The organism is Brevundimonas diminuta (assembly GCF_022654015.1).
In the GTDB taxonomy this organism is placed as follows: domain Bacteria; phylum Pseudomonadota; class Alphaproteobacteria; order Caulobacterales; family Caulobacteraceae; genus Brevundimonas; species Brevundimonas diminuta_C.
In genome coordinates this window covers 2,687,501-2,744,816 of the sequence record NZ_CP073063.1, presented here as the reverse complement: position 1 = coordinate 2,744,816, position 57,316 = coordinate 2,687,501, and the positions used below count along the sequence as shown (strand labels likewise).

The 57,316-nt window shown below is 66.4% G+C and carries 48 protein-coding genes and 1 pseudogene (1 of these 49 only partly in view); 27 read left to right on the top strand and 22 right to left on the bottom strand.

All coding sequences use genetic code 11. From position 1 onward, the window contains the following. The 9 genes from KAK88_RS13665 to KAK88_RS13625 form a co-directional block, all read left to right on the top strand. On the top strand, positions 1-535 hold the final stretch of the coding sequence (locus KAK88_RS13665) for a cation:proton antiporter (RefSeq protein WP_242077035.1). 755 nt of this gene lie to the left of the window's left edge; 535 of the gene's 1,290 nt are visible here — the last part of the coding sequence; its start codon lies off the left edge, out of view; the stop codon is at positions 533-535. A 30-nt stretch (positions 536-565) separates the two neighbouring features. After that, on the top strand, positions 566-2,155 hold the full coding sequence (locus tag KAK88_RS13660; RefSeq protein ID WP_431307192.1) for a GH39 family glycosyl hydrolase: 1,590 nt from the start codon (positions 566-568) through the stop codon (positions 2,153-2,155). A gap of 114 nt (positions 2,156-2,269) precedes the next feature. Continuing rightward, positions 2,270-3,283 (top strand): LacI family DNA-binding transcriptional regulator, encoded by a 1,014-nt coding sequence (locus KAK88_RS13655; RefSeq protein ID WP_242077034.1) that lies wholly within the window; start codon positions 2,270-2,272, stop codon positions 3,281-3,283. A 63-nt stretch (positions 3,284-3,346) separates the two neighbouring features. Further along, positions 3,347-4,495, top strand: a complete 1,149-nt coding sequence (locus KAK88_RS13650; protein WP_242077033.1) for a fumarylacetoacetate hydrolase family protein — start codon at positions 3,347-3,349, stop codon at positions 4,493-4,495. Further along, positions 4,492-5,250: an SDR family NAD(P)-dependent oxidoreductase gene (locus tag KAK88_RS13645; RefSeq protein WP_242077032.1), complete on the top strand. Its 759-nt coding sequence runs from the start codon at positions 4,492-4,494 to the stop codon at positions 5,248-5,250. Before KAK88_RS13650 ends, KAK88_RS13645 begins: the two co-directional genes overlap by 4 nt. A gap of 53 nt (positions 5,251-5,303) precedes the next feature. Further along, on the top strand, positions 5,304-6,737 hold the full coding sequence (locus KAK88_RS13640; RefSeq protein ID WP_242077031.1) for a sugar porter family MFS transporter: 1,434 nt from the start codon (positions 5,304-5,306) through the stop codon (positions 6,735-6,737). 79 nt (positions 6,738-6,816) lie between these two features. Further along, positions 6,817-8,259, top strand: a complete 1,443-nt coding sequence (locus tag KAK88_RS13635; protein ID WP_242077030.1) for an aldehyde dehydrogenase family protein — start codon at positions 6,817-6,819, stop codon at positions 8,257-8,259. 3 nt (positions 8,260-8,262) lie between these two features. After that, positions 8,263-9,117 carry an SMP-30/gluconolactonase/LRE family protein gene (locus KAK88_RS13630; protein WP_242077029.1) on the top strand — a complete coding sequence of 285 codons (855 nt, stop codon included), beginning with the start codon at positions 8,263-8,265 and terminating at the stop codon, positions 9,115-9,117. Beyond that, on the top strand, positions 9,114-10,001 hold the full coding sequence (locus KAK88_RS13625) for an aldose 1-epimerase (RefSeq protein ID WP_242077028.1): 888 nt from the start codon (positions 9,114-9,116) through the stop codon (positions 9,999-10,001). Before KAK88_RS13630 ends, KAK88_RS13625 begins: the two co-directional genes overlap by 4 nt. A gap of 69 nt (positions 10,002-10,070) precedes the next feature. Here KAK88_RS13625 and KAK88_RS13620 read toward each other — a convergent pair whose 3' ends face one another. Then, positions 10,071-11,162, bottom strand: coding sequence for a DUF2332 domain-containing protein (locus KAK88_RS13620; protein WP_242077027.1), 1,092 nt, complete (start codon positions 11,160-11,162; stop codon positions 10,071-10,073). 345 nt (positions 11,163-11,507) lie between these two features. On the opposite strand from KAK88_RS13620, the gene KAK88_RS13615 reads away from it, so the two are divergent. Beyond that, positions 11,508-13,397: a methyl-accepting chemotaxis protein gene (locus tag KAK88_RS13615; protein ID WP_242077026.1), complete on the top strand. Its 1,890-nt coding sequence runs from the start codon at positions 11,508-11,510 to the stop codon at positions 13,395-13,397. Positions 13,398-13,613: 216 nt separating this feature from the next. Continuing rightward, complete coding sequence (locus tag KAK88_RS13610) at positions 13,614-16,103, top strand: TonB-dependent receptor domain-containing protein (protein ID WP_242077025.1); 2,490 nt, start codon at positions 13,614-13,616, stop codon at positions 16,101-16,103. A 49-nt stretch (positions 16,104-16,152) separates the two neighbouring features. Here KAK88_RS13610 and KAK88_RS13605 read toward each other — a convergent pair whose 3' ends face one another. After that, positions 16,153-17,703 (bottom strand): PAS domain-containing hybrid sensor histidine kinase/response regulator, encoded by a 1,551-nt coding sequence (locus KAK88_RS13605; protein WP_242077024.1) that lies wholly within the window; start codon positions 17,701-17,703, stop codon positions 16,153-16,155. A gap of 250 nt (positions 17,704-17,953) precedes the next feature. Between KAK88_RS13605 and KAK88_RS13600 the strand changes: the two genes are divergently transcribed. The 3 genes from KAK88_RS13600 (at position 17,954) to KAK88_RS13590 (ending at position 20,400) form a co-directional block, all read left to right on the top strand. Beyond that, positions 17,954-18,412 carry a MarR family winged helix-turn-helix transcriptional regulator gene (locus KAK88_RS13600; protein ID WP_242077023.1) on the top strand — a complete coding sequence of 153 codons (459 nt, stop codon included), beginning with the start codon at positions 17,954-17,956 and terminating at the stop codon, positions 18,410-18,412. A 114-nt stretch (positions 18,413-18,526) separates the two neighbouring features. Further along, the gene (locus KAK88_RS13595) at positions 18,527-20,137 is read left to right on the top strand and encodes a methyl-accepting chemotaxis protein (RefSeq protein WP_242077022.1); all 1,611 of its coding nucleotides are present in this window, start codon (positions 18,527-18,529) and stop codon (positions 20,135-20,137) included. A 2-nt stretch (positions 20,138-20,139) separates the two neighbouring features. Continuing rightward, positions 20,140-20,400, top strand: coding sequence for a hypothetical protein (locus KAK88_RS13590; protein WP_242077021.1), 261 nt, complete (start codon positions 20,140-20,142; stop codon positions 20,398-20,400). A 13-nt stretch (positions 20,401-20,413) separates the two neighbouring features. On the opposite strand, the gene KAK88_RS13585 is transcribed toward KAK88_RS13590, so the two are convergent. Further along, on the bottom strand, positions 20,414-21,577 hold the full coding sequence (locus KAK88_RS13585; RefSeq protein WP_242077020.1) for an MFS transporter: 1,164 nt from the start codon (positions 21,575-21,577) through the stop codon (positions 20,414-20,416). Between the two features lie 137 nt (positions 21,578-21,714). On the opposite strand from KAK88_RS13585, the gene KAK88_RS13580 reads away from it, so the two are divergent. The 3 genes from KAK88_RS13580 to KAK88_RS13570 all read left to right on the top strand — a co-directional run bounded on the left by KAK88_RS13580 (position 21,715) and on the right by KAK88_RS13570 (position 24,166). Beyond that, positions 21,715-22,632, top strand: coding sequence for a LysR substrate-binding domain-containing protein (locus KAK88_RS13580; RefSeq protein WP_242077019.1), 918 nt, complete (start codon positions 21,715-21,717; stop codon positions 22,630-22,632). Between the two features lie 176 nt (positions 22,633-22,808). Then, entirely contained in the window at positions 22,809-23,450 is a 642-nt protein-coding gene (locus tag KAK88_RS13575; RefSeq protein ID WP_242077018.1) for a cytochrome c oxidase assembly protein, read from the top strand. Beyond that, entirely contained in the window at positions 23,447-24,166 is a 720-nt protein-coding gene (locus KAK88_RS13570) for a cytochrome b (protein ID WP_242077017.1), read from the top strand. The genes KAK88_RS13575 and KAK88_RS13570 overlap by 4 nt, the downstream gene beginning before the upstream one ends. A 7-nt stretch (positions 24,167-24,173) precedes the next feature. On the opposite strand, the pseudogene KAK88_RS13565 reads toward KAK88_RS13570, so the two are convergent. Next, positions 24,174-24,638: pseudogene (locus KAK88_RS13565) on the bottom strand (c-type cytochrome); the annotation flags it as partial. A 226-nt stretch (positions 24,639-24,864) separates the two neighbouring features. On the opposite strand from KAK88_RS13565, the gene KAK88_RS13560 reads away from it, so the two are divergent. The 4 genes from KAK88_RS13560 to KAK88_RS13545 are packed head-to-tail and all read left to right on the top strand — an operon-like array spanning position 24,865 to position 29,081. Continuing rightward, the gene (locus KAK88_RS13560; RefSeq protein ID WP_084140320.1) at positions 24,865-25,263 is read left to right on the top strand and encodes a c-type cytochrome; all 399 of its coding nucleotides are present in this window, start codon (positions 24,865-24,867) and stop codon (positions 25,261-25,263) included. Then, complete coding sequence (gene coxB / locus KAK88_RS13555) at positions 25,253-26,230, top strand: cytochrome c oxidase subunit II (RefSeq protein WP_242077016.1); 978 nt, start codon at positions 25,253-25,255, stop codon at positions 26,228-26,230. Before KAK88_RS13560 ends, coxB begins: the two co-directional genes overlap by 11 nt. After that, a complete protein-coding gene (locus KAK88_RS13550; protein ID WP_242077015.1) occupies positions 26,227-28,773 on the top strand; it encodes a cbb3-type cytochrome c oxidase subunit I in 2,547 nt (848 codons plus the stop codon). The genes coxB and KAK88_RS13550 overlap by 4 nt, the downstream gene beginning before the upstream one ends. Further along, positions 28,770-29,081 (top strand): hypothetical protein, encoded by a 312-nt coding sequence (locus KAK88_RS13545; RefSeq protein WP_242077014.1) that lies wholly within the window; start codon positions 28,770-28,772, stop codon positions 29,079-29,081. The genes KAK88_RS13550 and KAK88_RS13545 overlap by 4 nt, the downstream gene beginning before the upstream one ends. 32 nt (positions 29,082-29,113) lie before the next feature. Here KAK88_RS13545 and KAK88_RS13540 read toward each other — a convergent pair whose 3' ends face one another. The 5 genes from KAK88_RS13540 to KAK88_RS13520 all read right to left on the bottom strand — a co-directional run bounded on the left by KAK88_RS13540 (position 29,114) and on the right by KAK88_RS13520 (position 35,907). Then, positions 29,114-31,306: a GumC family protein gene (locus KAK88_RS13540; protein WP_242077013.1), complete on the bottom strand. Its 2,193-nt coding sequence runs from the start codon at positions 31,304-31,306 to the stop codon at positions 29,114-29,116. Between the two features lie 81 nt (positions 31,307-31,387). Next, positions 31,388-32,671 carry an outer membrane beta-barrel protein gene (locus KAK88_RS13535; RefSeq protein ID WP_242077012.1) on the bottom strand — a complete coding sequence of 428 codons (1,284 nt, stop codon included), beginning with the start codon at positions 32,669-32,671 and terminating at the stop codon, positions 31,388-31,390. A gap of 21 nt (positions 32,672-32,692) precedes the next feature. Further along, positions 32,693-33,670, bottom strand: coding sequence for an SDR family NAD(P)-dependent oxidoreductase (locus tag KAK88_RS13530; RefSeq protein ID WP_242078605.1), 978 nt, complete (start codon positions 33,668-33,670; stop codon positions 32,693-32,695). Beyond that, positions 33,667-34,989, bottom strand: coding sequence for a UDP-glucose dehydrogenase family protein (locus tag KAK88_RS13525; protein ID WP_242077011.1), 1,323 nt, complete (start codon positions 34,987-34,989; stop codon positions 33,667-33,669). The genes KAK88_RS13530 and KAK88_RS13525 overlap by 4 nt, the downstream gene beginning before the upstream one ends. Before the next feature lie 126 nt (positions 34,990-35,115). Continuing rightward, entirely contained in the window at positions 35,116-35,907 is a 792-nt protein-coding gene (locus KAK88_RS13520) for a PhoH family protein (protein WP_091752533.1), read from the bottom strand. Between the two features lie 310 nt (positions 35,908-36,217). On the opposite strand from KAK88_RS13520, the gene KAK88_RS13515 reads away from it, so the two are divergent. Then, on the top strand, positions 36,218-36,745 hold the full coding sequence (locus KAK88_RS13515) for a gamma carbonic anhydrase family protein (protein ID WP_242077010.1): 528 nt from the start codon (positions 36,218-36,220) through the stop codon (positions 36,743-36,745). Here KAK88_RS13515 and KAK88_RS13510 read toward each other — a convergent pair. From KAK88_RS13510 to KAK88_RS13495, 4 genes are all read right to left on the bottom strand, one after another. Then, complete coding sequence (locus tag KAK88_RS13510; RefSeq protein WP_242077009.1) at positions 36,740-37,672, bottom strand: bifunctional riboflavin kinase/FAD synthetase; 933 nt, start codon at positions 37,670-37,672, stop codon at positions 36,740-36,742. The genes KAK88_RS13515 and KAK88_RS13510 overlap by 6 nt on opposite strands. Next, positions 37,672-38,133, bottom strand: a complete 462-nt coding sequence (locus KAK88_RS13505) for a MaoC family dehydratase (protein ID WP_017506733.1) — start codon at positions 38,131-38,133, stop codon at positions 37,672-37,674. The genes KAK88_RS13510 and KAK88_RS13505 overlap by 1 nt, the downstream gene beginning before the upstream one ends. A 39-nt stretch (positions 38,134-38,172) precedes the next feature. Then, complete coding sequence (locus KAK88_RS13500; RefSeq protein ID WP_242077008.1) at positions 38,173-39,042, bottom strand: TIGR01459 family HAD-type hydrolase; 870 nt, start codon at positions 39,040-39,042, stop codon at positions 38,173-38,175. Between the two features lie 192 nt (positions 39,043-39,234). Next, positions 39,235-40,506 (bottom strand): EAL domain-containing protein, encoded by a 1,272-nt coding sequence (locus tag KAK88_RS13495; RefSeq protein WP_026108661.1) that lies wholly within the window; start codon positions 40,504-40,506, stop codon positions 39,235-39,237. A 109-nt stretch (positions 40,507-40,615) separates the two neighbouring features. Here KAK88_RS13495 and KAK88_RS13490 point away from each other — a divergent pair, with 109 nt between their 5' ends. Both KAK88_RS13490 and KAK88_RS13485 read left to right on the top strand, forming a co-directional pair. Next, a complete protein-coding gene (locus tag KAK88_RS13490) occupies positions 40,616-41,386 on the top strand; it encodes an SDR family NAD(P)-dependent oxidoreductase (protein WP_242077007.1) in 771 nt (256 codons plus the stop codon). Between the two features lie 43 nt (positions 41,387-41,429). After that, complete coding sequence (locus KAK88_RS13485; protein WP_242077006.1) at positions 41,430-42,344, top strand: lysophospholipid acyltransferase family protein; 915 nt, start codon at positions 41,430-41,432, stop codon at positions 42,342-42,344. Here the strand turns inward: KAK88_RS13485 and KAK88_RS13480 are convergent. From KAK88_RS13480 to ileS, 5 genes are all read right to left on the bottom strand, one after another. Further along, complete coding sequence (locus tag KAK88_RS13480; RefSeq protein ID WP_066624523.1) at positions 42,302-42,808, bottom strand: response regulator; 507 nt, start codon at positions 42,806-42,808, stop codon at positions 42,302-42,304. The two genes, KAK88_RS13485 and KAK88_RS13480, sit on opposite strands and share 43 nt — an antisense overlap. Positions 42,809-42,874: 66 nt before the next feature. Then, a complete protein-coding gene (locus tag KAK88_RS13475) occupies positions 42,875-43,732 on the bottom strand; it encodes a M23 family metallopeptidase (protein ID WP_242077005.1) in 858 nt (285 codons plus the stop codon). Further along, on the bottom strand, positions 43,729-43,929 hold the full coding sequence (locus KAK88_RS13470) for a DUF2093 domain-containing protein (RefSeq protein WP_039247108.1): 201 nt from the start codon (positions 43,927-43,929) through the stop codon (positions 43,729-43,731). The genes KAK88_RS13475 and KAK88_RS13470 overlap by 4 nt, the downstream gene beginning before the upstream one ends. Before the next feature lie 40 nt (positions 43,930-43,969). Continuing rightward, the gene (locus KAK88_RS13465; protein WP_242077004.1) at positions 43,970-45,223 is read right to left on the bottom strand and encodes a cation:proton antiporter; all 1,254 of its coding nucleotides are present in this window, start codon (positions 45,221-45,223) and stop codon (positions 43,970-43,972) included. A gap of 771 nt (positions 45,224-45,994) precedes the next feature. Further along, positions 45,995-48,916, bottom strand: a complete 2,922-nt coding sequence (gene ileS, locus KAK88_RS13460; RefSeq protein WP_242077003.1) for an isoleucine--tRNA ligase — start codon at positions 48,914-48,916, stop codon at positions 45,995-45,997. A 302-nt stretch (positions 48,917-49,218) separates the two neighbouring features. Here ileS and KAK88_RS13455 point away from each other — a divergent pair, with 302 nt between their 5' ends. Then, positions 49,219-50,121 carry a hypothetical protein gene (locus KAK88_RS13455; protein WP_235559236.1) on the top strand — a complete coding sequence of 301 codons (903 nt, stop codon included), beginning with the start codon at positions 49,219-49,221 and terminating at the stop codon, positions 50,119-50,121. 128 nt (positions 50,122-50,249) lie between these two features. Here the strand turns inward: KAK88_RS13455 and KAK88_RS13450 are convergent, their stop codons facing one another. The 4 genes from KAK88_RS13450 to hfaA form a co-directional block, all read right to left on the bottom strand. After that, positions 50,250-53,135, bottom strand: coding sequence for a M16 family metallopeptidase (locus KAK88_RS13450; protein WP_242077002.1), 2,886 nt, complete (start codon positions 53,133-53,135; stop codon positions 50,250-50,252). 110 nt (positions 53,136-53,245) lie between these two features. Further along, positions 53,246-54,472 carry a holdfast anchor protein HfaD gene (gene hfaD, locus KAK88_RS13445; RefSeq protein WP_242077001.1) on the bottom strand — a complete coding sequence of 409 codons (1,227 nt, stop codon included), beginning with the start codon at positions 54,470-54,472 and terminating at the stop codon, positions 53,246-53,248. Next, the gene (gene hfaB, locus KAK88_RS13440) at positions 54,432-55,448 is read right to left on the bottom strand and encodes a holdfast anchoring protein HfaB (protein ID WP_242077000.1); all 1,017 of its coding nucleotides are present in this window, start codon (positions 55,446-55,448) and stop codon (positions 54,432-54,434) included. The genes hfaD and hfaB overlap by 41 nt, the downstream gene beginning before the upstream one ends. Beyond that, positions 55,445-55,885, bottom strand: a complete 441-nt coding sequence (gene hfaA / locus KAK88_RS13435) for a holdfast anchoring protein HfaA (RefSeq protein WP_055754167.1) — start codon at positions 55,883-55,885, stop codon at positions 55,445-55,447. The genes hfaB and hfaA overlap by 4 nt, the downstream gene beginning before the upstream one ends. A gap of 119 nt (positions 55,886-56,004) precedes the next feature. Here hfaA and KAK88_RS13430 point away from each other — a divergent pair, with 119 nt between their 5' ends. Together KAK88_RS13430 and KAK88_RS13425 are read left to right on the top strand one after the other, a co-directional pair. Further along, a complete protein-coding gene (locus KAK88_RS13430; protein WP_242076999.1) occupies positions 56,005-56,676 on the top strand; it encodes a rhomboid family intramembrane serine protease in 672 nt (223 codons plus the stop codon). A gap of 102 nt (positions 56,677-56,778) precedes the next feature. Then, positions 56,779-57,204: a CBS domain-containing protein gene (locus tag KAK88_RS13425; RefSeq protein WP_066550668.1), complete on the top strand. Its 426-nt coding sequence runs from the start codon at positions 56,779-56,781 to the stop codon at positions 57,202-57,204. The last annotated feature ends 112 nt before the right edge of the window (positions 57,205-57,316 follow it).

Sequence of the window (57,316 nt, the reverse complement as noted above, 5' to 3'; positions counted from 1 at the left end):
CAGCGCCTGGGCCATGGACGCAGTCGGCATTCACGCCGTCTTCGGCGGCTTCATCCTGGGCGTCGCCATGCCGCGCGGCCTGCTGGGCGAGGAAATCCGGCGTCAGTTGGAGCCGTTCGCCGTCCTGGTGCTGCTGCCGATGTTCTTCACCTTCTCGGGCCTGAACACCCAGCTGACCATGGTCAATAGCCTGGGGTTGCTGGCCGTCACCGTCGTCATCCTACTGGGCTCGATCCTGGCCAAGGGCGGCGCCTGCTGGGCCGCCGCGCGCCTGACGGGTCAGGACAACGCCACGGCCATGGGCATCGGCGCCCTTATGAACGCGCGCGGCCTGATGGAGCTGATCATCATCAACATCGGCCTGCAAAAGGGCGTCATCGGCCCGGCCCTGTTCTCCATCCTGGTGCTGATGGCCATCCTCACCACCCTGATGGCCTCCCCCCTGTTCGAAGGGGTTTACGGCAGGAAGGCGAGGGCGCGGGGCGAACTGGGCACGACCGGTGATCACGACGACGCTGCGCCGGTACGCGCCTAAATCCAGATCCACAACTCGAGGGCGCCGCCTGTGAAGTATTTACACATCAAAGGTTTGGCGCTGGTCGCAACCCTCGTCGGCGCCTCTATGGATGCGAACGCCCAGACGCCAGAACCAAGGGTGATTTCGATCGATGTCGGCGGTGCGTCCACGCCCCGCGATCGCATGGCCGAGTTCTCGGTCGGCGCCGACTATCCCGGCACGACGATCCGTCCCGAGGCTTTGGCGCAGTTGAAGACGGCCCACGACGAGCTGGGTTTCCGCTACATCCGCTTCCACGACATCTTCCATGACGACATGGGCGTCTATCGTGAAGTGGACGGGCGCCCGGTCTACGACTGGACGCGGATCGACCATCTGTACGACAGCTTTCTGGCGATGGGGATCAAGCCCTTCATCGAGCTGGGCTTCACGCCTGATGCGATGAAAACCTCGGACCAGACGCTCTTCTATTGGAAGGGCAACACCTCGCACCCGCAGCCGGAGAAATGGACAGGTCTGATCGACGCCTTCGTAAGGCACCTGATCGACCGCTATGGCGCCGAGGAAGTGCGGAGCTGGTATTTCGAGTTCTGGAACGAGCCGAACCTAGCCGGTTTTTGGGAAGGGGCCGATCAGGCCGCCTACTTCGACTACTATGGGCGTACGGTCCGCACCATCAAGGCGATCGATCCCGCCATGCGCGTCGGCGGGCCTTCCACGGCAGGCGCCGACTGGGTTCCTGCTTTTCTTGCCTATGCCGACCAGCACGATCTGCCGGTCGATTTCGTCACCACCCACACCTATGGCGTCGAAGGCGGCTTTCTGGACGAGAAGGGCGAAGGCGACAACAAGCTGTCGCGCAACCCTGACGCCATCGTCACCGACGTACGCAAGGTGAGGGCTGAGATCGAGGCTTCGACGCGTCCGAGGCTGCCGCTGTTCTTCACGGAATGGAGCACCAGCTACAATCCGCGCGATCCGATCCACGACGACTATTTCGGTGCGGCCTATGTGTTGGACAAGCTGCGTCGAAGCGAAGGTCTGGTGCAAGGTATGAGCTACTGGGCCTACAGCGACCTGTTCGAGGAACCTCGCCCGCAGACGAAGCCGTTCGACGGCGGCTTCGGCCTGATGACGCCGCAGGGCGTGCGCAAGCCGACGTGGTTCGCCTACAAATACCTGAACAGCATGGGCGACCGAGAACTGCCGACCGGCGACAATCAGAGCATCGCCACGCTGAAGGGCGACACGGTTCAGGTGTTGGCCTGGCGCTATGAACTGCCGGATCAGCCGGTCAGCAATCGGCCCTTCTTCCGCCAGGTGCGCGAGCCGGCGGCCGCCGCGCCGCTGCGGATCGCACTGAGCGGTCTTCGTCCGGGCGTCCACTCCGCCTCGGTCCGACGCGTCGGCTTCAAATCCAATGACGCCTACACCGCCTATCTCGAAATGGGGTCGCCCGCGACGCTGTCCGAAGAGCAGTTGGGGACACTGCAAACCTTGACCCTGGACGAGCCCCAGACCGTCACAATCACCGCTAGCGCTGACGGAACGGCGCAGGTGGATTTGCCGATGCGTGTCCAGGATGTGGTGCTGGTCGAAATCGGCGCGCGTCCGATCACTGAGCGCGAGCGTGTCTGACGTCGGTGCGGGCAGCAGCGATCTGCCTATGATCGCAAGCGGGTTTCGGCGAACATCGCGCGATGGGCGCGGGAACGGTGGACGCGCCGTGTTGAGCGTGCTGCTGTCCTTGCCGTGACCGATCAACAGACTCCTCGCCGCAATCACACCATGGGCGACATCGCGCGTCTCGCCGGTGTTTCGCCTATGACCGTATCGCGGGTGGTCAACGGCGATGCGCGGGTGCGCGAGACGACGCGTGAGCGGGTCGAGGCCATCATTCGTGAGACCGGCTATGTGCCCGATCCCGCCGCTCGGATTCTGGCGCGGGCCGGGGGCGGGCGGATCGGTCTGCTCTACGCCAATCCGTCCAGCGCCTATCTGGCCGAACTGCTGTCCGGCGCCCTGGACGGGGCGCGGTCGGTTGGGCTGCTGCTGCTGATCGAACCATCTCGACCGGGCGCGCCGGACGAGGAGCGGGAGGCCGTGCAGAGGCTTGCGGCCGGCGGAGCTCAGGGGGTGATCGTGCCGCCGCCTTTGGGCGAGTCAGCGGCGACACTGGACGCCATCGCCCAGAGCGGCATGAAGGCGGTGGTCCTGGCCGCGCCCGCGCTTCGTGAGGGTCTGATCTCCCTGCGGGTGGACGACCAAGGCGCAGCGCATGAGATGACGCGGCATCTGCTGGGACTGGGCCACCGCGTGGTCGGCTTTGTCGAGGGCCATCGCGACCAGAGCGCCAGCGCCGATCGCCGCCAAGGCGCTCAGGCCGCCGTCGATGCGGTTGCGGGCGCCAAGATGTGGGCCGAGGCGGGCGACTTCACCTATCGTTCCGGTTTTGAGGCCGGCAAGAGGCTGCTGGCTCGTTCGCCCCGACCGACGGCCATCTTCGCGAGCAACGACGACATGGCCGCCGGGGTACTGGCCGCCGTTCATGCGGCAGGCCTGTCGACGCCGGGCGATATTTCGGTAGCGGGTTTCGATGACACCTATCTGGCCGCGAGCGTCTGGCCCACTCTGACCACCATTCGCCAGCCGGTCGCCGAAATGGCCCGGTCGGCCGCCGTCATCTTGGGGCGGGATGGTGAGGCGGAGGGTGCTGTCCCCCACCAGTTCATCGCCAGAGAAAGCACGGCGCCTCCGCACGATTGACATCCGTCCTTCGCTCAAAGATGTTAGCGCTAACACGTCTGAGAACGTGGGGAGGATGAGATCGTGTTGCTTGCTGAATGCCTGCCGGCGGACTGGCGCGACGCGCGCCTGCTGGGACGCGTAGTGACGGAGGCCGGCCCTTCGCCCGTGCTGGCGCGGGGCGGGCGGCTCTACGACCTTTCGAACCGTGTCGCGACCACGGCCCAGGCAGTCGCGTTGGACGATTTGGATCCGGCGGGCGTGGACATGGGGCCGCTGGACGAACTGATGGTCGCCTCCGCTTGGTCGTCGGGTTCGGGTGCCGTTAAACTACTTTCGCCGCTGGACCTGCAATGCATCAAGGCCTCGGGCGTTACCTTCGCCGTCTCGGCGCTGGAACGGGTGATCGAGGAGCGGGCGCGCGGCGACGCCGATGCGGCCAATGCGGTGCGTCAGTCGATCCTCGACCGGATCGGCGGCGACCTGAAGGATCTGCGTCCCGGCTCGGCGGCGGCCGAGGCCGTCAAGACGCAACTGATCGCCGAGGGGCTGTGGTCCCAGTATCTTGAGGTCGCCATCGGCCCCTATGCCGAGATCTTCACCAAGGCGCCGGTGCTGGCCTCGGTCGGCTGGGGCGCCGAGGTGGGGGTGCGGGCGGACTCGGCCTGGAACAACCCGGAGCCGGAGGTGGTGGTCATCTGCGATCCCGCCGGCCGGCCGGTCGGCGCCAGCCTGGGCAACGACGTCAATCTGCGCGACATCGAGGGGCGCTCGGCTCTGCTGCTGGGCAAGGCCAAGGACAATAACGCGTCGGCCTCGGTCGGCCCCTTCATCCGCCTGTTCGACGACGGATTCAGCATGGATGACGTGCGCGCCGCCACCGTCCGTCTGGAGGTCGAGGGAACGGACGGCTTCGTCATGACGGGCGAAAGCTCGATGAGCCTGATCAGCCGCGATCCCGAGGAACTGGTGCGCCAGACCCTGAGCGCGCACCAGTATCCCGACGGTTTCGCCCTGTATCTCGGCACCATGTTCGCGCCGATCGACGACCGCGATGCGCCGGGCAAGGGCTTCACCCACAAGATGGGCGACCGGGTCCGCGTCTCGTCCGAGAAACTGGGCGTGTTGGAAAACATCGTCGCGACCTGCGACCAGGCCCCGCCCTGGAAGTTCGGGGTGCTGGAGCTGATGCGGAATCTGGCCGGTCGCGGCCTTCTGGGAGTCTCCGCATGAGCGGCGCCATCTATCCGTCGCTAAAGGGCCGTCTGGTCGTCGTCACCGGCGGCGGTTCGGGCATCGGCGCAGGCTTTACCGAGGCTTTCGCGCGCCAAGGCGCTCGCGTCATCTTCTTTGACATCGCCGAGGCGGAATCCAAGGCGTTGGAGGCCTCGCTGGCCGAACTGTCGCCAGCTCCGACATTCCATCAGTGCGACCTCATGGACGTGTCCGCCTTGCAGGCCTGCCTGGCCGAGATCATCGCCGAACAGGGTCCCATCGATGTCCTGATCAACAACGCCGCCAACGACGACCGTCATACGCTGGCGGAGGTGACGCCCGATTACTGGGACAATCGGATCAACGTGAACCTGCGTCACCTCTATTTCGCGGCCCAGTCGGTCGCCGCCGGAATGCGCGAGAAGGGCAGGGGCGTCATCATCAACCTCGGCTCGATCAGCTGGCACCTGGGGCTGCCGGATCTGTCGCTTTACGAAACCGCCAAGGCGGGCATTGAGGGCATGACCCGCGCCCTGGCGCGCGAGCTGGGCGGCGACGGCGTACGCGTCGTCTGCATCGTGCCGGGCAACGTCCAGACCCCGCGTCAGATGAAATGGTACACGCCGGAAGGCGAGGCCGAGATCGTGGCGGCGCAATGCCTGCCCGGTCGTCTCCAGCCCAACGATGTCGCGGCGCTCGGCCTTTTCCTGGCGTCCGACGATGCGCGTCTGATCACGGGCCACGAATATTTCGTGGACGCTGGCTGGCGATAGGGTTTTCTGAGTTTCACGCCCGCGTCAGACGGGCTTTCGGAGGGAATATCGATATGGCAGGACCGACGGGGGGCTCAGACCCCGACATTGTGGGCGATGACCGCGTCAACATGGCCTTCATCGCCCTGATCGTGGCGGTCGCCACCATCGGCGGCTTCATGTTCGGCTATGATTCCGGCGTGATCAACGGCACCCAGGACGGCCTGGAGGCGGCCTTCAACCTGTCGGCTCTGGGCACCGGCTTCAACGTCGGCGCGATCCTGCTGGGCTGCGCCGTCGGCGCCTTCATCGCGGGACGCCTGGCCGACGCAATCGGCCGTCGCACGGTGATGCAGATCGCCGCCGTCCTGTTCATCATTTCAGCCTTCTGGGCCGGCGCGGCCGACAGTTCGGCCCACTTCATCATCGCCCGCTTCATCGGCGGCCTGGGCGTCGGCGCGGCCTCGGTCCTGTCGCCGGCCTATATCTCCGAAGTGACGCCGGCCTCGATCCGCGGCCGACTGTCGTCGGTGCAGCAGATCATGATCATCACCGGCCTGACCGGCGCCTTCGTGGCCAACTACGCCCTGGCCAAGACCGCCGGCGGATCGACGGCGGAGTTCTGGCTGGGCTTCCCCGCCTGGCGCTGGATGTTCTGGCTGCAGGTCATCCCCGCCGCTGTCTATCTGATCGCCCTTCTGGTCATCCCGGAAAGCCCGCGCTTTCTGGTCGTCAAGAAGAAGGACGCCCAGGCCGAGGCCGTGCTGTCCAAACTGTTCGGTGCGGGCGCCGGTGCGCGCAAGGTTCAGGAAATTCGCGCCTCGCTGGCGGCCGACCACAAGCCCAAGTTCGCCGATCTGCTGGACCCGGCGACGAAGAAGGTGCGCCCCATCGTCTGGGCCGGGCTGATTCTAGCCGTGTTCCAGCAGCTGGTCGGCATCAACATCGTCTTCTACTACGGCGCGGTGCTGTGGCAGTCGGTCGGCTTCTCCGAGAACGACGCGCTGCAGATCAACATCCTGTCCGGCGTCCTGTCGATCGCCGCCTGCCTGGCCGCCATCGCCGTCATCGACAAGATCGGCAGAAAGCCTCTGCTGCTGATCGGTTCGGCCGGCATGTTTGTGACCCTGGCTGTCGTCGCCTGGTGCTTCTCCAAGGCCGCCCTGATCGACGGATCGCTACACCTGGACGACCAGACCGGCCTGATCGCCCTGATCGCGGCCAACGCCTATGTGGTTTTCTTCAACTTCAGCTGGGGCCCGGTCATGTGGGTCATGCTGGGCGAGATGTTCCCCAACCAGATGCGCGGTTCGGCCCTGGCCGTCGCCGGCTTCGCCCAGTGGATCGCCAACTTCGGCATCTCGGTCAGCTTCCCGTGGATGGCCGCGACGCTCGGCCTGGTCGTCACCTACGGCTTCTATGCGGTCAGCGCCCTGATCTCGTTCTTCCTGGTCCAGGCCTGGGTGAAGGAAACGCGCGGTCGCGAACTGGAAGACATGACGGGCTGATTTTCGCCCTCCCATAGCCATCTCCCCGAAACGGGCGGCGCTCCCCCGCCGCCCGTCAGCCTTATGAAAAGGACGTCCCATGACCGACACGCTTGAACTTTCGCACTGGATCGGCGGCGAGAAGGTCGCGGGCGCGTTTGCGGGCGAGAGCCTGAACCCGTCGGATACCCGCGACGTCGTGGCCCGCACGCCCAAGGGCGGTGCCGCCGAGGTGGATCAGGCCGTCGCCGCCGCCCGCGCCGCCTTCCCCGGCTGGTCCGACGCCTCGCCCGAGGTCCGCTTCGACGTGCTGGACAAGGCCGGTTCGCTGATCATGGAACGGGCCGCCGTGATCGGTCGCCTGCTGGCCCGCGAAGAGGGCAAGACCCTGCCCGAGGGCATCGGCGAGACCATGCGCGCCGCCCGCATCCTGAAATATTTCGCCGGCGAGGCCCTGCGCGTCCACGGCCAGAACCTGGCCTCGACCCGTCCGGGCGTCGAGATCCAGACCTATCGCCAGGCGGTCGGTGTGTTCGGCCTGATCACGCCGTGGAATTTCCCCATCGCCATTCCGGCCTGGAAGATCGCCCCGGCCATCGCCTTCGGCAACACGGTCGTCATCAAGCCCGCCGGCCCGACCCCGGCGACGGCCGAGGCCCTGATCGCCGTCCTGCACGAGGCGGGACTGCCCAAGGGCGTGGTCAATATGGTCATCGGCGACGGCGACGTCGGCCGCGCCATCGTCGCCCACCCCGGCATCGACGGCATCTCCTTCACCGGCTCGCAGGCCGTCGGCGCGGGCGTGGCCGAGGGCGCGGTCAAGCGCCAGGCGCGGGTCCAGCTGGAGATGGGCGGCAAGAACCCGCTTATCGTTCTGGACGACGCCGATCTGGACCGGGCCGTCAACATCGCCCTGGACGGCAGCTTCTTCGCCACCGGCCAGCGCTGCACCGCCTCCAGCCGCCTGATCGTTCAGGACGGCATCCACGACCGTTTCGTCGCCGCCCTGGCCGAGAAGGTCGCGGCCCTGCGCGTCGGCAACGCCCTTGATTCCAACACCCAGATGGGTCCGGCCGTGACCGAGGCCCAGCGCGAGGTCTCCTACAAATATATCGACATCGCCCGCGAGGACGGCGGCCGCATCGTCACCGGCGGCGAGCGTCTGAACCTCGACGCGCCCGGCTGGTACGTCCAGCCGACCCTGATCGCCGACACCGCCGCCGACGCCCGCATCAACAACGAAGAGGTCTTCGGCCCCGTCGCCTCGACCATCCGCGTCGCCAGCTACGAGGAGGCGCTGGCCGTCGCCAACGGCGTCGAGTTCGGCCTGTCGGCGGGCATCGTCACCCAGTCGCTGAAACACGCCCGCGACTTCCAGAAGAACGCCAGGGCCGGCATGACCATGGTCAATCTGGCCACCGCCGGCGTCGACTATCACGTCCCGTTCGGCGGCTCCAAAAAGTCCTCCTACGGCTCGCGCGAGCAGGGCTTTGCGGCGGTGGAGTTCTACACCCAGATCAAGACCTCATACTCGGCGGGCTGATCGATGAGCGAGCCGGAACTGATCTGGGACGTCCAGGCGGAGCTGGGTGAAGGCCCCGTCTGGGACGCGGCGCGCGCTGCGCTGTGGTTTGTCGACATCAAGGGGCGAAAGCTGAATCGCTACACCCCCGCGACCGGCGATAAGCGCTCGTGGGACACGCCCGATCAGACCGGCTTCGCCTTGCCCGCCGAGGACGGTTCGCTGGTCTGCGGCGTGAGGGGCGGTCTTTATCGTTTCGACCCGGAGGAGGGCGACTTCTCCCGCTTCCAGCCGGTCGAGGAGGACCGACCCCAGAACAGGCTGAACGACGGCTTCGTCGCGCCGGACGGCTCGCTTTGGTTCGGTTCGATGGACGACCGCGAACAGGTCGAGACCGGCGCTCTCTACCGCTGGTTCCGGGGCGAGCTGACGCGGCACGACGACGGTTACGGCGTCACCAACGGCCCGTGCCTCAGCCCCGACGGCCGCACCCTCTATCACCACGACACGTTGAAGAAGACGATCTTGGCTTTCGACCATGCGGACGGCGTGATCTCGAACCGGCGCGTCTTCGCCGTGACCGAGGACGGCTATGCCGACGGTCCCAGCATGGATGCGGCTGGCGTGCTGCACGTCGGCCTGTTCAACGGCTGGGGCGTCGCCCGCTTCGCGCCTGACGGGACGCGGATCGGCAAGATCGACATGCCGGTCCAGACCGTGACCAAGGCGGCGTTCGGCGGCCCCGACCTGCGCGATTTCTATATGACCACGGCTTGGTTGGGGAACGCCGACAAGCGCGCGGAGCAGCCGACCCTGGGCGGCCTCTATCGCGTCCGCGTCGAGACGCCGGGCCTGCCGCAGAACCGGATCCGCCTATGATCGCCCTGACGGCCGGCGACTGGCGCGCGACCTTGGCCCCGGAGCAGGGCGGGGCGGTGCTGAGCCTGGACTGGCGCGGCCGGCCGGTGTTTCGCTCCACGCCCGAAGGCGCGACCGATATTCTGGAGACAGCCTGTTTCCCTCTGGTCCCCTACGCCAACCGGATCGCCGACGGGCGATTCGTTTTCGAGGGGCGTGAGGTCCGCTTGCAGACACTGGAACGGTTCGCCCCCCACGCCCTGCACGGCGACGGCTGGCTCTTGCCCTGGACCGTCGAAAGCCAGACGACCAACCGGGTCGAGATGACGCTGGAATGGTTCCCCAAGGCCGACGCTGATGCACAGGGTTGGCCCTGGCCGTGGCGCGCTAGCCAGACTGTCGAGTTAAGCGACCAGGGCCTGACGATCACCTTGTCCGTGACCAACTTCGGCGATGCGGTTATGCCCGCCGGCCTCGGCCTGCATCCCTATTTCCATCGCCATGCAGACAGCCGCCTGACCTTGTCAGCTGAGGGTGTCTGGATCACCGATGTACGAGAGATTCCCGAACGCTTGGCGCCGCCCACCGAGATCGCGGACTGGTCGAACAGCCTGACCCTCGCTGACGCGCCATTCGTCGATCACGCCTACGTCGGCTGGACGGGCGAAGCGGTCATGGACGGCGGCGGCCAGCGCATCATCATGACCGCCGACGCCCCGGCCCGCTGGACCCAGGTCTATGCCCCAAAGGGCGCCGACTTCTTCTGCGTCGAACCCGTCACTCACTGTCCCGACGCTTTCAACGGGCCCTCATCTTGGGGAAACAGCGCCAATGGCCTGATCGCACTGCAGCCCGGCGAAAAGTTGACGCTTCACATGACTGTTTCAGCCTCCGCACACGCATAGTCGGCCCCCAGATCGCGAGGTGGGGTCGCAGACGCCCAAAATCCATGGCTACCGGCCAAAGAAGGTTGGCTAGGCCGCCAAGACCGACGCAGATGGCGCCAGCCATTCCAGTTCATCGCCGTAGGGATGGCAGTGGGCCAGGACGCGGGTTTCACCGGTGGGCCAGGCTGTCAGCCGCAACTCGACGCGGCTGCGGTCGCGGGTCCATTCGAAGCTGATCCAGAGCAGCGGGTGGTCGGCGTCGGCGCGGCGGCCGGCGGTCGAAAGGAGCGCCGTGATCTGACGCCGGTCGTCGTCGCTGAGATATTGCAGCACCATGGTGTGCATGACGACGCGGCAGCGCCCAACCGCCTGCGGCTCGGCCAGCCGGTCAGCCAACCAGGTCACGGCGTCGCCTTGATCGATACGCGGCGGATGATCGGCGGCGATGCACAGGGCGTTCTCGAGGCGTTGGGTGCGCGCCGGCTGGTCGGCCCAAGCGAAGGCCAGCAGACGTTCGCGATGCGCCGGGTCTGCGGCGTTCAGCGGGTTTAGATCGACCCCGCGCGCCGCCACGATCGAGACCGGGCCGACCTTCGGCGACGCGCCTTGCCACAGGGGCTCGATCTGCACGTCCGAGAAGGGGTCGCCGGCTGACGCCGACCCAAGGGCATAGGCGTAGCGATCCAGATTCAGGTTCAGGCCGCAACTGGACCCGAGCTCGAGCAGCTCGAAGGGCATGGTGCGATCCAGAGGGGCGGCCATCAGCGCGCTCATCAGCGCGGCGGCGCGCGCCACCTCGTTCGTTTGCGGCGGATGGAGGATCCAGTCGGCGATGTATCGATCGTTCCGGGCCAGGGCGTCGGCGACGGCCGCGTCGAAGTCGGTGTGTTCGCGACGATAGAGGCTGGTCAGGGCGTAGGACCGGCCCGCCCGCGCCAGGGCGTGCAGGGCGCCGTTCAAACGGAGGGCCAGGGCGGCTGCGGTCTGATCCCCCTGCCAATCATACAGCCGTGCGGCGGTGAGCGGCGCGTGCGAAAGTTGCCGGCTCGCGGCCTCGAGAACGCCGGCGACGAAGGGTGACCCCATGGCGCGGCAGCGGTCGGCCTGGGCCGCAAGTTCCTGGGTGAACCGATCGGCGACGGGGCAGGTCATCCAGTCACCAATGGCATCGTCGCGCATTCCGAATAAAACGAACTGTTACTTATCTGTCCCGGCCTCAAGAAGTATTCGCCCGGAAGTTGCGGCCCGGCGTTGCTTGAAGCGGCGACGGGAGGGGTGACTTACCTATGATCACCTCGCTTAACAGCGCGTGAATCTCGCAAAATTCAGGTCCGGTCGATGTAAGCGGCCGGGCGTCGCCAGCTTAACTATCTTTTTAGTCGTTTCGTCATAGGGATGGATAGTCACCTGAAAAACAGGGTGTTTTGCGTGGCTCGAACAAGGGTCGGGCTGCGCGCATTGGCGTCAGCTGAGTAATTAGCTGCCTCTAGGTAAGTATAAGTGCGTAACGGGGGCGAGCTCATGATGTCCAAGATGCGAATTCCGAAGAAGCTGCGGCTTTCCTTCACCCTGATCTGCGTCTCGGCGGCGGTCATGATGGCGGTGTTCTTCGCCACGATCATGATGATCCGCGCGTCCATTGAGAGCAACAATCTCAGCCGCACGATCGAAGCGCAGGCGATGTCGCTGGAAACCGCGATCCTGCGTCAGAACAGCCAGTTTCGGGGCTTTCTGGTCACCGGCGACGAGACCTATCTGAAATCCTACTACGAAGGGCGCGACGAGTTCGACAAGGTCGTCGTTGAACTGAAGGGACATCTGGGCGACGCCGAAAAGCAGGCCCTGCTGGAAAAATCGCGCTTGGCCACCCTGGCCTGGAGAGCCGATTGGGGCGATCGCATGATCGCCGAGGTTCGCGCCGGCAAGCGTGAGCAGGCCCAGCAAGAGGTGCGCGACGCCGGCAAGAAGGTTCTGGTCAGCGACGCCGTCCTGCCTCTGCGAGACCTGCGTGAGGCGGAAGCCGCCGTCACCGAGAAAAATCTGGAACGTCAGCAGGCTGCGATCGTCACCGCGATCATCGCCCTGATCGTCGGCGGCATCGCCCTGATCACGATCGCCATGGTTCTGTCGGCCATGCTCACCCGCATGATTGCGCGCCCGATCACGGTCTTGACCGAAGCCATGGGGCAGCTGGCCAAGGGCGACAACGACATCGTCGTCGACGCCAGCCATGCCGATGAACTGGGCGACATGGCGCGCGCGGTTCTGGTGTTCCGCGACACGGCGCTGGCCAAGGCCGAGGCCGAACGGGCTAAGGCGGCCGCCGATCTGGCCAAGGACGCCGCCGAGCGCGAGAAGATCGTCGCCGACGCCGCGCAACGTCACGTCGTCGAGGCGCTTGACACGGCTTTGGAAGCCCTGGCCGCCGGCGATCTTACCCACACCATTCGCACGCCGTTCGCCCCGGAATATGAGCGCCTGCGCACAGCCTTCAACGTGGCGGTGCAGGGCCTAGAAGAGAGCCTGGCCAGCGTGGCCGGGTCGGCCCAGAGCGTGCGGCTGGGCGCCACGCAGATCTGCTCGGCGTCCGAAACCCTGTCGCTGAGAACCGAACAGCAGGCGTCCAGCCTGCAGCAAACCACCACCGCGACCAACCACGTCACCGACATGGTCGGCGACACTGCGCGCAGCGCGGCCAACGCCCGCAACGCTATCACGCTGGCTAATGGCGACGCCGCGGACGGTCGCGTGATCGTTGAAGAAGCGATCGTCGCGATGGACGCCATCAAGGCCGGATCGCAGGAGATCGGCGAGATCATCAACATGATCGACGCCATCGCCTTGCAGACCAATCTTCTGGCCTTGAACGCCGGCGTCGAGGCCGCGCGAGCGGGCGATGCCGGACGCGGTTTCGCCGTGGTCGCCGGCGAGGTGCGCGAACTGGCCAAGCGCACCGTCGACGCCGCCAAGGATATCAAGCAGCTGATCAGCAAGTCGTCGGACGAGGTGCGGCTGGGCGTCGATCGCGTGGGCGAAACCAGCGAGATGCTGGCGCGCGTCGTGTCCAAGATCGGCGACGCCAACACCCTGATCGTGGACATCGCGCAAGGGGCGCAGGTCCAGTCCGAGAACCTGAAGCAGGTCAACAGCGCCGTCGGCAGCATGGACCGCATGACGCAGCAGAATGCCGCCATGGCGGAAGAGGCGACGGCGGCTGCGCGCATCCTGGCGACCGAAGCCGACGAGCTGGCGACACTGGTGTCCAGGTTCCGGCTGAATACGACGACCTCTGCCGCGCCGGCGCCTCGTCGGGACACCGCGTCCGCACCCAGGTCGGCGCCCAAAGTCATCCGCACGGTCGGTGCGCTCGCCCTGTCAAGCGACGCGACCGATGACGACTGGAACGAGTTCTAAGATATCGATCCAGTTGAGTCTTGTAGAAACCGGCGCAACAATCCGAACTTCATAAGCGCCGTTATGTCAGTATTAATCCGTAGTCTGGCATTATAAATCATCAAACACATCCGTGTTTTATTGATAACAGCCATGCAAGAAACTGCATGGAAGAATTTCCGAACGAAAATCAGTTGTCCAGTCTCTATACTGCAAGACAACGCCTTGGAGGCTTCCTTGAAATCCCTGTACCTCACGGCCGCGTTTGCGCCGCTTATCCTCGCCATGCCTGCTCATGCGCAGACGCAGCCTGCGCCGCAGCGCCAGACGGCCTGGGAGGCCAGCCGGACGCGGGCCAATGACGACGTGATCGTGACGGGGGTGGCCAAGGCGCGCGACAGGCTGGACAGCGCGACCTCCACCAGCTCGATCAACGATGTCGAGATCGCCAAGATCGGCGCCTATTCCATCAACGACCTGTTCCGCACCATCCCCGGCATTCGCGCCGAGGCCAGCACGGGCGAGACCAACGGCAACTATACGATCCGCGGCCTGCCGATGGTCAGCACCGGCGCGAAGTATCTGCAGTTCCAGGAAGACGGTCTGCCGGTCCTGGAGTTCGGCGACATCCTGGCGTTGGTGCCGGACTACTTCATGCGTTACGACTTCAACGTCGGCCAGATCGAGTCCATCCGCGGCGGGTCGTCCTCGACCTTCGCCTCGAACGCGCCGGGCGGCGTGATCAACCTGATCTCGCAGACGGGTGAGGTCGAAGGCGGCTCGGTTCAGGTGTCTTCGGGCCTGGATTACGACACCTATCGCGGCGACTTCAGCTATGGCGGTCATCTGAGCGACACCGTGCGCTTCCACGTCGGCGGCTTCTATCGCGAGGGTGAAGGCCCGCGCGACGCCGGCTTCACGGGCAACAAGGGCGGCCAGATCAAGGCCAACATCACCAAGACCTTCGACGGCGGCTTCGTGCGTCTGTACGGCAAGATCCTGGACGACACCGTCATCGCCTATGGGCCGACGCCTCTGCTGGTGTCCGGCACGAACGACGATCCCAACTACAGCGACGTTCCGAACTTCTCGATGACGCGCGACACCCTGACGTCGCGCAACACCACGGTCTTCCCGCTGCTGGACGGCGACAACAACCTGAAGCGCGTCAATCTGCAGGACGGCAATCAGGTTCAGGTGCGCGCGCTGGGCTTCCAGACCCGCTTCAACCTGCACGGCTGGACGATTTCCGAGCACATGCGCTACGCGCAGCAATCGGGCGATCAGTCCTTCAACTATCCGCTGGCCGTGGTGCCGGCGGCCCAGGCGCCGCTGGCGTTCGGCCGTCGTCCCGGGACCCTGGCCTATGCGACGGGGCCGCGCGCCGGTCAGGCGATCACCAGCCCGACGACCCTGAACGGCAACGGCCTGCTGGCCTATTCGACTCTGGTCCACACCGACATCGACAGCCTTGACAACTTCACCAACGATCTGCGCGCCAACCGCGTCTGGAAGATCGGCGGCGGCGACCTGACGACCACCGTTGGCGTCTACTCGGCCCAACAGGATCTGAAGTTCGATCGCCAGTACATCCCGTTCCTTCAGGATGTCGTGGGCGGCGGAAACTCGGCCCTGGTCGACATCTTCAATACGAACGGCACGCCCCGCACGCAGGACGGCGTGGTCAACTTCTTCGGTCCCTCGGGCGCCGGGTCCAACTCGCGCACCGATGTGACCTACAAGGTGCTGGCGCCCTACGCCTCGCTGAACTACCGGCTGGGCAAGCTGGCGCTGGGCGGATCGATCCGCTTCGACAGCGGCGACGTCAGCGGCCGCACGGTCGCCAACGGTCTGACCGACGTTCGCACCATCGACGTGGATAACGACGGCGTCATCTCTGAAGCCGAGCGCACCTTCGCCTTCGCCCCGGCCGCCAGCGCCACCCCGGTCGACTACGACTACGACTATGTTTCGTATTCGCTCAGCGCCAACTATCGCGTCTCGGACAGCTTCTCGACCTTCGCCCGTTACAGCGAGGGTGCACGCGCCGCAGCGGACAAGATCCTGCGTTCGCCGGCCATCAGCAATGTCGACGGCGACCTGCTGCAGGCCGACGCGGCCTATGATCCGGTGAACCAGGCCGAGATCGGCATGAAGTACCGGGCCAACGGCCTGTTCGCCAACGTCACGGGCTTCTGGGCCGAGGTCAGCGAGACCAACCAGCAGATCCGCGCGGATGCCAGCGGCGTCACGCGTCTGGTGCTGGTCCAGCGCAGCTACGAGGCCAAGGGCGCCGAGTTCGAGGCCGGCGTGCGTCACGGTCCGTTCAGCCTGACCGGCAGCGCCACCGTCACCAGCGCCGAGATCACCAAGGCCGAGGATGCGGCTCTGGTCGGCAACTCGCCGCGTCGTCAGGCCGACCTGATCTTCCAGGTCATGCCGCAGTACGAGACGGACCTGTTCACGGTGGGCGCCAGCGTCGTCGGCACGACCGAGAGCTATACGCAGGACGTCAACCAGCTGAAGATGCCGGGCTACGCCACGGTCAACGCCTTCGTCCAGGTGCGCCCCATCGACCGCGTCGTGCTGTCGGTGACCGCCAACAACCTGTTCGACGAAACCGCCCTAACGGAAGTGTCGGCCGACAGCCTGCCCGCCAGCGGCGTGGTCCTGGCCCAGGCCCTGCCTGGCCGCACCGTCACTGCGGCAGTCCGCTTCTACTTCTGATGCAAGGCAGGCTTCCGGGCGTGAGCCTGGAAGCCTGTTCCGTCAGAGCCTATATCCAGTGACAGCGGGCGGCGTTGTTGAGGAGGCGGGCGGATTCGAAGATCAGGTGATCGGCAGATAAGGGCTTGGGGATTACGACGTCGGCGCCGGCGCGTGAGGCCAGATCGCGATGGTTGGACGAGGCGTTGGCCGTCAGCATGGCGATTGGGAGCCTGTTGATCTCGCGCTGCTGTTCGCCTCTGCGGATGCTGCGGATGGCCTCGACGCCGTCCATGACCGGCATCTGCATGTCCATCATGATCAGGTCGTAGGCGTGCGCCGACCACAGATCGACGGCTTCCTGGCCATTTTCGGCGACATCGATTTGACAGCCGAAGCCGCTGAGAAGCGCCTGGACGACCTGCTGGTTGACGAGATTGTCCTCCGCCAAGAGGATCCGCGCGCCATAGAGTCGATCCAGCGCCTCCACATGGCTCTCGCTTTCGCGGGTGATCTCGCCGCTGGGACCCATCGGCAATTCGAGAACGAAGAGCGTTCCCCGACCGGGCTTTGAGCGCACCCTGAGGCCGCCGCTCATCAGCTCCGCCAGACGACGACTGATGGAGAGGCCCAGGCCCGTGCCGCCGAACCGCCGCGAGATGGAATCGTCGGCCTGGCTGAACGGCGAGAACAGCAGTTTGGCCGTCGATCGGTCAAAGCCCATGCCGGTATCGGCGACGCGGATGCGAAGACGCCCGGACGGCGTCGAGTAGCGCGCATCCACCAGCACCTGGCCGACCGCAGTGGACTTGATGGCGTTGGAGACCAGGTTCAGCACGATCTGACGCAGGCGGGCCCCGTCGCCCATGAGATGGGCTGGAAGACCGTCCAACCGGGAGATCAGCTCAAGTCCCTTTTCGCTGGCCAGCGGCCGCATCAGATCGACCGCGCCGGAGATGGTGTCGGACGGCGAAAAGGGTTCGTCGACAAGGTTCATCTCGCCGGCCTGGATTTTGGACAGGTCCAGCACGTCGTCCAGGATGCGCCTCAGCGTTTCGCCGGACTTGATGATCAAATCGACTTTTTGACGCGCATCGTCGGGCAGGTCGGCGCCTGACAGGGACTGCGCCAGGCCCAGGACGCCGTTCAACGGCGTGCGGACCTCATGGCTCATGGTCGCGAGGAAGGTGTCGCGCAGCGCCGCGGCGCGTTCGGCGACCAGCCGCGCTTCCGAAAGGGCCTCCAGAGCCAGCACATGTTCGGTCACCTCGAAACGGATGGCCGTATAGGACGTCGGGCCCTCGGGACCGCTGAGCGCCGGCACGATGGTCGTATCGACCCAGTATAGGCTGCCGTCCTTGCGGCGGTTCCGCAACGTGCCGGTCCACACCTTGCCGCTGCGGATCGTGCGATACAGATCCTGGAAGAAGGCCTTGGAATGCAGGCCGGAGTTCACGATCCGGTGGGTCGAGCCGATCAACTCTTCTCGGCTATAACCGCTGACTGCGACAAACTTCTCGTTACAGTCAATGATGACCCCGTGTCGATCGGTCGTCACCAGTATAGCGGCGACTTCGAGCGCTCTTCGAAGCTCGGCATCGAGCGCGCCTCCCGTGCTCATCCCCAGCGATCGGTTCGCTGTCAAAGGGTGGGCAGGATGTCTTTTGACCGACGCCATCGGCTCTTTCCGGTTGTTGCCTCACCACTTCTGTTCCCAAAGGCTTGCGTGGCAATCTAGGATTGCACCGGTGTGAAATCATTCTGTTCTGGATGCGGTGTTAGGGGTTCGGTATCCCTAAGGGTTGACCTTCGTCTATCTTGTAGGTTGCGGCCAATCCTGTCACACCAGACCTATGGGTGTTCGGGGGACGATGGACGAGTTCACCGTGCGGGCGTTCGATGACCCCGCGATGGCGCTGTATGCGCTCGACACCGCCTTGCTCGAACTCGATCGCCAGCTTGATCGCGTCCTGCGCGCCGATGGTCAAAGCAATGCCGCCGTCCGCGCCTTGAGCCTGATCGCCGGCGAGGGCCGTCGCGGCGTCAAACAATGCGCTCTGGGATCGACGCTTCAGGCGCCGCCGGCCTCGCTGTCGCGTCTGGTCGATCATCTGGTTCGCGCCGATCTGGTCAAGCGTTCACCCCATCCGAACGACCGGCGCGTCACCATGCTGGAAATCACCGAGGCAGGCCGCGCTGTTCTGGACGATCGGCGGTCGCAATACGGGCGTCTTGCCGGACTGTTGACCAGCGAGGGTCTGAAGACCGCCGCCCAGCTGATCCCGCTGTTGCAGGCCATGGCGAAGGACGTCGGTCACGCCGCGACCTGACGTCAGACCGGCGCAAACAATGCTTCCGCTGTGAAACAGTCTACAGGCTGAAGAGACTTCAACCGGCCTTTAGATCGAACCTCGTCCAACTGACCGCCATGCAAGGGGGCCGTCATGTCGGACGCAATGAATCTGGACCAAAGACTTCGCTTCTTGAAGCTGGACAAGGTCGCGAGGTCTCGTCTCGCTGACGCCAGACCCGTCATCGAGGCCGCGCTTCAGCCCAGCCTTGAAGCCTTTTACGCCCAGCTTCGCGCGACGCCGGACGTGGCCCGCTTCTTCGGTGCGGAAAGCCAGATCGCTGGAGCCAAGGACGCCCAGGCGCGACACTGGGGCCTGATCGCCTCGGGCGCCTTTGATCCGGCCTATGTCGAGGGCGTGCGCCGCATCGGCCAGACCCACGCCCGGATCGGGCTGGAGCCGCGCTGGTATATCGGCGGCTACGCCCTGGTCCTGGAAGGGCTGATCGAGGCGATCGTCACATCCCACGCCAAAACGCGGTCGCTGTTTTCGAAGCGCGACGACGGCAAGGCTTTGGCGGCGACGCTGGCCAGCGTGGTCAAGGCCGCCATGCTCGACATGGATTTCGTCATTTCGCTGTATCTGGAAGCCTCCGAGACCAAGCGCCTGGAGGCGGACCAGAAGCGCGCAGAGGCCGAGGCCGAACAGACGCGGGTCGTGGAGGACACGGCGGCGGCTCTGGCGGCTCTGGCCCAGGGCGACCTTCGAACCCGCATCGCGTCCGACTTCACCGGCGGCTACGCGCGCCTGAAGGCCGACTTCAACACCGCCATGCAGCGTCTAGACGACGCTATGGCCGAGATCGCCGGCAATACGGGCGCCATGCAACTGGGCGCCGCCGAAATCAGCGAAGCGGCCGACGACCTGTCGCGGCGCACCGAGCATCAGGCGGCGACGCTGGAGGAAACGGCGGCCGCGCTGGACGAGATCACCGCCACGGTGAAGCGGGCGGCCGAAGGCGCCAGTCGCGCCGCCGCGGTTGTCGAAACCTCTCGTCAATCCGCCGAGCAGTCGCGCGAGGTGGTCAGCCGCGCCGTCGAGGCCATGACCGCGATCGAACAGTCGTCGTCTCAGATCAACCAGATCATCGGCGTCATCGACGAGATCGCCTTCCAGACCAACCTTCTGGCCTTGAATGCGGGCGTCGAGGCCGCGCGCGCGGGCGACGCGGGGCGAGGATTCGCCGTGGTGGCCTCCGAGGTTCGAGCCCTGGCGCAGCGGTCCGCCGAGGCGGCCAAGGAGATCAAGTCGCTGATCACCACCTCGTCCGTCCAGGTGAAGTCCGGCGTCACCCTGGTCGCGGAAACGGGCGACGCCCTGTCGTCCATCGTCAAGCGCGTCGCCGAAATCGACGAGCTGATGAACGAGATTACGGCCTCGACGCGCGAGCAATCGACGGCGCTGGAAGAGGTCAACACCGCCGTCAACCAGATGGACCAGGTGACCCAGCAGAACGCCGCCATGGTCGAACAATCGACGGCGGCCAGCCACAGCCTGACCTCTGAAAGCCGTCAGCTGTCGGATCTGGTCCAGCGCTTCAGCCTGACACGCGAAACCGCGCTGAGCAGCCGAGCCCTCGCCGCCCCGGCGCCGCGCAAGCCGAGCGCGGCACGGCCCATGCGTCCGGCCGCCCTGCGATCCTCCGGCTCGGCCGCGCTGGCCGTCGTGGAGGAGGCGGACACGGCCGGCTGGGAGGAGTTCTGACAATGAGCCAAGGAAGCGCGAGCTACCGGATGACCCTGGCCTGCGGGCGGCTTTTGATGCTCGACGAGATCAATGCGCTGACGTCGCGCTGGAACGAAGCCCTGGCCGCCAGCCAGAGCGACGAACAGACCTTCCAGACCATATCCAACGCCTGGCGCGACGTGGGCGCCTTCATCAGCCGCGCCGTCTTTCAAAACGCCGCCGACGTCCGCCGACTATCGCTCGAACACCGCTGCCAAAGCGCCGGCAACGACAACGGCTGACTGACGGAGCTCCCTACTCGGCTGCGACCAAAACAGCTGGCCGGCGTGACATCAGCACGATCATCAGCAGACCAAGGGCGGACGCGGCGGCGCCGGCCAGAGCAACGGCTGGGTAGCCGAGGCCGCCGGCGATGACGGCGCCGCCCAGAGCGGCCCCGATGGCGTTGCCGAGATTGAAGGCGCCGATGTTGACAGCCGAAGCCAGGTTCGGAGCGTCACGCGCTGCATCCATCACGCGAACCTGAAGCGGCGGCACGAGCGCGAAGCTGGCGATGCCCCACAGGAAGATGAGAACGGCGCTTACGTTGGCGAAAGGCATGGCCACGGCGAAGGTCAGCAAGACGAGCGACAGGCCGGCGAGGGTGACGATCAGCGTGCGATCGACGGAACGGTCAGCAAACTTGCCGCCGATCCAGTTGCCGACGGTCAGGCCAAGCCCATAGAGGACGAGCATCGCGGTGATGAAACCCAGCGACGCGCCGGTCTGTTCGCGCAGGATTGGCGTGATGTAGGTGAAGACGGTGAACATGGCGCTGGAACCGATAACTGTCAGGGCCAAGGCCGACAGGACGCGTCTGCGGCCAAGCACGCGCAGTTCAGCCAACATGTCGCCGGCGGCAGGTGCGGCGGCTTTCGGCAGGGTCAGGGTGAGGGCCGCCATCACCATGACGCCGATCATCGCAATGCCCCAGAAGCTGGCCCGCCACCCCAAGGTTTCCCCAGCCCAGGTGGCCAGAGGCACGCCCACGACATTGGCGATGGTCAGGCCCATGAACATGGCAGCCACCGCCCCGGCCTTGCGGTCCGGCGGCACCAGCCGGGCCGCGACAATGGCGCCGACCCCAAAGAAGGCGCCATGGTTCAGCGACGTGATGATCCGCGCGATCATCAGCAGGGCGTAGTTGTCAGCCAGCGCAGACAGCGCATTGCCAATCGTGAAGATGCCGGCGAGACCGATGAGCAGGGTGCGGCGAGGAACGCGGCCCGTAGCCAGGGTCATCAAGGGCGCGCCCAAGACGACGCCCAGAGCATAGGCGCTGATCAGCAGACCGGCCGATGGAATAGAGACGCCCAGATCGGTCGCGATGACGGGCAACAGCCCCATCGGGGCGAACTCGGTCACGCCGATACCGAACGCGCCGGCGGCGAGCGCCAGCAGGGGAGGGTTGAGTTTCATAGGATGGAAATCCGCAGACCAATAAGACTTGCGCACAGATGGACGCAGTCGTGCCCAGGGGTTAGGCCTTTCGGAAGCGAAGGATTTTTGAAATGCACGCAAAGGCACCGTCAGCGGGCGCGGATCGCGCCCGCGACATGGAGGTGTTCGCGGCTGTGGCTGCGGCCGGCAGCTTTTCAGCGGCCGGTCGGGCTCTTGGGCTGACGCCATCGGCGGTAAGCCGAACGATCGATCGGATCGAGGCGCGACTGGGCGTGCGGCTCGTCCTGAGGACAACCCGCGCCTTGACGTTGACGGTCGAGGGCCAGGCCTATCTGAGCGCCGCACGGAGAATTGTCGCCGACCTGGATGAGGCCGAGCAGTCCATCTCGGACCAAGGCGCGCCGCAGGGACGCCTAAGGGTCAGCGCATCCCTGGCGCACGGTCGGCAGGTGGTCGTGCCGCTGATCGGCGCGTTCGTGGCGCGCTACCCGCAAATCCTCGTCGACATCAATCTGACGGATACGGTCGTGGATGTCGCGGCCGGACAGGCCGATGTCGCCATTCGCTTCGGACCGCTGCTGGACAGTCCGCTGACGGCGCGACGACTGGGTGAGACAGGGCGAACGATCGTGGCGTCGCCGGCCTATCTCGCGCGTCGCGGCGTGCCGCACGCGCCAGAGGACCTGCACCAACATGACTGTCTGAATTTCAACTTCCGAAGACTGGAGCCCGTGTGGCCTTTTCGACGGGACGGTCGTGACTATGCGCTGACGGTTCGTGGGCCCGTGGAAGCGAATAATGGCGAGAGCCTGACGCAACTTGCGCTGGCGGGCGTCGGCGTAACGCGCGTGGGCAACTTCAGCGTCGCTGACGCCATTGCGAAGGGAGAGCTCGTGCCGCTGCTTGAGGATTTCAATCCTGGCGATCGTGAGCCCATCCATGCCGTCTTTGTGGGCGGCGCCAGCGTTCCCGCTCGCATCCGGGTGTTCGTCGACTTCTTGGTCGATCAACTGCGGCCACGGTCGGTTGCAAGGGACGCGACCGAAGTCGCCCCTGGTGCTGAAACGGGGTGATCGCGGCAATTCGTCGTAGAAATGATCCGTGCGGAACCGTCACCGCTGGCTTGGCTTTTTCATTTCACGGGGATCAAGAGATCCGGCAAGCGGTTGGGGGTACAGCTTTGAGTTGGATGCCGTATTGCGGTCCTGCGCCAGCCCTTGGTGAGTGGCGCTGGAATCTTGATCCGATCTTGCTGGCCGTTCTGGGTGCAGCCGCGGGCCTGGTCCTGTGGCGGCTGGAGGGGCGGCAGCGCGGCTATGGTCTTGCGGCTGTCGCGGTATTGGCCGTTGGATTTGTCTCCCCGCTGTGCGCCCTCAGTTCGGCGCTGTTTTCAGCGCGAACGGTGCATCATGTGCTGTTGGTCGGCTTCGCCGCGCCCTTGCTGGCGGCGGCCCTGCCCATGAAACGATACGGGTCGCTGATCTTGGCGACGGCGGTGCAGGCGGTGGTGTTCTGGGCCTGGCACGCGCCTGACGCCTATGGCGCCGCCCTGTCGAGCGATGCGGTCTACTGGGTGATGCAGATCAGTCTGCTGGCGAGCGCTGTCTGGTTCTGGTGCGCGGCGCGGTCGGCGTCTGCGCCGGCGGCGGTCATCGCCCTGTTGGCGGCGATGCTGGCGATGGGGCTGCTTGGGGCGGTGCTGACCTTTGCGGGGCAGGCGGTCTATGCGCCCCATGCCTATTCGACCCTGGCCTGGGGCATGACGCCGCTCGAGGATCAGCAGGCGGCCGGGCTGATCATGTGGGCGCCGGCGGCGGCGCTGTATCTGTTCGCCGCCTTGTGGCGGCTGGGGCGGATGATCGGCCCTGACGCCGAGGCGCATCCGGCATGATCGAAAGACTGTTCAGGCAACTGCTGGAATGGGCGGCGGGTCACCATGACGAGGGTCGCTACTCGCCCGTCGGCATCGGCTTTCATTGGGTGATGGCGGGGCTGGTGATCTTCCAGCTCGGCTGGGGCTGGTGGATGGGACGACAGCCGGTGGGCGGCGCCATGATGGCCGCCTATGATCTGCATTTCGCGATCGGCGTGCTGATGCTGACCCTGGTGATCGGCCGGCTGTCGTGGCGACTGCTGGCGCCCGACCTGATCAACGATGCGGACAAGCCGGGTTGGGAGAGCATGGCCGCCCATGTGACCCACTATGTGTTCTACATCTGCCTGTTCGGCTTGCCGCTGTCGGGCTGGGCCATGATTTCGGCGACGGATCGGACGCGTCAGCTGGAGACGTTGGGCTTCATCAAATGGCCGCTGCTGCCGCTGCAGGATCTGTCCAACACCCAGCTATGGGCGATCGAGGCGGCGGCGGAATGGATGCACTGGGGACTGGTCATCACCCTGCTGCTGATGATCCCCATCCACGCCGGCGCCGCGCTCAAGCACCATCTGATCGATAGGGACGACGTGTTTCACGCGATGATGCCGGTCGTGCCGCAGCTTCGACCGAAGCGGACCCGGTGGCAGCGGCGCTGGCGCGCGCTGGAGAAGCGGGTTGCGTCGACAGCCAAGACGCTATGGCGCGGGCTTCTGGGTCCGAAAGCGATTTGACGGCGGCGGCCATGACGCCGCGCGGGTCGTTGCGGCGTTTACCCACTTTCCAGCGGTCGATCTGTTCCAGCGTGTAGGCGGCGGGCTGGCCGGCGACCTGCGGATTGCCGCCCTGGCCCGAGCCTTGACCCCGATCGCCGTGACATGAGGCGCAGGCGACGATGCCGCGCGAAGGGTCGCCATTCAGATAGATGGCGGGCGCGGGCGCCATCGACACGGGCGTTTGCGATGCCGGCGCGGGCAGGGCGGCGTAGTAAGCGGCGACCTCGCGTCGGCCCTGTTGGTCCAAGGCCTTAGCGATGCGTGTCATGGCGTCGTCGGGACGCAGGCCCGATGCATAGTCTTCCAACTGCTTTTGCAGATAGCCGGCGTCTAGGCCTGCCAGGCGCGGGGCGGCGACCCCGTCCCCGCCGCCGTCCAGGCCGTGACAGGTGAAGCAGGCGTTGGCCGCCCCGCCGGCGCCGCCGCTCATGGCGATGACCTGACCATTCGCCGTGAAGCTGCGATCCGTCTGGCCCGGCGTGGAGTCGCAGGCGGCCAGGCCGGTCAGCAGCACAAGAACGGAAAGGGAGGCGCGCACGGCGGTGCAACACCTGCTTATGGCGAAGGTTCCTTGTGGCGATGCGCCGAGGCTGCATGTCGCAGTCGGGAACCTCCTTCCGACAAGAGGATTGCTCTGGCGAAGCTTTGGGGGGCGGATGGGTTTTCGGACAGCGGGCGAGGCGATGGGACGACGGGCGGCGGCCTGCGCGCTGGCGTTGGCCTTGTGCGCCTGCGTGGACAAGTCCGACCTGCCCCGGCCGGTGGTTCAGGCCGATGCGACCGCCGGACTGGCCGTGATCAAGGAGGTCGGTTGCGCGGCCTGTCACCGCATCCCCGGCGTCGCCTGGCCCGAGGGCCGGTCCGGCTCGAACCTTGCGGGGTTCGGCGCGCGTCCCCTGATCGCCGGACGTCTGCCGAACCAGCCCGATACCCTGATCCGTTGGCTGATCGACGCGCCGTCGATGGATCCCGGAACCGCCATGCCGCCCATGCCCCTGACGCAAGACCAAGCCCGCGACGTTGCGGCCTATCTGTACACGCTCGATGAAGACTGACGCCCCTCCCGGAATCGCCGGCTGGCCGCCGCCCGTGCTGGATCCGGCCGGGCCATTCGCCGGGCCGATCCAGACCGTGGCCTGGGTTCTCTTCATCATGGCGGCGGTGGTCATGGTCGTGGTGGCGGTGGCGCTCGGCATCGCCCTGTTCGGGCCGCGCAAGTGGAAGCGGCGGGTCGGCGGCGAGCGCCTGATCTGGATTGCGGGACTGGTTTTCCCGGTGGTCGTTCTGACCGGACTGCTGGTCTATGGGTTGACTACGACCGCGCGGGTGGCCGATGCGCCCAAGCCCGGCGAAATGCGGGTGCGCGTCACTGGCGAAATGTGGTGGTGGCGCGTCGCCTATCTTGACGGTCAGGGGCGAGAGATCGTGCAGGACGCCAACGAGGTCCATATCCCGGCCGGCCAGCCCGTCGTGTTCGAGCTGGAAAGCGCGGATGTGATCCACAGCTTCTGGGTGCCGCGGCTAGGCGGAAAGACCGACATGATCCCCGGGCGCCGCAACTTCATGCGCCTGCAAGCCGATGCGCCTGGCACCTATGGCGGCCAATGCGCCGAATATTGCGGCGGTCCTCACGCCCTGATGGGGCTGGTGGTCGTGGCCCATGCGCCGGACGACTACGCCGCCTGGTTGGCGCGTCAGTCGCGGCCGGCCGCCGTTGTGCCCTCGGCCCAAGGGCCGCTCGCCTTGATCGACCAAGGGCGAAACGTCTTCGCCGCCTCGGGCTGCGCCGCATGTCACACCATTCGCGGCACCGAGGCGAACGGTCTGGCGGGACCGGACCTGACCCACGTCGGCTCGCGCCAGACGCTGGGCGCCGGCATCCTGCCGAACAATCAGGGGACGATGGCCGGCTGGATTTCGGACAGTCAGAGCCTGAAGCCCGGCAATCGGATGCCGTCCTATGCGGTCCTGTCGGGCCAGGACGTGCGCGCCGTCGCCGCCTATCTGGAAAGTCTGAAATGAGTTCGGAAACCGGGTTCGATCCCGAACTCTACAAACGCTTCCCCACCACCGAAGCCCGGCCAAAGGGCGAGCTGGAGCAGCTCGACGAGGTCTGGTGCGGCCCGCGGCGGCCGTGGGAGTGGATCACGGCGATCAACAACAACTACATCGGCGTCTATTACGTCGGCGCGGCTATGTTGTTCTTCGTGCTGGCGGGCGTGCTGGCGCTGTTGATGCGCACGCAGCTGGCCCTGCCGATGACAGGTTTCCTGGCGCAGGAAACCTACAACCAGATCTTCACCATGCACGGCACGGTCATGATGTTCCTGTTCGCGGTGCCCGCGGTCGAGGCGCTGGGCGTGTTGTTGCTGCCGCAGATGCTGGGGGCGCGTGATCTGCCGTTCCCTAGGCTGAGCGCCTACGCCTTCTGGGCCTATCTGGTCGGCGGGCTGTGCTTCTTCGCCTCGTTGTTCTTCGGCCTGGCGCCGAATGGCGGCTGGTTCATGTATCCGCCGCTGACGTCGATGACTTACTCGCCGGGCATCAACGCCGACTTCTGGCTCCTGGGCATCGGCTTCATCGAGATTTCGGCCATCGCCGGCGCCATCGAGATCATCGTCGGGGTGCTGAAGACGCGCGCGCCGGGCATGACGTTAGACAAGCTGCCGATCTTCGCCTGGGCCATGCTGATCTTCGCCTGCATGATCATCATCGCCTTCCCGTCGATCATTTTGTCGACCCTGCTGCTGGAGCTGGAACGTGCGCTGGGCTGGCCCTTCTTCGATGCGGCCAAGGGCGGCGATCCCATGCTGTGGCAGCACCTGTTCTGGTTCTTCGGCCATCCCGAGGTCTACATCATCTTCCTGCCGGCGGCGGGGGCCATGTCGACCTTGATCCCGGCCGTCGCCCAGACCAAGCTGGTCGGTTATCGACTGGTGGTCCTGGCCATGCTGGCGACCGGCTTCATCAGCTTCGGTGTCTGGGCGCACCACATGTTCACCACGGGCATGCCGCAGATCTCGATCAACTATTTCAGCGCCGCCTCCATGGCCGTCAGCGTGCCGGCGGGGGTGCAGGTCTTCGCCTGGATCGCCACCCTGGCGGCGGGCAAGATGCGGTTCAACACGCCCGGCCTGTTCGCCGTCGGGGGGCTGGTGATCTTCGTCATGGGCGGACTGACCGGCGTGATGGTCGCCATGGTGCCGTTCGACTGGCAGGCCCACGACAGCTATTTCATCGTCGCCCACCTGCATTACGTCCTGATCGGCGGGATGGTCTTCCCGCTCTTTGCCGCCATCTACTACTGGACGCCGATGTCCAGCAGCCGGCCGCTGAGCGAGCGGTGGGGCAAGTGGATCTTCTGGCTGATGTTCGTCGGTCACAACGTCACCTTCATGCCCATGCACCTGACCGGGCTGATGGGCATGCCGCGCCGGGTCTATACCTATCTGCCGGATCGGGGCTGGGACCTGCCCAATATGATCTCGACCGTCGGCTCCTTCATGTTCGGCCTGGCGGTGGTGCTGTGGATGATCGACATGATCCGCAACTTCCGGCCTTTCGGCGAGAAGGACGCGGGCAATGTGTTTGGCGGGCCGGGGCTGGAGTGGCTGCCCGCCGGTCGATACTCGCTGCGCTCAGTCCCGGTGATCAAGAGCCTGTATCCGGTGTGGGACCAGCCGAACCTGGCGCGCGACGTCGAGGCCGGCCGCTACTTCCTGCCCGGCGCGCCGCGCGGCGAGCGCGAGACCATGATCACCAGTCCGATCAACGCCGAGCCTCAATACCTCCAGCGGATGCCCCGGCCGTCCAGCTGGTATGTTTGGGGCGCGATCTTCACCGCCGGCTTCTTTTTGATCCTGACGATCCAGGCCTACGTCGCTTCCTTGGTCAGCGGCGTCCTAGCCGTCTACTGCATCCTCAAATGGTGCTGGGGACTGGATCGCCCCAGCGGTCCTGCGACGGTGGATGTCGGCGGCGGCGTGCGACTGCCGACCTATGTGTCCGGCCCCAGCAGTCACGGCTGGTGGGCGATGGTCATCACCCTGATCGTGTCGGGCATGGTCGCGATCATGGCCTGCTTCTCCTACGTCTTCTTGTGGAGCCGGCGGCCGGACCTGTGGCAGGCGCCGCCCGAGATCGGCTCGCTGCCATTGACCCTGGGCCTGCTGGCGGCCGCCGGAGTCGGCGCCTGGGCTTCTCAAGGCGCGCTGAAGCTGGACCGGCCGCGCAGCGCCGGCATCGCCGCTGTCCTGATGCTGGTCGCCACCGTGGCGGCGGGCGGCGCCTTTGCGGCCGAGGCCTTGGCCTGGTGGAACTCGGGCCTTCGCCCTCACGCCTCCAGCCACGGCGCGACCGTCTATGCGCTGTTGGCCTGGCAGGGGACATTTGTTGGCATCTCGTTGTTGATGGGACCGTTCGTCCTGCTGCGCTGGCTTTGCGGCCTCGTGTCGTCCCGCTATCCGGCCACGTTCGAAGTGGTCGCCCTGTTCGTGGCCTTCACGGCGGTTCAGGGCGCGGCGACGACCCTTCTGATCCGCCTGTTCCCGGGCGTCGGCGCATGAGGTTCTGGCTGCTGATGCTCGGCGGCCTCCTGATCTGGGCCGCCCATTTCCTGGGCCTGTATCTGATGTCCAGCGCCGCCGACGTGGCGCGCGGGGATGCCGGCGCGTGGAATGCTTTCGGGCTGACTTTCAGCGCCCTCTGCCTGGCAAGCATTGGCGCCTTATGTTGGAAATCCCTGGTTGCCCTGCGTGCAAAGCCGGAAGCGACACAGTCCTTCGGCTTGCGCCTGGCGATCGCCGGCAGCTTGCTTGGCGCGATCGGCGTTGTGTTTCAAACTCTGGTGCTCGTCGTCGGTGGTAGAATGTGAAGGTGATTGTGCGGCCTGATCTCTACCGACAATCAGGCCGCATAGTATTTTCTGTAGGCTCGGTAATCATAATCGGCTTGGCCATAGCCTAGGCCAGCCTGCGCCCGAACATTGATCTGGCTGAGGGTGATGCCGGAAAGGCGAACGCCGGATTGGTTTAGGATGCGGATTGCGGCGGCGACGGCGCGCGCGGGGGTTTTTCGCCAGCGGGCGAGCAGGACGACGCTGTCGGCCTTGGCCGCCAGGATGCGGGCGTCGGCGAGGACCAGGACGGGCGCGGTGTCGATGACGATCAGGTCGAAGGCCTGACGCAGGTCGTCGAGCAGAGCGGTCATCGGCGGAGCCCCAAACAGGTCGTCGGCCGACAGGCCTGATCCCGACAGGGGCAGAACCTGCGCGCCGGAGGCCGGGTCCAGCACCAAGACGTTTCGCCAGGCCGCCGCGCCGTGCAGGACCTCGGCCAGGCCGTGGTCGGGGTTCAGGCCCAGCATCCGCGTCACGCCACGCCGACGCGGGTCGCCGTCGATCAACAGAACCCGTCCGCCGGAGCGCGCGGCGACGCGAGCCAGACAGACGGCTGTGGTGGTCTTGCCTTCGCCCGGCAGGGCAGAGGTGACGGCGACGATGCGCACGGACGGTTCGCCCACGACACTGACGATGGGGGTGATCGAGGTGCGCAGCGCCCGGAAGGCCTCGGCGAAGACCGACAGCGGGCGTTGGACGACGAGATCGATCGGGTGCAGCGTCTGATCCTCCGCCGTGGCCACCGATGAGGCGAGGGGAACGGCGCCGACGGCGCCGACGCCCAGCCTGCGCTCGATGTCATCGGGGCCGCTGACGCCGGTCTGCATGGCGTTGGCGATGATGACGGCGCCGGTCCCCGCCGCCGCGCCAAGCAGCAGGCCGAGCGCGAGGCTGATCGTCAGGTTCGGCGCGCTTTGCGCGGTCGGAGGCGTGGCGCGCGAGACGATGCGGGCGTCCGCCTGTTCGACGCCGGTCTGGGCGCTGGTCTCGCGATAGCGATCCAGGAAGGCGCGGTAGATGGCGCGGGCGGCTTCGGCCTCGCCTTCCAGTTCGCGCAGGCGCACCGAGGCGGCGTTGTTGTCGGCCAGGGCGCCGCGCGCGGCGTCCAGGCTGGACTGGACCGAGGCGGCGCGTTGGCGCGCGACCTGAGCCTGGGCGTCCAGATTCGAGACGACACGGCGGATCTCGGCCTGAATCTGGGCGTCGATGTCGGCCAACTCCTGACGGGCGCGGATCATGTCGGGGTGCAGCGGGCCGTAACGGACGGACAGATCCGCGACGCGCGTGCTGATCGCCGCGCGCTGCGCGCGCAGGTTCTGAACGACGGGAGAGGAGAGGGCCTCGCCCACATCGTCGCCGTTGGAGCCGGCGGCCATTTGGGCGCGGGCGGTGCGCAGGCGGGCGTCCTGTTCGGCCTGCTGTGCGCGGGCCAGGGCGAGTTGCTGGTTGTAGGCCGAAATCTCCTGCTCCGTCAGGGTCGCGCCCTGAGCGCTGAGCAGGCCGTTGTCGATCCGGTAGGCCGAGACGGCGGCGTCGGCGGCCTCGACCTGGCGGCGCAGGTCTTCCAGCCGAGCGCCCAAGAAGGTGTTGGCCTGGGCGTTGGCGTCGAACTTGGCGGTCAGTTGAGACTGGAGATAGGCGTCGGCGAAGGCGTTGGCGATGCGGGCCGCCTTGGCCGGCTCTTCGGAGGTGAAGCCGACCGCCATCGAATAGGTCAGGCCGACGCGGCGCACGGTCAGGCGTCGCCGGACAGCGTCGATCACCTGCTGCCGCTCGATCTGAGCATCGGTCGGCGCAGGCGTGGCGCGCGGCAGGTGGTTGGTGAGGGGCGAGGATCGCAGGCGGGCGTTGAACTCCGGATCGCGGATCAGGCCCAGCGTCTGCACGACCTGCGCGGCGAGCTGGGGTGACTTGAGAACCTCGACCTCGGTGTCGACGATGGCCGCCTCGGCGTCGAGCGCCGACAGCACGGCCTGTCCCGCCACGACCTGTTCCTTGCGGGTGTTGATCTGAAGGCTGGCGGTCGCGGTATAGACCGGCGGCTGGCCCAGCATCAGCGCCAGCACGATCAGGCATACAGCCGCTGCGACAGCAATAAACAGGCCGAGACGACGGCGGAAGGCAGCGATCAGGGCGTGGAGGTCGATGGCGTCGTCCGCAGTCTGGCCGGGACCGCCGATCGCGGTGTCGTTGTGGGTCATCGCGCCATCGAACGGTGATCGTCCCGTCCAGTGGTGCGATGATGCCTTCAGGTTGTCAATCTTCGCGCTGTGGCCGTGCGTTCAGAAATGCGAGACGACCGCGAGGGACAAACGTGTCGAGCGATATCTCGGGCCCGCAGCCGCGCCGGACGACGATTGGTCGAGATAGGCCAGACCGGCTGTCAGACCGTAGCGACGGTTGAGGCGATAGACGGCGCTGAAACCAGCGGTAAAGCGGGTGTCCGTTCTGTCCAGGCCGTTGTAGTCGTCTTCGCTCCACGCCGTTTCCGCCGTCAGGATCAGATTGCGCAGCAGTTCGTGATCGACGCGGATCGAAAGATCGGTGCGCAGGGCGCCGGCCGAGCCCATCACGCCGGTGTCCTCGACGCTGCGCGCGGCGGTGGCGGTCAGGGTCGTCAGTTGCGTCGGAAACCATGACAGGCGCGCATGACCGCCGAAGCCGTCGAGATCGCTATAGGCTGTGTCTTCGAAGTCTTGGCGGATGTATCCAGCGGCGACCTCGCCCCGGATCAGCGCGCCCAACTCGAAGTCCACGCCAGCGAGGGCTTCGTGGCCCGAAGAGGATCGTTCCGGCGACCCTGACACGATGCGATAGTCGCGGTCATCGCGGGCGATTTGGACGAACAGGGCTGTCGCGGGAGAGAGGGCGTAGTCGGCGCGGCCGGTCAGGCGGGCGACGGTGCGATCCCGGCCGTCCTGTTCGATGACGGCGCCGGCAGCGCTCAGACCATCGCGGTAGTCATAGCGAAGAACGGCGGCATTGGCTGACAGGCGCAATCGACCTCGCGTGCGTGTCGCCGCCAGCGAGGCGGAGGCCAGATCGAAGGCGATCGGGCGGCGAGCGGCAGGATCGGCGCCGGCGGCGGTGCGGGCCTCGTGATCGTGGGCGTAGTCGGCGGCCAAGGTGATGTCGGCACCTCGAACGATGTCGAGACGGCCGGCGCCGCCCAGGCTCCAGTCGGTCGTGTTCTCGCTGTCGAAGTCGAGGTTGCGGTCGATCTCGGCGCGGGCGCGGGTTTCAAGCGCATGGCGCGACCAGTTGGATCGGGCGATGACTTCGGGGGTGAGGCGCAATGTCGTTGCAGGCTGACGGTCGGCTTCGGCCGCAAAGATGTTGTCGTCATGAACGACGCCCGACTGAAGCCGAGGGAAGAGGGTAAAGCCGCCGGTTCGGATGCCGAGCGGATCGTATCCGGGTTGCGGACGGTCGCGCACCGCGACAGCACGATCGCGGACGAAGAGGTCGATTTGCGCGTCCTGAGCCGAGCGCAAAGCCTGAGCCGAGGCGTCGGTTGCGCCGAACAGCACCAGAGCGACGCCCGCCGGCAGAATTTCGCGTCGCATCGGCCCCCCAGCCTTCTTGCGTCAACCGTTCTCGTATTGACGCCACCAGTCGACGAACTTTTCCAGTCCGATCTTCAGCGGAACCTTGGGTTGATAGCCGCACAGGGCGTTCAGCTTGGAAATGTCCGCATAGGTGGCGGTGACGTCACCGGGCTGCATCGGCCGCATGATCTTGTTCGCGCTGACGCCGAGCGCGGTTTCCAGCGTGGATATCATATCCATCAGGCCGACGGGTTGGCTGTCGCCGATGTTGTAGACCTCGTGCACGCCCTGCTCGGGGGGACGGTCCAGCACGGCGATCACGCCATCGACGATGTCGTCGATATAGGTGAAGTCGCGCGCCATACGGCCTTCGCCATAGACCTCGATCGGATCGCCGCGCACGATCTTCTGGGTGAAGCTGAAATATGCCATGTCGGGCCGGCCCCAGGGGCCATAGACGGTGAAGAATCGCAGGCCCGATTGCGGGAAGCCATAAAGCTTGGCGTAGCTCTGGCTCATCAGTTCGCACGAGCGCTTGGTCGCGGCGTAGAGCGACACAGGGTGGACGGTCGGATCGTCTTCGCGAAAGCCCGAACCTTCCAGCGGCCGGTCGCCATAGACGGAACTGGACGAGGCATAGACCAGGTGGGTCACGTCATTGTGCCGCGCGGCCTCCAGCATCGACAGATGGCCGGCCAAGTTGGACCGCTCATAGGCGAAGGGATTTTCGAGCGAGTAGCGGACTCCCGCCTGAGCCGCGAGGTGAACGATCCGCTTGATCCCGGCGTCCGCGACCAGCGCGCGCATCTGCTGGTGATCGGCGATGTCGGCGCGGACCATCTTGAAGCCGTCTCGCCTTTCCAGCCGGGCGGCGCGGGCGGTCTTAAGCCGCGGATCATAGTAGTCGTTGAAGACATCGACGCCGATCACCTGCTCGCCTCGGTCCAGCAGACGCTCGGCGACGTGCATGCCGATGAAGCCGGCCGCACCCGTGACGAGGATCGGCGCGCCCATCAGCCGCGCCCTATGCCCATGTAGCGGAAGCCGCGATGCTTCATGTCCTCGGGCCGATAGATGTTACGCAGATCGACCAGGACCGGCTGTTTCATCAGCAGCTTGATGCGGTCCAGATCCAGGGCGCGGAACTGGTCCCATTCGGTGACGAGGACCACGGCGTCGGCGCCGACGACGGCGTCATAGGCGCTGTCCTTCATCTGGATGTCCGGCAACAGCTTGGCGGCTTCGTGCATGCCTTCGGGATCGAAGGCCTGGACGGTCGCGCCGGCGGCGATCAGGGCAGGCGCGATGTCCAGAGACGGCGCATCGCGCATGTCGTCGGTGTTCGGCTTGAACGTCAGACCCAACAGGGCGACCGTCTTGCCCTGGACGCTCGTGCCCAACGTCGCGGCGACGCGGTCGGCCATGGCCTTCTTGCGGGCGTCGTTGACCTCGACCGTGGCCTCGATCAGCTTGGTCGGCGCGCCATACTGCTGGGCCGTGCGGACCAGGGCGATCGTGTCCTTGGGGAAGCACGAGCCGCCATAGCCGGGTCCGGCGTGCAGGAATTTCGAGCCGATCCGCTTGTCCAAGCCGATTCCGCGCGCGACCTGCTGAACGTCGGCGCCGACGGCTTCGCACAGGTCGGCCATCTCGTTGATGAAGGTGATCTTCATCGCCAGGAAGGCGTTGGCGGCGTATTTGATCAGCTCGGACGTGCGACGGCCCACGAACAGCAGCGGGCTCTCGTTCAGATTCAGCGGACGATAGAGTTCGCTCATGACCTTCTGCGCGCGGCCGCCGGCGTCGCCGGTCATGTCGTCGATGCCGATGACCACGCGGTCCGGGCGTTTGAAGTCGCCGATGGCGGCGCCTTCACGAAGGAATTCGGGGTTGGAGACGACGGCGAAGTCGGCGTTAGAATTGGTCTTGCGGATGATGGCTTCGACTTCGTCTCCCGTGCCGACCGGAACGGTCGATTTGGTGACGACGACCGTGAAGCCTTCGATCAGGCCGGCGATTTCTTCAGCGGCGGCGTGGACGTAGGACAGGTCGGCATGACCGTCGCCGCGCCGCGTCGGCGTGCCCACGGCGATGAAGACGGCGTCGGCCCGGCGAATGGCCTCGGCGCCGTCCAGGGTGAAGAACAGTCGGCCTTCGCGCACATTGGCGGCGACCAGATCATCCAGCCCCGGCTCATAGATCGGGATCTCGCCACGCTCCAGCCGCTCGATCTTGGACGGGTCCTTGTCGATGCAGGTGACGACATGGCCGAAGTCGGCGAAACAGGCGCCGGACACCAGGCCCACATAGCCCGTCCCAATCATCGCTACGCGCATCGAAATCCCTCATCAGCCGCGAGCCGACCTTTAGCGGTGCGGCGCGCCCGGGGACAATGGCTTTTGGTTTCGCGGTGCAACGGGTGTGCAGCCGACGCCGTCCAGCGTCGGCTGCAGGATCATGGGTTAGAGGACGCCGATCATCGAGGCGACTAGCGGGTGACGGACGATGTCGCGCTCGGCCAGACGCACCACGGCGATGTCGGGTACGGCCTCCAGTCGCGCCGAGATGTCCGACAGGCCCGAGATGCCGGGCAGCAGGTCCGACTGCTGCGGATCGCCGGTCACCACCATGGTCGAATGCCAGCCCAGACGGGTCAGCAGCATCTTCAGCTGGACGTAGGTGCAGTTCTGCGCCTCGTCCACGACGATGAAGGCGTTGTTCAACGTGCGGCCGCGCATATAGCCGACCGGGGCGATCTCGATCAGACCTTCGGCCATCAGCGCCTTGACCCGCTTCATCGACAGACGATCGGACAGGGCGTCGTAGAGCGGGCGCAGATAGGGGGCCAGCTTGTCTTCCATGTCGCCGGGCAGGAAGCCGATTGATTCGCCGGCCTCGACAGCGGGGCGGCTGAGGACAATCCGGCCCACCTTGCCCGCCTCCAGCGCCTCGACCGCCTTGGCGACGGCGAGATAGGTCTTGCCGGTGCCTGCGGGACCCAGGGCCATGACCAGGTTGTGGTGATCGATGGCCTCCATCAGTTCGCCCTGGCCCTCGGACTTGGGCTTCAGCGTCTTCAGGTAGCCTTGGTCGCGGTCGTCGTTCGAAGGATAGGGCGACCACCCTGATCGCTCGTTATGCGGGGCGTGAAGCCGACGAACTTTCGACTCCTCCATGAAATCACGCGAATCCAGGATTCCGTGTTCACGCGTTTGACGCTTGGTTGCAGCACGCTTGGTCATGGACGCCTCCAGGGCATGAAAAAAGGCGGACCCGAACGGGCGCCGCCTTGGATGGTCTTGGGGAGGAAGAGGTCGCGACCTGCACAGCAGCGGCCCGGATCGACAGCAGGGGCGTCTGCAACGGGGTGAGCCCGCCGCCGAACAACCGAACCAGGATCCCAACGCGCCACGCGAAAGCCCCGACTTGATGACCGGATCGGGCTTGATCCGGTTTCGGATCCGGGGCCGAAATGGCGACCCGCGAATCGCATCAACAGAATGATGCTATCGTGGTTAGCGATCCGTTAAAGCCCTCGTTTTTCAAAGATTAGGCGGTGTACAGATGACCATTTACGCCTTGGGCGACAGCAAACCGCAGCTTCCGCCGCAGGGCGAATACTGGGTGGCGCCAAGCGCATCGGTGATAGGGAATGTGATTCTCCATCCCAACGCCAGTGTCTGGTTCGGCGCCGTGCTGCGCGGAGACAACGATCCGATCACAGTGGGGCCTGACAGCAATATTCAGGACGGCAGCGTGCTTCACACCGACATGGGGTCGCCGCTGACGCTGGGGCGCGGCGTGACGGTCGGACACAAGGCCATGCTGCATGGCTGCGAGGTCGGCGACTACAGCCTGATCGGCATCGGGGCGGTGGTGCTGAACGGGGTCAAGATCGGCCGGAACTGCATCATCGGCGCCAATGCGCTGATCACCGAGGGCAAGATCATCCCGGACAACAGTCTGGTGGTGGGGCAACCGGGCAAGGTGGTGCGGGAACGTGACCCGGCGCACATCGCCGTGCTGCAGATGTCGGCCGACCATTATGTGCAAAACTGGAAGCGGTTCGCGGCGGAGCTTCGGTCTCTATGATCGGCTGAGGACGGTTCGCGCCGCCGCCGCATCGGCGTTGATCTGGGTCTCCAGGGCGTCGAGACCGTCGAAGGTCTCCTCGCCACGCAGCCAGGCGACCAGTTCGGTGTCCAGAGTCTGGCCGTACAGGTCGCCGTCGAAATCAAACAGCCAGACCTCCATCAGCGGGGTCTCAAGCGCATACATGGGACGCACGCCCAGGCTTGCGACGCCGTCGATCACCCGTCCGTCCGGCAAACGGCTGCGGGTCGCATAGACGCCGTAGGCAGCACGCATATAATCGCCGAGCGCGATGTTGGCCGTCGGCACGCCGATGGTGCGACCGCGCTTGTCGCCGTGAATCACCTCGCCGCGAATAGCGAAGGGGCGGCCCAGGATGGCGGCGGCGCGGGCCATGTCGCCGGCCTTCAAGGCCTCGCGAACGGCGCTGGACGACAGCTTCAGCCCATCCGCGTCATCCAGCCGTTCGGCGACCGAGACGGTGAAGCCCAGCCGCTCGCCGTAGGCGCGCAAGGCCTCGGGCGAGCCGGATCGGCCCTTGCCGAAGGTGAAATCGAACCCGACGGCGGCGTGGCGGATGCTCAGACCCTCGGCCAGAACTCGCTCGGCGAAGGCGGCGTCGGTCATGCCGGCCATCTCGGCGTCGAAGGGCAGAAGATACAGGATGTCCACACCCAGCGGCGCCAGGGCCTCGGCCATCTGGTCGGACGTCATCAGTCGAAAGGGCGCGGCGTCTTTCTGGAACCAGCGGCGGGGATGAGGATCGAAGCTGACGACGCCCAGCGGCGCGCCCAGCCGTTCGGCCGCTTCGCGTGCGCCGGCGATGACGGCCTGATGTCCACGATGCACGCCGTCGAAGGCGCCGACGGCGACCGCCGCGCCTTTCAGCGCGTCCGGCAGGTCGCACCAGTCGCGGACAATCTGCATCAACGCTGGGACGGTTTGCGCCGGCGCGGCACGCGGACGACGGCGACGCCGTCCATGATCATGGTCTCGCCGACGAAGCCTTCGCAGCTGAGCTTGACCCGCGCGCTCTCGGGCTCGACCTCGATCACCGTGATCAGGATGCGCACGACGTCGTCGATCCGCACCGGCTGATGGAAGGCCAGGGTCTGGGAAATGTAGATCGAGCCGGCGCCCGGCAGGATGGTGCCGACTACGGCCGAGCCGAACGAGGCGCTGAGCAGGCCGTGAGCGATCCGGCCGCGATAGGCGGTCTTGGAGGCGAAGGCCTCGTCCAGATGCACCGGGTTGAAGTCGTCGGACGCCTCGGCGAACAGCCGAATGCGGTCCTCCGTCGCGACGACGATTTTCTCGGCCGCCATGCCGACGTGAAGTTCGTCCAGGATGTAACCACCGGACGGATGCTGCTGAACCAATTCGACCATGGATGAGGCTTTAGCGGCGGTGCGACAAAATGGCGAGCCTTACCAGTTCAGTTCGAGCGCGGCGTATCGCGCATAGGTCGTTTCCGCCTTCAGCAAAGCGGCGGCGCGGGCGGGATCGAGCCCGCCGTCTTCGCCCTTGGCCTGGTCGCCGTGGATGCCCTGGGCGATGAACAGGCAGTCCAGCCCTTGCGCGTTTGCGCCCATCACGTCGGTGACGACGCCGTCGCCGATGCACAGGACGCGCGAGCGATCGACGGGGCGGGCCAGCAGGCCTTCCGCCTCCTTGATCGCCAGGTCGTAGATCGGGGCGAAGGGCTTGCCCGCCATGACGACCCGGCCGCCCTGCGATTCATAGAGGTCGGCCAGCGCTCCGCCGCAGTAGATCAGCTGGTCGCCGCGTTGGACGACCCGGTCGGGATTGGCGCAGATCAGTTCGATGTCACGTGCGGCGCCGACGGCGAACCGCTCACGGTAGTCTTCGGGCGTTTCGACGGTGTCGTCGACCGGGCCGGTGACGGAGATGAAGGCGGCGTCATCAGGCGACGCGGCGCGCTCGAGGCCAAGGCCGGCGTACAGCGGCGCGTCCCGTTCGGGGCCGACGATCCAGGCTGGACCGGGCGCGCGCTTGGCCAGTTCGGCGCGGGTAGCGTCGCCGGAGGTGACGAAGGCCTTCCATGCCTCGCGCGGCACGCCCAGCCCGTCCAGCTGAGCGATCACGTCCGAGGCCGGGCGGGGCGAGTTGGAGATCAGCACGACGTGGCCGCCCTCGCGGTTGAACCGCGTAAGCGCCTCGCACGGCGCGGCCCAGCTCTCGCGGCCATTATGGATCACGCCCCACACGTCGCAGAGCAGGATGTCATAGTCGCCAGCGACGGCGCCGAGGTGGGGCAGGGCGTGGGGGAGGGTCATGGGACTTTGGTAGCCGCTACGACGCAGAGGCGAAAGTCTCCTCCCCATGAAATGGGGAGGGGGACCGCGAAGCGGTGGAGGGGTTCTTGAAACTGGCCCGGCGCCTGTTTTGGGGGAAGACCCCCTCCGTCGCGGCGCGAAGGGGCGCCGCGCCACCTCCCCGCAAAGCGGGGAGGAGACGGGACAGTGGCTCTAGTAACGCCTGCGCTGCTCGGCGCTGCGCAGGGTGGAGCGCAGGAACTCGGCCGGGGGGTCGGTTTCGGCCAGCACCTGTTCCTTGATGGCGCGGGGTTCGCCGAACAGGTGGCCCTGGCCCATGCCCACGTCCAGTTCGAGGATGTCGACGACCTGGCGTTCGTTCTCGACCTTTTCGGCGATGACCTCGACGCCGTAGCGGCGGGTCAGGGCGGCGAAGTCGGCGGCCTGGATGTCGGGCATGGAGCGCAAGGGCGCGCCGCCGTCCAGGTCCAGCAGTTGCTCGATCATCAGGTCGGCCGCGACCTTGATGAACTTGACGTCCGAGCGCTGCAGGTCGGCGAAGTCGAGGTCCAGCGTCTGGACCTTATCCAGCGAGAAGCGGAAGCCCAGGTCGGCCAGCTTGGCCATGTTGCGCGCCTCGATGGCGCCGCGGGCGTCGAAGGTGGCCTGACCCAGTTCGAAGATCAGTGCCTGGTTCAGGTCGCGGTTCTCGCTGAGGAAGTCCAAGAACTGCGGGAAGAAGGTCTCGTCGCCCAGCGAGGTCAGGGCCACGTTGCAGAAGACGCCGACCTTGCGATCCTGACGCGCCAGCCGCCGCACGATCTGGGCGCAGCGGAATAGCAGCAGATTGTCGATCGCCGGCACCAGGCCCTCGCCCTCGGCCAGGGACAGATATTCGGCCGGCATCATGACGCGGTCGGTGGCGTCGCGCAGCCGAGTGAAGCTCTCGTAGAAGATCGTCCGGCGCTGGGGCAGGGAGACAACCGGCTGCAGATACAGATCGACGCGCCCTTCGCTGAGCGCTTCGTGGATGGTGCGCAGCAGTACGTTGGACTGTGCCATGCGACGGCCCTCGAAGGTCTCGACGCCGATATGCGGCGCGGCGGCCAAGCGCTCGTCGATGCTTTCGCTCATCTGCTGGACCAGCGATTCCAGCATCCGGACCTCGCCGGTCAGGGCGTCGGTGTCGGACAGGACGCCGGTCTCGATGGCGTGCGCCAGTTCGGTCAGGGCGCCCTGGGTCGATTCCATCGCATCGGCGAGCAGACGGTGGGCCTCGCGGACCTGGCCGATTTCCTTTTTCAGGACGCGGCGCTCGGCGATGCCGGTGACGATGCCGTGGAAGGCGCCCAGCAGACCCAGTGCACCGAGCGTTCCGGCCACGCCTGCGCCGATCCCCAAGCCCGCGCGCCACAGGAAGGCGCCCACGGTCATGCCGAGGAACAGATAGGCGAAGTAGAGAAAGCCCGTTGTTACGTTGCGCATCGGCTGGCGGTCGGCCACTCCCGGATGGAATCGCCTGAGTATCAGGCTATCAATGTCATTCGGCTAGAGCGGGGCTGCAAATATCCCCGCCAAACCTACGGGAAACGCAATGGAACTGTTCGATCTGACCGGCAAGGTCGCAATCATCACCGGCTCATCGCGGGGAATCGGCAAGGCCATCGCCGAGCGGCTGGCCGAACATGGCGCCAAGGTCGTCATCTCGTCGCGCAAGGCCGGGCCGTGCGACGAGGTCGCCGCCGAGATCAATGGCAAGCACGGCGAGGGTCGGGCCATCGCTGTTCCCGCCAACATCGCCTCGAAGGAGGATTTGCAGCGGCTGGTCGATGAGACCAACGCCGCCTTCGGCCAGATCGATATCCTGGTCTGCAACGCCGCGACCAATCCCTATGCCGGGCCGATGGCGGGCATCGCCGACGACCAGTTCGAAAAGATCCTGCAGAATAACGTCATCTCGAACCACTGGCTGATCCAGATGGTCGCGCCACAGATGGTGGAGCGCAAGGACGGGTCGATCCTGGTGATCTCGTCCATCGGGGGCCTGCGCGGCAATGCGTTGATCGGCGCCTACAATATTTCGAAGGCCGCCGACATGCAGCTGGTGCGCAATCTGGCGGTGGAGTGGGGGCCGTCTAACGTGCGGGTCAACTGCATCGCGCCTGGGCTGGTTCAGACCGACTTCGCCAAGTACCTGTGGGAGAACCCGGAGCTTCTGAAACAGGTCACCGAGCCGGCGCCCCTGAAAAGGATCGGCCAGCCCGATGAAATCGCGGGCACGGCGGTCTATCTGTGCAGCCCTGCGTCGGCCTATGTGACCGGCCAGACCCTTGTGGTGGACGGTGGATTGACGATTGCCTGGTGAAGACACGCGCTCAAGCCGCCCGACGGGCGGTAGCGCGACAAGCGTGAAGCAGGATCTGATCTGGCGCCTGGAGGCCTTCGGCTTTCAGGCGCTGTTCGGCTTTCTGCGCCTGTTGGGCGTCGAGCGGGCTTCGGGGTTGGGCGGCTGGCTGCTGCGCACCCTGGGGCCGCTGACCGGCACGCAGAAGACGGTGATGCGAAACCTCCGCATCGCCTTTCCCGACATGCCGAGCGATGAGCGCGAGGCCCTGGCCCTGGCGCAGTGGGACCAGACGGGCCGGACCTTCGCTGAGCTGGCGGTCATGGACCATCTGACGCCTGAAGGCGGGCGGGTCGAGGTGGTCGGGATGGAGCGGCTGCACGCCCTGCGCGACAGCGGCAAACCAGCGGTGCTGATCTCGGGCCACCTGGCCAACTTCGAGGTGATGGCGGCGGTGATCATGGCCTCGGGCGTGCCGTGTCAGGTGACCTATCGCGCCGCCAATAATCCGTACGTCGACACCCTGATCCGCCAGAGCCGGGAGCGATACGGCATCCGCCTGTTCGCGCCCAAGGGCGACGGGACGCGCGAGCTGATGGCGGGGATGAAGCGCGGCGACTCCATCGCCTTGCTGGTCGATCAGAAATACAATCAGGGGCCGGAGGTGGAGTTCTTCGGCCAGCCGGTGAACGCATCGCCTGGAGCGGCGAGGCTGGCGTTGAAGTTCGACACGGTCATGCTGCCGCTGTCGGTGGTGCGCCTGCCTGGCGTGCGATTCCGGGTCACGGCGCACGAGCCGATCGTGGTCAATCAAAGCGAGGACAAGGCGGCCGATACTCTGGCGGGCATCCAGGCCGCCAATCGCTTCGTCGAGGACCGGGTCAGAGAGCATCCCGTGGACTGGTTCTGGGTCCACAAGCGTTGGCCGGACAAGGTCTATGCGGCGTTGGACCGCGAGGCGTCCGATCCTCGACGGTAGGGCCCGGCGTAGTCGGGCGTATCGCGGCGTCGACGGCAGGGGCCGATATAGCCGTCGGCCTTGATGAAGGGGCGCGGCTTCATGATGACGGCGTTCAACCGATCCAGCACGGCCTTGGCGGTGATCGGCTTGACGATGAACTCGGTCACCCCGGCGTCGCGGGCCTCGTAGACGCGGCTTCGTTCGGAATGGCCGGTCATCATGATGATCGGCAGAAACGGATTGGGGCTGTCGGGGCTGGTGCGGACGAGGCGGGTGAACTCGACCCCGTCCAGCGGGAACATGTTGAAATCGACGATGGCCAGATCGATCGCGTGGCGACGCAGCAGATCGAAAGCCGTCGCGCCTTCGGACGCCTCATAGACGTTGCGGATGTCGGCCGAATGCAGCACGGCTGACGCGATGGCGCGCATATTCTGATTGTCGTCCACAAGCAGGACGTTCAGCGATTTCAGAGAAAACATCGGGCCCCGCCAGATCTTGGATTGAGGCTAAGTGGATATGCGTAGTCTCGCAAGAGGAGCCTTTGATCAGGCTAGACTTTCTGGAACACGCGCCCCGATCATGAGTGACGGATCCAGGTTGCGATCGCGCCATTTCATGCGCCAGCACAGGTGGGGGCCGGTGGCGCGGCCGGTCATGCCGACGCGGCCCAGCGCATCGCCGCGCCGGACGCGCTGGCCCAGCGCCACGTCCAGCCGCGACTGGTGCAGATAGCAGCTGATCAGGCCCTGGCCGTGGTCGATCAGGGTCAGGCCGCCCTCGAAATGCATGTCGGGGCGAACGAAGGCGATGCGGCCGTCGGCGGGTGCGCGGATCACGCTGCCCTGGGGGGCGGCCAGGTCGATGCCGTAGTGTGGCCGGGCGGGCGTGCCGTTCAGGACGCGCTGAGCGCCCCAGGCGCTGGAGACGCGGTAGCTCTCCAGCGGCCAGACGAAGCCGTCCTTGAAGTCGTCGGAGTCGATGCGGCTGGCGAAGCCCTCCGTCTTCAGCGCGATCTCCTGCTGGATGCGGGCCAGGAGGGCGGGATCGCTGGGCTCGACGGTCGAGGGCGGCAGGCCGTTCACACTGGTTGAGGGGAAGGCGTAGGGAGCGATGTCGAGCATACGTCGGGCGGTTCGTTCGCCGGACCGGGCCTCGACCTGGGTGGTTGGACCGGCGTCGCGATCAAAGCCGATCACGAAGAGCCCGGCGGCCGAGGCGGTGGTCAGAGCCTCGCCATCGACGAAGATCAAGGCGCGCGGCGCAGTACTACCGAAGGCGTAGCCGCCCTGACGCCAAGCACCGTTCAAGGCCAGCGGCAGGGTGCCGCGATCCTCAGCCATCAGCGGCGCGGCGATCAGGCTGGCGCCCGCGCCGGTCAGCAGGGCGCGGCGCGACGGGATCATTGATCGCCTTGCTGGGCCGCGATGAATTCGGCAGGGCCGAAATAGGGCTGCTGACGGCTGGGGCTCCAGTAGCGGAGGACTTCCAGCGGGATCGGTTTGTCCGTCACGGCGCAGCGCACGAAGCGGCCGGGCTTCAGGACGGCGAACTCGCCGTCGCCATAGTGAAGAACGGCCTGATCTGCGGCGATTTTGTCCATGAGCAGACGATAGCGGGCGGCGCGCGGTGCGGAAAGGGGCTCAGGGCGCCGCGACCGCATCCGTGATCGGGCCGTCCGCGGCTGCGGGTCGGATCGCGCCGGCGGTGGGCGGCTTCGGCTTTCCGCCCATCCGGTCGGTGAACAGAAAGACGAAGGGGTTCAGCGAGATCGACAGCAGGGCGGCGGCCAGGATCAGGTCGTGGGTCTCGCGGCTCATGGCGCCCAGGGATACGCCGAGCGCCGCCAGGATGAAGGAGAACTCGCCGATCTGGGCCAGGGACGCCGCGACGGTGAAGCCAGTTGGGCGATCCAGCTTGAAGGTCTTGGTGATGACCAGGGCCGCAACCGACTTGCCGACAATGACGATGCCCAGCACGCCCAGGACCGCCCACGGTTGGCGCACCACGATCATCGGGTCGAACAGCATGCCGACCGAGACGAAGAACAATACGGCGAAGGCGTCGCGCAGCGGCAGTGACCGCTCGGCCGCATTGTGACCCAGGGGCGAGGCGTTCATCACCAGACCAGCCAGGAAGGCGCCCAGCGCGAAGGAATGGAACAGGAAATAGGCCAGCCAGGCGATGCCCAGGGCGATGGCCAGAACGCCCAGGGTGAACAGCTCGCGCGACTTGGTGTGGGCGATGCGGATCAGCAGCCAGGGAATGACCTTGCCGCCGACGACCAGCATGCCGACGACGAACAGCACGACCTTGAGCAGGGTTAGGCCGACGTCGGTCCCTAGCGCAGCGAAATCCGTCTGGGTTCCGGCCGGGACCAAGATCATGGGCAGCATGACCAGGGCGATGACGATGACCAGATCCTCGACGATCAGCCAGCCCACGGCGATGCGGCCGATCTCGCCCTTGACCTGTTTGCGCTCTTCCAAAGCGCGCAGCAGAACCACGGTCGAGGCGACGGACAGGGCGAAACCCATCAGCAGAGCCTCGACATCGCCCAGGCCCAGCACAAACCGGCCGAGCCCCCACCCCAGCACGGTGGCGACGCCGATCTGAACCAAGGCGCCGGGGATGGCGACCTTTCGGACCTGCATCAGATCCTTGGGCGAGAAGTGCAGGCCGACGCCGAACATCAGCAGGATGACGCCGATCTCGGCTAACTGCGGCGCCAGTTCGGTGTCGGCGACGAAGCCGCCCGTATAGGGCCCGACGACGACCCCCGCGACCAGATAGCCCACCAGGGGCGACAGTTTCAGCCGATGCGCCAGCATGCCGAACACGAAGGCGAGGACGAAGCCCCCGACCAGGGTGAGAATCAGGCTGTCGGCATGCGGCATCAGGGCTCCTGTCGCGAGCGAAGGTGTGATTTGGGTAGGCTTTGCAGTTGGGGCGCGAGGGGCGGTTTGACAAGATGACGCGGTGTCGCGCGGGACGGAAAACGGCTTCGACTTACCGGCCTTGGCCTGCGAAGTTCATGAGCGCCGGGCCTTCGCCCGGAGTGTGAGTTGTAAGTACCGTTTCGACGAAGGGTATGACGCTCCGCGCGGAGGGTTGGCCTGCAAGCTCGGGGCGCCGAGCGGTGGCGGTCTTATCGCCTAACCCCATAAGCCTGCGACGGGCGGGTCGGAGCAGCGATCCCCGATCCCCGGTCCGGCCGAGTATCCCCCTCGACCCTGCGACGCGACTGCGGACGCCGGGGCGATTCCCCGGCTGATCAGCCCGGCGCCGCGATGGGATTTCACCATCGCTCCCGTTCCATCCGCTCCCGCCGCCGCAAGGTCGCAGGCCAAGCGAGCCCTCCGGTGCGACGAGACGGCGGCATTATGGGGCCGTTTGACCCCGTGGATGGGCGACGGGGGACATAAATCGGCAAGCGGTTGGAATTGTTGGAAATGGATCAGCGGCATTGAGATGGCTGACCAGCGCCACCTCCCCATTTCATGGGGAGGTGGCGCGGCGCGCCTTCGCGCCGTGACGGAGGGGCTCTTCACCGCATCGCGGGCCTGTGGCACCTCAAGAACCCCTCCACCGCTTCGCGGTCCCCCTCCCCACGCGTGGGGAGGAGACGATGTTGTGCTGTCCTTCTCCCCCGAGGGGAGAAGGGTTCGTCAGGCGTGCGTCTGGTCCCAGTACCGAACCGCATCGGCGTCGCGGGCCGAGAGGTCGGGGTAGGCGGGGTCGGAGCCGACGTCGGGGACGCGGCGCCATGAGCGGGCGCATTTGGGGTAATCGGCGACAGCGACCGTGACCGAGATGGTCTCGCCTTCGACAAGATCGACGCCCGAGGTGCGGAAGATTTCGGCCGCGTCGAGGCCCTCGAACGGGGCGAAGGCTGAGGCCGGGGCGGTGACGGTCGGCCACGCGTCCAGGGCGCCGCCGATCAGCTTCTCGCGGCGGGCGGCTTCGAGCGATTCATTGACCACTTCGAGGACTGTATTGATCGCCGCCCAACGCTCGGCTTCGGCCGGGTTGCTCCATTCGGCCGGGGTGTCGGGCATCACCCGCGCGCAGTTGGAGCCGACGTCGGGGAAGCGCGTGGTCCAGGCCTCTTCCATGGTGAAGGGCGTCAGCGGGGCCAGCCAGGCGGTGAGGCGCATGAACACTTCGTCCATCACCGTGCGGGCGGCGCGGCGACGCTGGCTGTCGGGGCGGTCGCAGTACAGGGCGTCCTTGCGGATGTCGAAATACAGGGCCGACAGGTCGCCGGCGCAGAACTCCAGCACCGGACGGACGACGTCTTGGAAGCGGTATTCGCCGTAGGCCGCACGGACCTGAGCGTCGAGCTCGTGCAGGCGGTGCAGGACGAACTTCTCAAGCGGCGGCATCTGGTCTAGCGGCAGGCGTTCGGCCTCGTCGAAATCGGCCAGGGCGCCCAGCAGATAGCGGACGGTGTTCCTGAGCTTGCGATAGGCGTCGACCGTGGTCTGCAGGATCTGTTTGCCGATCCGCTGGTCGTCCGAATAGTCGACCAGGGCCACCCACAGACGCAGGATGTCGGCGCCCGACTCCTTGATGATGGTCAGGGGGTCGGTGGTGTTGCCCTTGGACTTGGACATCTTCTCCCCCTTCTCGTCGAGGGTGAAGCCGTGGGTCAGGACCGCCTTGAACGGGGCGCGGCCGCGCGTGCCGCAGCCTTCCAGCAGGGACGACTGGAACCAGCCGCGGTGCTGGTCGGAGCCTTCCAGATAGAGGTCGGCAGGCCAGTGGGCGGGACGGTCGCCGGTGTAGCCGTTTTCCGGCAGGCGCGGGTCCAGCGTGAAGGCGTGGGTCGAACCGGAGTCGAACCAGACGTCCAGAATGTCCTCGACCTTTTCATAGCGGGCCGGGTCGTGGGCGCCCAGGAAGTCGCTGTCGGGCGCGGTGAACCAGATGTCGGCCCCGTGTTCGGCGACGGCCGCGACGATGCGGGCGTCGACCTCGGGGTCATGCAGGGGCTGGCCCGTCTGTTTGTCGATGAACATGGCCAGAGGCGTGCCCCAGGCGCGCTGGCGGCTGACCAGCCAGTCGGGACGACCCTCGACCATCGAGCGGATGCGGTTCTTGCCGGCGACCGGGTGGAAGGCGGTGGCGTCGATGGCGTTCAGCGCCGTCTCGCGCAGGGTGTCGCCGCTCTTCAGGGGCTGATCCATGCGGATGAACCACTGAGGGGTGTTGCGGAAGATGATCGGGGCCTTCGAGCGCCAGCTGTGCGGATAGGAATGCTCCAGCCGCCCGCGCGCCAGCAGATTGCCGGCCTCGATCAGCTTTTCCATCACCGCGCCATTGGCGGGACCGAACTTGCCGGTCTTCTTGCCTTCGGTCTCCAGCACCTTCAGGCCCGCGAACAGGGGGACGCCGGGGTAGTAGGCGCCGTCGGGATCGACGGTATCGGGCACCTCGTGATGACCGTGGGCCTTCCAGACCTCGAAGTCGTCAGCGCCGTGGCCGGGCGCGGTGTGAACGAAGCCGGTGCCGGCGTCGTCGGTGACGTGGTCGCCGGCCAGAAGCGGAACCGAGAAGCCATAGCCGCTGTCGAGCGCGGCCAGCGGGTGGGCGGTCTCAAGGCCCGACGGATTGATGTCGTAGACGCGGGTCCAGGCGGCGATCTTGGCGGCCTTGAACACCTCCTCGGCCAGCTTGTCGGCCAGGATCAGGCGGTCGCCGGGCTTGGCCCAGGGCGCGAACTCCAGGCCCTCCTCCATGGCCGTGACCTCATACAGGCCATAGGCGATCTCGGGGCCGTAGCTGATGGCGCGGTTGGCCGGGATGGTCCAGGGCGTGGTCGTCCAGATGACGATGGACGGGGTGCTGGAGCGGAAGGCCAGGAGGTCGTCGGGATGGTCGTCGGACATGGCCGTGACCGGGAACTTGACCCAGATCGTCGGGCTGACGTGGTCGTGGTATTCGATCTCGGCGTCGGCAAGCGCCGTACGCTCGACCGGCGACCACATGACGGGCTTGGAACCGCGATAGAGCTGGCCCGAGTTCTTAATCTTGTGGAACTCGGCGACGATGGCCGCCTCGGAGGTGAAGTCCATGGTGGCGTAGCGGTTGGCGAAGTCGCCGACGATGCCCAGCCGGTGGAACTGGTCCTTTTGCAGGTCGATGTATTTGCCGGCGTATTCGCGACAGGCGCGGCGGAACTCGTCCTTGGACACCTCGTCCTTGCGGCGGCCCTTGGCGCGGAACTGCTCCTCGATCTTCCACTCGATCGGCAGGCCGTGGCAGTCCCAGCCGGGGACGTAGTCGACGTCGTAACCCAGGAGGAACCGGCTGCGGACCACGAAGTCCTTCAGCGTCTTGTTCAACGCATGGCCGATATGGATGTCGCCGTTGGCGTAGGGCGGGCCGTCATGCAGGACGTAGAGGGGGGCGTTCTGCTTCTGCCGCTCGGCGCGCAGGGTCCCGTAGAGGTCGCCCCACTGTTCCAGAATGACCGGCTCCTTCTGGGGCAGGCCGCCGCGCATGGGGAAGGGCGTCTCGGGCAGGAAGACGGTGTCGCGATAGTCGCGGGCGGTGGATTCGGAGGTGTTTTCGGGGGCGTCGGCCATGGGTCGTCTCGGCGTCTTGAAAATTAGGTCGCTGTCTTCGTTCGCCCGATCATCAGGGCGGTCTTCCCGGCGTGCACGGGGCCATGAGGCCCAGGAGCGCTACGCCGGGCGGCTAATCGAAATCAGGCGAATGGAGACGCGGACGGTCATTGTGCGGGCGGTCTAGCAGACGGATGCGGCATTGCGCCATCCCGAAGCGCAGGCCTCATCAACGGAAACGAAAGGCTTTTGCGGTTTTGTGACGGGAGGATCGGCCGGAATCTTGTTCGGCCGACACGATATTCGCTTGGGAGTTCCCGCCGATGCGGCTGCGGATCACGAAATGGATGCTGGGCCTGGCGGCCGGTCTCGCCGTCTCGGCGGGCGCCGGAGCCGCGCTGGCGCAATGCACGTCCGGCTGTCAGCCGCCGCCCTGCACGTCGTGCGAGCCGCCGCCTCCGCCTGAGCCGCCGCCCTGCAACGGCGGTGGAAACTGCGGTCCCGGCGGCGGTGGAAACTGGAACGGCAACATCAACACCAACGTCAATGTGAACGTGAACCTTGGCGCGAGCGCCAATGCGAACGCGGGCGCCGGGGCCAACGCCAACGCGGGCGCACGGTCCTACGTCAATGCGCGCGCCGGCGGGTTTTCGGGCAGCTTCGGCGGGGGCGGCGGCGCGGCCTATGTCAGCGTCGATCAGCCCTATCCGACCACGATCCAGGGCCTGGCCGTCGAGGGCGTGATCGCACAGACGGTGCGCACCCCCTACAGCGCCTTCCGCAGCATGATGAAGCGGGTCGTGATCCAGGCGGTCTGCATCGACGACCGCCAGGTGCCGCACCCCGCCTCGCAGGTGCGGCCGGATCGCGAGATCGCCGAAGGGTTCGAGGGCGAGCTGTACCGCTGTCTGTCGGGCACGTGGCTGCAGGCGACGATCGCCGACTACAATGGCGACATCAGCTTTGATCACGGCACGACCCTGACCTGCCGCAAGCATGAGGCGCTGTGGTACGGGACGGGCGGCAAGCTGGAATGCCGGCCCGAGAAGCCCGAGCGGGATTGCAACGAGCGTTCGCTGCTGCGTCGCTATGGCGCCGGGATCAAGATCCTGACGATGTATCGCGAAGAGGAATACACCGAATACCGTGAGGAGCAGGTCGAGAGCGCGACCGTGCTGACCGGGGTGATCACCTTGGACGGCGGCGTGGGCGGCCGGGTCTTCTGAACCGGACCTAAACACGCCCGTTCAGCCGCCGATCAGGCGGGACATGAGATAAGGCGACCGTCGGCTCTCCGTCGACGATCCTGACGACTGGCCCCGGTTCGCGAGAACCGGGGCCTTTTTCGTGGGCGTTACTGGGCCGCCGCTTGAGCGGTGACGGTGGCGCGCCAGGCGCTGTCGGACTTCAGATACTGGCGAGCCAGGGCCTGAAGGTCGGCGGCGGTGACGGCTTCCAAGGTGGCGATCTGGTTGCGGGTCTGGTCCAGCGTCGCCGGGTCGCTCTGGGCCTGCGACAGCTGGGTCAGCCAGTAACCGTTGTCGGCCATGCTGCGACGGATGCGTTCGACCGCCGGGCGGCGGGCGCGGTTCAGTTCGTCCTCGCTGATCGGATTGTCGCGCAGGTCGGCGGCGATGGCGTCCACAGTCTCGAACAGCTTGGGCAGGGCCGCCGGCGGCGTTTCCGCCGTCACCGAGATGTAGCCGTAGCCCGGATAGGTGTCCGAGGCGGTCGAGCCGGCGCTGGGCGAATAGGCCAGGCCCTGCTTCTCGCGGATTTCGTCGTTCAGGCGCAGCTGAAGAACGTCCGACAGGATCGACAGCTGACGCGCGGTCTTGCGATCTTCGACCTGGTCGGTGGTCGGCCAGGCGACGAAGCCCAACGCCTGTTCGGCGGGTCCGGTGTGATACAGCTGGACCGGCGTGGCGGTCGGAGCCGGGAACTTGCGCACCGTCGAGCCGGCGGGCGGCGTGGGCGCCTGACCGCGCGAGGGCAGGGCGCCGAAGGTCGAGCCGACGGCGGCGATGACCGCGTCGATATCGACGTCGCCGACGACGGTGATCTCGACCGGACCCTGCGCCAGGGCCGAGCGAACGCCCGAGCGGATGTCGTCGATCTGGATCGCGGCGATCTGTTCGGCGGTCGGGGTCGTCTCACGCGCGTCGCCGCTGGCCAGCAGGCCCGAGGCGTCGCGTTGGAAGACGCCGCGCGGCGTGGCGCCTAGCTGAGCCAGGATCTGCGGGAACATGGCCTTGGTCTGTTCGAACGAGGCGCCGCGCAGACCGGGGTCCGTCAGGTAGGCGGCCAGAACCTGAAGCTCCAGCTGGAGATCGGCCGGTTTGGTGGCGCCGGCGAAGATATAGGCGTCGCCGGCCTGATTGACGGCGGCGCTGTAGGTGCGGCCGCTGAGGACGCGGTTCATCTCGTCTAGGCTGAGCTTGCCCAGACCGCCGGGGGCCAGGACGGTGCTGGCCATCGACAGGGGCGACAGGGTGTCGGCAGGCAGGCCCAGTTCGCCAAGACCGGTGCGGGCGCTGACCAGAATCTGATCGGCGCGGAAGTCGGTCTTCTTGATGTTCAGCAGCGTGCCGTTCGGGAAGCGGACCAGGGTCGCGCCGAGATCGGCCACTTCCGAACGGGCGGCGGGCACCGCGGGGGCGCCGAAGTTGTCATAAGGCCATTTCAACTCGGCCTCGGCGGCGCGGGCTTGCACCGGGGTGTTGCGCGAGGCCTCCAGCGCAGCGGTGACGGCGGCCTCGCCGCCCTCGACCGGGACGGGGGAGCTGAACAGAAGCAGCGGGCCCTGGCCCTCGAAGACCGCCTTGGTCGCCTGATTGACATGGTCGATGGTCAGGCCTTCGACAGCCTTGTTGAACAGATCGAGATTGGTCTGGGGCGAGCTGAACACCTGGTCGTCGTTCACGGCGCCCAGAAGGCCGTTGGCCAGCGCCGAGGTCGAACGGGTCGCGGCCGAGGCGACGGCGTTCTGAAGCGCGGTGCGGGTGTTGACGATCTCGCGCTGAAGCTCGGCGTCGCTGACGCCGTATTCGGCCAGGCGACGGCTTTCCTGCTCGACGCTTTCCAGCGCGCGCTGCCAGCCGCCGGGATTGAAGGCGACCGACAGGGTGCCGGCGTCCAGGCTGTCGAACAGCGACTGATAGCCGGCGCCGGCGCCGATGAAGGGCGGGTTGTCGGCGCGGGCGATCTCGCCCAGGCGACGGTTCAGCACGGCCAGACCCAGGCCGCGACGGACGTCGGCGGCGCGTTCGGCGGCCGTGTCGGGGCTGAGGTCCGGGGCCTTGATCCAGTTGATCTGGATCGAGGATTGGATGCCCGGCTCGACCAAGATGCTGGTCTGCGGCTGACGCGGGGCGACGGTTCCCAGGTCGGGCTCGGGACCATCGGCGGCGGTCGGCGTCCAGTCGCCGAAGGCCGCGCGGACCTTGGCCTCCATCGCATCCACGTCGAAGTCGCCCACGGCGATGAAGGTGGCGCGCGAGGGGCGATAGTAGGCGTCGTAGAAGTCGACGAAGCGCTGGCGCGGCGCGGTGCGGATGATGTCGAGCTCGCCGAGGGGCAGGCGTTCAGAGAGCCGTTGACCGGGCGCCAGAAGGGCAAGCTGGGTCTTCAGCACGCGCGACTGCGGCGTGTCGCGGATACGTTCCTCGCCGACGATGACGCCGCGCTCGGAGTCGATGGCATCCGGCGCCATCAGAGCCGCCGACATCATCTCGCGCAAGATGTGCAGGCTGGGGTCGACCGTCTCATCCTTGGTATTGGGCAACTCCAGCACATAGGCGGTCTGGTCGAAGCTGGTGAAGGCGTTGGTGTCGGCGCCGAAGGCCAGACCCAGGCGTTCGAGGATGCGCAGCATCTCGTTTTCCGGCACGTCCTTGGTGCCGTTGAAGGCCATGTGCTCCATGAAGTGGGCCAGACCCTTCTGGTCGTCGCGCTCCATCAGCGAGCCGGCGTCGATGCGTAGGCGGAACGAGGCCTGGCCCGGAGGCGTCGCATTGTGCAGCAGGGCGTAGCGCATGCCGTTGGGCAGCAGGCCGTAACGGACGGCCGGATCGGCGGGAATGTCGCTGGCGGCCTGGGCCCAAGGGGCGGACGGCGCGACCTGACCGGCGGCGGCCGCAACGGGCGGCGCGGTCTGGGCGAGAGCGGGGGCGGCGAACGCCCCGGTGGTCAGGGCCAGTCCCGAGACGGCGACAAGCAGCAGATGACGCGCAGAACGCATGATATCACTCCGAAACCGCAACCCCCGATGGCGCGATGCCGGATGTGTAAAGGGTGCTTGCCTTCGCAGCAAGCGGGGCTGGCAAACCTTACCGACTTGTCATGTTCGGATCAGCCGCCGGGGCGGCTGATGTAGAAGCTGGCGCTGTTGCCGACCGCATTGGCGCCGACTACGGCGGTGCGGCCGGACGAGACCGTGGCGTTGGTGGTCGCGGTGACATTGCCGCTGTTGGTCTGGGTGTTGTTGACGTTGACGTCGCCGCCGCACTGGGAGCAGGCATAGCCGGTCACCGCATTGCCGACTGCGTCGGAGCCGACGTAGGCGTCATAGCCGTTGACGCCGACATAGGTCGCGTTGGCCTCGACACCGCCGGTGTTCAGCTGAGTGTTGTCCAGCTTCAGATAGATGTCGTTGTTGCCGGCGACCGTCTCGTTGGCGACGCTGCGGGCCGCCAGAACCGTCTGGCCCTGGAGGTTGGTCTGGACGCGGGCGTCGGCGCGGACGCGGCCGGCGTTGGCCTGGTCCGTCTGGATCAGCATGGAGCCGCCGGCATTGGCGGTGATCGCCTGGTTGGCCCCGGCGTTGGCGCCGACCGTCAGGTCCCAGCCGTTATCGACATAGACATCGGTGCGCGCCTCGGTCGTCGAGGCGGCGTTCGACTGACGGATGGCCAGATCCTGGTGCGAGGAGCCGGTGGTGTTGGTCTGGACCGCATTGGCGACGGCTTGGGACGAGAAGGTCGCAGGCGCGGGGATGTATTGAACGTCGGCGAAGGTCTCGGCGAAGACGGTGGTCTGGGCGCGCTGGTCGATGACGCCGGTCAGGGACGAGGAGGGGCCGCCCAGGGCGACGGTGTTGGCGACGGCGGTGCTGGTCGCGAAACCGCCTTGCAGCACGCGGCCGTTCGGCGCTTGGACATAGGTGCCCGCTTCGACCCGGTCGCCGGTCGCGGACTGGCTGGCGTCGGCGGCGAAGGTCGCGCGATCGGTGGTGACGCCCAGGTAGTTGCCGCGCGCGGTCGTATCGACGCTGAGTTGGCCGTCGGCCTCTCCGTTCACGACCACATTGCTGCGGGCCACGGTGGCGCCCGTAATCGACTGGCGCGAGACCAGGCCGGCGGAGGCGGCTGTGACCCCGCCTGCGAGCGCATTGCCCTGGGCGTTTGTGCTGACGGTCACCTGATCGACGGACAGGTCGATATCCACCAGGCCGGTGACGTCGCCGGTCTGGGTCTGGGTGCTGGAGCAGGTTTCGCCGGCTTGCGGATCGCAGGCCGGCGTTTGCTGGGCGCTCGCCTCAGTGGCGAGTGCGGCGAACGTCGCCGTCGCGGCCATCATGCCAACGAGTCGGATCGGCGCGGGTCTGGCCATTGTTGGTGTCCTGAGTGGGATAGGCCGGATAATAGCCGCCGGTCGGGCCGACCGTGGAATCGCCGAGCGGGTCGTTGGCGGGGTTCAGGCAGATTTCGGGGCCGGGCGCGCCATAGAGGTTGGCCATGAACTCGACCGTAGCCCGTTCGACCAGAGCGCGGACGGCCAGCTGCGTCGGCTCCATCCCGCCGGTGCCGGCCGAGATGTCGAAGACATTGCCGTTCAGGAAGTCGAACACGCCGGCCGAGATTTCGCGGCCGATGATCTGCTTCTGATAGGAAACGACATCGACCACCTCCAATGTGGTCGTCTGGACCAGGCGCAGGTCCATGGCGATATTCATCACATAGACGCGGTGATTGACGATGCCCGAACCGGGGCGATTGCTGTCGACCTCGCCGCCGGCGATGTCGAAGCCTCCGGAGCGGATGTTGTAGTTCACCTCGGTAATGCCGCCGACGACATAGAAGTCTGAGCCCGGCACCTGGCCGGCCAGGATGCGGCGGTACTGGGTGTCCTCTGGCCCCTTGGCGTCAGGAGCCTGGTCGCCGATCAGCTTGTTGTTGGCGTAGCGCAGCTCAAGCTCGGACACCGAGGTGTCGTAGCGTTCGACGATGCGGGCGCCGGCCTTGGCCAGGGCTGAGTTGGCCATCAGGGACGCGCCGCCGGTGATCTGGCGGCCGCCGTCGGACGACACCGTGCCGGTGTAGTCGCTGATCCGGCCGACAGCCATGCGCGGCGAGGGCAGGTTGTAGCGACGGGCGTAGTCGGCCAGGCAATAGAGCGCAGCGGAATAGGGTGTGGGGTTTGCGGTCACCGGCGCATTGCCGATCGGCGTCGCATATTGACCCGATGGACCCGCGACCGGGCTGACGCAACCGGCGAGCAGAAGGGCGACGGCCGAGACGGCGGCGGACCCCTTGATGAAATGACGGCGGCTCATGGCAGGTTGATGTTCCCGTTCAGGGCCGTACCGGCGTTGATGGCGCCGGTGTTGGTCTGGGTCGAGTTGACGATGACGGTGTTGCGGCTGCCCTGGACCACCACGTTCAGTTGATTGCCGATGGCGGTGGAGCCGCCGATGGTCGTGCCGCCGTTGCTGGACGCGCCTGCGCCGGCATAGGCCGAGGCCGCGCCGCCGGACTGGCTGGAATAGGATGAGGCGCCGGACTGGATGATTCCGTTGACGATCAGCCGATTGCCGTTGGCGTCACGCGTATAGCCGGTCGCGGCCGTATTGGCGGCCGTTCGCGCGCCGCCATAGCCCTGCTGGAAGCGCGAAGCGCCGCCCGAACCCGTCGACTGCGCGATCGCCGGCACGCTTGCAGCGGCGGCGAAGGCCATGACGGCGGTGGATACAAACAGCCTCTTGGCGGGCATTCCGGGGTTCCTCGCGCACAAACGGACGCCGGACCACGACCGTGATCCGCGCCCCAACCTGCATTAAGGTTATTAAGAAGCGCTTGATGTGACGCAGGTCACTGAGCATTTGTGGCGCCATGTCAGACGCATCCGGTCGATTCGATCCGCCGAACAGCCGCCCGGCGCGAGAGCCGATGTTCAATGTGCCGCTGGTCGTGCTGCTGATCGCGGCATCGATGCCGACCCTCTATTTCTTCCAGCGCGACCTGCCCGACATGGGCATGAGCATGGCCTTCGCGCCCGTAGATCTGGAGCAGGGGCGGTGGGGCGGCCTGCTGACGGCGATGCTGCTGCACGGCGGCTGGACCCACGCCATCATGAATGCGGTGGCGGCGCTGGCGTTCGGGACGCCGGTGGCGCGGCTGTTCGGGACCAAGGTTGGTCCGACAGTCTTTCTGCTCTTCTATCTGGCGTGCGGCGTCTTGGCGTCGCTGGGCTATGGACTGATCCACTGGGGATCCAGCGAGCCGATGGTCGGCGCGTCCGGCGCCGTATTCGGCCTGATCGGCGCCGCGACACGACTGCTGGGCGGGCAGGGCAGGGTCCTGCAGATGGGCGACCGGCGCGTGATCGGCGCGGCCATCACCTGGATGGCGGTCAACGCGGTTACCGGAATGATCGGCGGACTGCCCGGCGCCGAGGGGGCCAGGATCGCCTGGGAGGCCCACGCGGTCGGCTTCGTCGTCGGCTTTCTGGCCATCGGTCCCCTGGGGCGGGTGTTCGGAACGGGCGCCGCGCCTCGTCCCTGAGACGCGTTGATTCCGGGCGGGGGCTGAGCGATCATCGCGCCCTGAGCGGCCCTGTCGCCATTCCGGCCCTGCGGTCGTCTCTTACAGAGAGAAGGGACCGCGATGTTCGTCGCCGAAATCCTCAAAACCAAGGGAAACGCCGTCTTCTCGATCGCGCCGGATCTGACGGTGACCCAGGCGTGCGCAGAACTGGAGCAGAAGCGGGTCGGGGCGTTGGTCGTCTGTGACGGCGACCGCGTGGTCGGGGTGTTTTCCGAACGCGATGTGGTCAAGGCGCTGGCGGCCGATGGCGCCGATGCGCTGGCCCGCCCGGTCGCCGACTATATGACGGCCAAGGTGATCTATGCCGAACCGGCCGAGGAGATGTCGGCCTTGATGACCCGCATGACCGATCGGCGCATCCGGCATCTGCCAGTCATGCAGGCGGATCGTCTGGTCGGCGTCATCTCCATCGGCGACGTGGTGAAGTGCCAGATCGCCGAACACGCCCATGAGGCCGAGAGCTTGCGGACCTATATTGCAGGCTGAGTGGGGCGCGCGCCGTTTGCCGATTCCGGTTTTGCGAGAAACTTCCCCTCTCGTGTCAGAATCCGCTTGCTGACAAAGTTGGTGGTCCGTATAGAGCCGCCTCGCTCGGAAA

Excerpts from the sequence above, each read along its gene's own strand:
- KAK88_RS13495 (WP_026108661.1), bottom strand. The coding sequence starts at position 40,506 with ATGCGCAACGTAACAACGGGCTTTCTCTACTTCGCCTATCTGTTCCTC.
- KAK88_RS13605 (WP_242077024.1), bottom strand. The coding sequence starts at position 17,703 with ATGAGCACGGGAGGCGCGCTCGATGCCGAGCTTCGAAGAGCGCTCGAA.
- KAK88_RS13475 (WP_242077005.1), bottom strand. The coding sequence starts at position 43,732 with ATGATCCCGTCGCGCCGCGCCCTGCTGACCGGCGCGGGCGCCAGCCTG.
- KAK88_RS13510 (WP_242077009.1), bottom strand. The coding sequence starts at position 37,672 with ATGCAGATTGTCCGCGACTGGTGCGACCTGCCGGACGCGCTGAAAGGC.
- KAK88_RS13540 (WP_242077013.1), bottom strand. The coding sequence starts at position 31,306 with ATGACCCACAACGACACCGCGATCGGCGGTCCCGGCCAGACTGCGGAC.
- KAK88_RS13515 (WP_242077010.1), top strand. The coding sequence starts at position 36,218 with ATGACCATTTACGCCTTGGGCGACAGCAAACCGCAGCTTCCGCCGCAG.
- KAK88_RS13580 (WP_242077019.1), top strand. The coding sequence starts at position 21,715 with ATGGAGGTGTTCGCGGCTGTGGCTGCGGCCGGCAGCTTTTCAGCGGCC.
- KAK88_RS13630 (WP_242077029.1), top strand. The coding sequence starts at position 8,263 with ATGAGCGAGCCGGAACTGATCTGGGACGTCCAGGCGGAGCTGGGTGAA.
- KAK88_RS13640 (WP_242077031.1), top strand. The coding sequence starts at position 5,304 with ATGGCAGGACCGACGGGGGGCTCAGACCCCGACATTGTGGGCGATGAC.
- KAK88_RS13545 (WP_242077014.1), top strand. The coding sequence starts at position 28,770 with ATGAGGTTCTGGCTGCTGATGCTCGGCGGCCTCCTGATCTGGGCCGCC.
- KAK88_RS13625 (WP_242077028.1), top strand. The coding sequence starts at position 9,114 with ATGATCGCCCTGACGGCCGGCGACTGGCGCGCGACCTTGGCCCCGGAG.
- hfaA (WP_055754167.1), bottom strand. The coding sequence starts at position 55,885 with ATGCCCGCCAAGAGGCTGTTTGTATCCACCGCCGTCATGGCCTTCGCC.
- KAK88_RS13550 (WP_242077015.1), top strand. The coding sequence starts at position 26,227 with ATGAGTTCGGAAACCGGGTTCGATCCCGAACTCTACAAACGCTTCCCC.
- coxB (WP_242077016.1), top strand. The coding sequence starts at position 25,253 with ATGAAGACTGACGCCCCTCCCGGAATCGCCGGCTGGCCGCCGCCCGTG.
- KAK88_RS13470 (WP_039247108.1), bottom strand. The coding sequence starts at position 43,929 with ATGGACAAAATCGCCGCAGATCAGGCCGTTCTTCACTATGGCGACGGC.
- KAK88_RS13635 (WP_242077030.1), top strand. The coding sequence starts at position 6,817 with ATGACCGACACGCTTGAACTTTCGCACTGGATCGGCGGCGAGAAGGTC.
- KAK88_RS13585 (WP_242077020.1), bottom strand. The coding sequence starts at position 21,577 with ATGAAACTCAACCCTCCCCTGCTGGCGCTCGCCGCCGGCGCGTTCGGT.
- KAK88_RS13595 (WP_242077022.1), top strand. The coding sequence starts at position 18,527 with ATGTCGGACGCAATGAATCTGGACCAAAGACTTCGCTTCTTGAAGCTG.
- hfaD (WP_242077001.1), bottom strand. The coding sequence starts at position 54,472 with ATGATGGCCGCGACGGCGACGTTCGCCGCACTCGCCACTGAGGCGAGC.
- KAK88_RS13480 (WP_066624523.1), bottom strand. The coding sequence starts at position 42,808 with ATGTTTTCTCTGAAATCGCTGAACGTCCTGCTTGTGGACGACAATCAG.
- KAK88_RS13505 (WP_017506733.1), bottom strand. The coding sequence starts at position 38,133 with ATGGTCGAATTGGTTCAGCAGCATCCGTCCGGTGGTTACATCCTGGAC.
- KAK88_RS13490 (WP_242077007.1), top strand. The coding sequence starts at position 40,616 with ATGGAACTGTTCGATCTGACCGGCAAGGTCGCAATCATCACCGGCTCA.
- KAK88_RS13620 (WP_242077027.1), bottom strand. The coding sequence starts at position 11,162 with ATGCGCGACGATGCCATTGGTGACTGGATGACCTGCCCCGTCGCCGAT.
- KAK88_RS13570 (WP_242077017.1), top strand. The coding sequence starts at position 23,447 with ATGATCGAAAGACTGTTCAGGCAACTGCTGGAATGGGCGGCGGGTCAC.
- KAK88_RS13525 (WP_242077011.1), bottom strand. The coding sequence starts at position 34,989 with ATGCGCGTAGCGATGATTGGGACGGGCTATGTGGGCCTGGTGTCCGGC.
- KAK88_RS13430 (WP_242076999.1), top strand. The coding sequence starts at position 56,005 with ATGTCAGACGCATCCGGTCGATTCGATCCGCCGAACAGCCGCCCGGCG.
- KAK88_RS13425 (WP_066550668.1), top strand. The coding sequence starts at position 56,779 with ATGTTCGTCGCCGAAATCCTCAAAACCAAGGGAAACGCCGTCTTCTCG.
- KAK88_RS13500 (WP_242077008.1), bottom strand. The coding sequence starts at position 39,042 with ATGACCCTCCCCCACGCCCTGCCCCACCTCGGCGCCGTCGCTGGCGAC.
- KAK88_RS13450 (WP_242077002.1), bottom strand. The coding sequence starts at position 53,135 with ATGCGTTCTGCGCGTCATCTGCTGCTTGTCGCCGTCTCGGGACTGGCC.
- KAK88_RS13560 (WP_084140320.1), top strand. The coding sequence starts at position 24,865 with ATGGGTTTTCGGACAGCGGGCGAGGCGATGGGACGACGGGCGGCGGCC.
- KAK88_RS13465 (WP_242077004.1), bottom strand. The coding sequence starts at position 45,223 with ATGCCGCATGCCGACAGCCTGATTCTCACCCTGGTCGGGGGCTTCGTC.
- KAK88_RS13535 (WP_242077012.1), bottom strand. The coding sequence starts at position 32,671 with ATGCGACGCGAAATTCTGCCGGCGGGCGTCGCTCTGGTGCTGTTCGGC.
- KAK88_RS13615 (WP_242077026.1), top strand. The coding sequence starts at position 11,508 with ATGTCCAAGATGCGAATTCCGAAGAAGCTGCGGCTTTCCTTCACCCTG.
- KAK88_RS13590 (WP_242077021.1), top strand. The coding sequence starts at position 20,140 with ATGAGCCAAGGAAGCGCGAGCTACCGGATGACCCTGGCCTGCGGGCGG.
- ileS (WP_242077003.1), bottom strand. The coding sequence starts at position 48,916 with ATGGCCGACGCCCCCGAAAACACCTCCGAATCCACCGCCCGCGACTAT.
- KAK88_RS13600 (WP_242077023.1), top strand. The coding sequence starts at position 17,954 with ATGGACGAGTTCACCGTGCGGGCGTTCGATGACCCCGCGATGGCGCTG.
- KAK88_RS13455 (WP_235559236.1), top strand. The coding sequence starts at position 49,219 with ATGCGGCTGCGGATCACGAAATGGATGCTGGGCCTGGCGGCCGGTCTC.
- KAK88_RS13645 (WP_242077032.1), top strand. The coding sequence starts at position 4,492 with ATGAGCGGCGCCATCTATCCGTCGCTAAAGGGCCGTCTGGTCGTCGTC.
- hfaB (WP_242077000.1), bottom strand. The coding sequence starts at position 55,448 with ATGAGCCGCCGTCATTTCATCAAGGGGTCCGCCGCCGTCTCGGCCGTC.